This window comes from Streptomyces sp. NBC_00376, from assembly GCF_036077095.1.
Classification (GTDB): Bacteria; Actinomycetota; Actinomycetes; order Streptomycetales; family Streptomycetaceae; genus Streptomyces.
The window spans coordinates 918062-974217 of record NZ_CP107960.1 but is presented as its reverse complement, the minus strand read 5'-3'; the positions used below and the strand labels follow the sequence as shown (position 1 = coordinate 974217).

Genomic DNA, 56156 nt, shown 5'->3' with positions numbered 1-56156 from the left:
GGGATGGCTGGCGGCCCTTCCAGTTCCGGTACGCCACGGCCTGCGCCCCCTTCCCGCAGGCCCTGCACATGACGGTCCGCGCCCACCCCTGGCAGCGCGTACTCCAGGCCGCGGCGGTATCCGGCGCGGAAGTCTGCCCGCTGGGAACTCTGGCCGGGCGGGCAGCAGAGCACGACTGGGCGCAGCCCTGGTCGCTCACTCCCCTCGGGCCCGGCCGTCACCGTGTCCCCACTGCGCCTCCCACGGCCGGGCGGCCGTTGGCAGGACTGACCGTGCTGGAGGCCGGCCGACGCATCCAGGCCCCCCTCACCGCCCACCTTCTGGGGCTGCTCGGCGCCGATGTGATCCGCATCGAACCGCCGGGCGGGGATCCGTTGCGCGGGATGCCGCCGGCCTGCTCCGGTGTTTCCGCCCGCTGGCTCGCGCTCAACCGCGGTAAGCAGGCCGTGGAGGTCGACATCAAAGCCGAGCCCGACCGGCGCCGGCTGCGGGAGATGGCGGCAGAGGCCGATGTCTTCCTCCACAACTGGGCCCCCGGCAAAGCGGCCCGCTTCGGCCTCGACGCCGACCATCTGGCAGCGGTGAACCCCGCGCTGGTCTACGCGTACACCAGCGGATGGGCCGACCGGATCGCCGGTGCCCCCATGGGAACCGACTTCATGGTCCAGGCCCGTACCGGAGTCGGAGAAGCGGTGCACCCGGCAGGCGAACCGCCCGCACCGTCATTGATGACCCTCCTGGACGTCCTGGGCGGGCTCCTGGGAACGGAAGCCGTTCTCGCGGGCCTGCTGCTGAGAGAGCGCAGCCGGCAAGGCGTCCGGGTGGACTCCTCGTTGCTCGGAGCGGCCGACGTTCTCACCGCCCCCGCCCTGCGCCGGGCCGCAGCAGGAGCGAACGCGAGAAGGCCGGCCGGGTTCCGTCACCCGTTGCGCACCTCGGACGGGTGGGTCGCTCCCACCGACGCGTGTGCCGAAGCCGCCTCTTGTCACGACTTGAGGGGGCTGTCCACTCACGACGCCCTGGCGCAGCTGAACGCGCACGGACTGTCCGCCACCGCGGTCACCACGGACCTGGCGGATCTTCATCACGATCCTCGCTTCGCCGGCTCGATCAGCCGCGACGCGCACGGTGCCCTCGCTGTTCCCGACCCCTGGAGTTTCACATGACCGCCGTCCTCCACGACCTGCTGCCCGCCGGCCTCCGCCGTTCGTGGGCCATTGACGGGACCTGCCCCGATCTCGACGTGTACAGCCTCTTCCGGGCCCGGCAGATCGCGGATCTCCACCGCACAGCGGTCCTCGATGCCAAAGGCAGACTCTGCTACACCGCCCTCGACCGCAAGGTGCGATGTCTGGCTACCGGCCTCAGGGACCTCGGCGTACAGCCGGGCGACGTGGTCGGCGTACAGCTGCCCAACGGACGCAGCGCCGTCATCGCCGATCTGGCGCTGGCGGCCCTCGGAGCGGTTGCTCTGCCCTTCCCGGTCGGACGCGGCAGCCTGGAAGCCGAATGCCTGCTCCGCCGCGCGGAGGCCGTCGCCGTCATCGCAGCCGTCGAGCACCGGGGCAACCACCACGCCGCGGACCTCAAGTCTCTGGCTCCGGCGCTCACCTCCTTGAGTCACGTCATCGCCGCCGGCCCCGGCGACACGCCAGAAGGAACGATTCCTCTCTCGGGGTTGCTCCGCTCCGATCCCAGCGGATTCGTTCCCGCACGGCCGGACCCCGACAGCGCCGCCCGTATCCTCGTCTCATCCGGCTCCGAGGCAGAGCCGAAGATGATCGCCTACTCCCACAACGCACTGGCCGGTGGACGAGGGAACTTCCTCGCCTCGCTCATCCCTGACGGGACTTCGCCCCGCTGCCTGTTCCTCGTGCCGCTCGCCTCGGCCTTCGGATCGAACGGCACGGCCGTCACCCTCGCCCGGCACGGTGGGACCCTCGTCCTCCTGGACCACTTCACGCCGCAGGCCGCTCTCGACGCAGTGCGGGAGCATCAACCCACACACATCCTGGGCGTGCCCACCATGGTGCGCATGATGCTCGACCGCCTCGACAGCACAGGCGAGACGCTGCCCGCCCCCACGGCCCTGATCCTGGGGGGCTCCGCGCTCGACGAGACCACGGCTGAACACGCCGCGAGTGCTTTCGGCTGCCCTGTCGTCAACCTCTACGGTTCGGCCGACGGCGTCAACTGCCACACCGGACTGACCGGTGCTGCTCCGCTCGCGGACGGCCGGGGCGTCGTGGCCGGCCGCCCCGACCCACGGGTGGCGGACATACGCATCACCGACACCGAGACCTGTGAACCCCTGCCGGACGGTGGCATCGGGGAGATCGTGGCGCGGGGCCCCATGACCCCCATGTGCTATGTCGCCTCCCCGGAGCTGGATGCCCGCTACCGCACTCCCGACGGGTGGGTACGCACCGGCGACCTCGGATACCTCGACGGCGAAGGCATTCTGCACATCGTCGGACGCCTCAAGGATGTCGTCATCCGGGGCGGGGCCAACATCAGTCCCGCCGAGGTCGACAGGGAACTCGCCTCGCACCCCGGTGTGCGAGACGTCGTGTGCCTCGGAATCCCGGATGCGGTGATGGGGGAGCGGCTGGCGGCGTGCGTCGTGTCCCGGGCCGAGGAGCCCTTGACACTGCAGATGCTCTGCGACCACCTGACCGAACGAGGTCTGGAGCAACGCAAGCATCCCGAGCGCCTTCTGGTCGTGGACGAACTTCCCTTGACCCCTGCGGGCAAGCCCGACCGGGCGGCACTGCGGGACCGAATGACGGAGCACGACCGCTCCCGCGCGACGAACGAAGTCCCAACGCGCAGGTGAACTGAACAGCGTCACACCGAGGTTCGGTCCCTTCTCCCCGGTGCGGCGATGTTTCGGCATATGAACGCAGCGAACGGGGGCAGGCCGAAATCCGGGACTGCCCCCCACGCGGTGTGTCAGGAAGCGGACATGGCTTCTTTCAGCGCGGCTGCCGCGTTTCGGTACACGGGCAGCAGGTCGAGGTCCCTTCCCGGGTAGTTGACGATCTCGATCTGCTTGGCACCGGAGTCGGGCAGAACCGTGCCGGTAGACATGTGGGCGTTGTCCAGGACGAGCGTGGGCTTCTCCTTCCCCAGCTCCGCCAGTTGGGCAGGGGTTACGGCTTCGGGCCCGTACGTGCCGACCAGGTCCGCCCCCGCAAGCTTCGCGGCCCAGGCGGTGAAGACCTGGCTGACGACCAGCGGGCTCTTCGCGCCCGGCCAGCCGACTTTCAGATCCTCGGACAACTTGGCGTACTCGTTGTCGAAGGCCTCCGTCCACTTCGCCGCGGCGCCCTCGGTGCCGAACAGTGTGCCCAGCTTGGCAACCTCGGCGTTGACCTTGTCCGCGTCGTTGTCGAGATTCACCTCGACGAGTTCGGCCTCGGACCCTGCGGCCTCCTTGATCTTCCCGGCGTACGGTTCGAAGGGGGCGTAGAGCACGAAGTCGGCACCGGCGACGGCCGCGAGATCGGAGGGCTTCGGGTCGTAGTCGGGTGCGTGCTGCACGGACTGGGGGACGATGACCTTCACATCCTCGGCTCCTGCAGCCTTGGCCAAGGCTCCTTCCCAGGTCGTGGTGACGACCACCACCGGATTCCCGTGGTGCTCGTCGCCGCTTCCGGCGGACGACGAGTCGCTTCCGCAGCCGGTCACCAGGGCCAGCGCTGCGCTCAGTGAGAGGAGGGAAGCGGTACGGCCGAGTGTGCGCGCCATGTGTTGATTCTCCGTTCGGGTATGAGATGGACGGCAAGGACCGCGGCCCCCGCAGTGAGGACGAGGACCGGCCCGGGAGGCCAGTCCAGCCACAGAGCGACGAGGAAGCCGGTCAGGTTCACGACGATGCCGATGGCAACGGCCCAGAGAGTGATCGACTTCAGTGAGGTGCCCAGGCGGCGTGCGGCGAGAGCCGGCAGGAGGGTGAGGGCATCGACCAGCAGCGCACCGGTGAGCTTGATCGCGCCCGCGACGGCGACTGCGACAAGTACCAGCAGCGCGAGGGTCAGCGCCCGTACAGCAACTCCCGAGCACTGGGCGAGCTCCCGGTCGTACAGCAGCAGAGCGACATCGCGGCTCCGCCACAGGAACAGGCCCACGACGACGACGGCGAGCACGCCGAGCACCACCAGATCAGCGGTTCCGACGGACAGGATCGACCCCCAGAGCAGGGCGAACGCACCAGAGGCGTTGATCCCCGAAACGGCGAGCACCAACAACGCCGCCGCGATCGCGATACTCATGAGGAGTCCCATCGCTCCGGACAGCCCGTCGGGTACGCGGGCGAGCGGAGCGACGGCGGCCCCGGAAAGGGCGCACGCCACCAGCGCACACAGCATGGGATCGAGGCCGGTCACGAGGCCGATCGCTATGCCCAGCAATGCGACGTGCATCATCGCGAAGCGCACCGGCATGATGTCGAGCCCCACGATGACCACACCGACCACCGGTAGACCGATAGCAGCGAGCAGCAGAGCGAATCCCGCCCGCTGCACGGGAAGCAGTTGGAGGAGTTCGCCGAGATCGGCGGTCGCGAGCGTCATCGGACCTCCCGAAGACGGCCCGCGGCCATTTCCAGGACCCGGTCGCAGCGATCCGCCAGCGCCCGGTCGTGCGTCACCACGAGGAGGGTCACCGGCAAGGAGGTGAGGACATCGGCCGCTTCCTCCTGTCCTTCGAAGTCAAGAGCGGCGGTGGGCTCGTCGGCCAGCAGCACCTGCGCCCCGGCCGCGACACAGCCGATGGCCCGGGCGAGATACATCCGCTGCAACTGGCCCCCGGACAGGGTGTGCAGAGGTCGCTCTGTCAGCTTCCCCACACCGAGCCGAGCCGCCGCCGAGGCGGCCTCCGCGTGAGCGCTGCTGCTCGCCAACAGCTCCGTACCGAGGAGAGGGAAGCGACCCGCCGCAGGTTTCTGGGGAATCCAGGCGCAGGCACGGCGGCGCCAGGCCCACTCCGCGGGTGAGCGGGTGCCTCGTCCGCCGACCAGGATCGATCCCGTCGCCTGTCGGTGCAGACCGAGCACCGCACGCAGCAGCGTCGTCTTTCCCGAGCCGTTGGTTCCGGTCAGCGCCACGCGTTCACCGGCGGCGATGTCCAGATCCACGTCGGCCACGGCCTCCAGCCGGCCATGCCGGCAGGCGACCTCCTGCATACGCACATCCAGCCCACCCATCACACGCCCTTCGATCGTCAGCCACTGCCGCGCGGGTCGGGTCCCCGGTCAACCTCTCGGCCCCCGGCAGTAGTCGGATGACGGAGGGATCCGGTTCCCAGGACACGAATGCCGATCGTGGAACATGTCGATGAACAGGCAAGCCGCCGCTGCACGGCGGACCGCCACCGGGTGACGGGTCTGCACGTGCTGTCTGCCCGGAACATCCGCAAGGTTCGCGTGCGAGCGGTGATGAGCGGGCGGTCGACGGTGAGTCGGTGGGGACGACGTCTCCCGTTCGGGTTCGAGGAAGCTCTCTCAAGTAGTCGTTGATGGTGACCTTTTGGTTTCCGTGATTCATGCGTCGCTGGAGTCACCGGAGGCACCAGCCCGCCGGGGCGTGCTGCGGGAGCCTGTTTTCCCAGCGCTTGCGGGCTGCTGCGAGCGGGCATCTTCTCTGTGCCCGGTCCGCAGGAGCCGGTTCTGCGAAGGGGCGTACGGAGGGCGGAAACCATGACTGATCTCGGTTCCATGGAGCCTGTGGCAACGTTCTGCGGAAAATGTGACTGCGGTTGCCCTCAGCTGTTCGTCGATGACACCGCTCCGGCCGAACAGCGGATCGTGATCACCGACGACTTCGGTCACCGGATCCGGATGAGCGCCGACCAGTTCGGCTCCATCGTCGAGGACGCCAAGGCGGGCAAGCTGGATTCCGTCGTCGCCGGGGACAGGGTTCTGAACAGAGCCTGATTCAGCTACCGGGACGGACGACGACTGCCACGACCTCGACCGGATCGCTGTGACGGAAGCGCAGGACGAAGGGAAGTGTGTCGCCCACCTGCAGGCGTTCCTTCACCTTCACCATCACGTCCACCGTGCTTGGCGACATGGCAAGGGTCTTGCCGGCGGGTAGGCCGACCGAGCCGACCATGCTCATGGAACCTGCACCGCTGTCATGACGTACGTGACGGCTGAGCATGGAGCTCTCCGCGGCCGGACAGGTGACGGAGACCAGCCGGTCGTCGGCTCCGCCGCTGTTGGTGATCCGGAAGAACGCCGCGGTGTCCACATTGCCGTTGTAGGGCAGGAAGACCCGCCCGTCACCGACCTCCAACTGCGGTGGGGCCCCGGCGGCCCCCGATGCCGTCCAGGCGGTCAGGCCGCCCAGAGCCACCGAGAAGGCGGCCAGAGGGGCGATCGCGGCAATCAGCCCGTCGTGCAGACGACGGCGTGTCGGAGCCCAGTCTCCGGCGGCGATCCGTTGAGGTCGGTCCGTCATCGCTGTGTCCCTCCTAGTTGGTGCGAAAGCCGTGTCGTGGGGCGGCGCGCGGGCGACGGCTGCCAGGCCCGAAGGCGCAGGCTGTTGCCCACCACCAGCAGGGAGCTGACGGACATGGCTGCGGCAGCGAACATCGGGTTGAGCCACCCGGTCGCGGCCAGGGGCACGGTGACCGCGTTGTACGCGAACGCCCACACCAGATTGATACGGATCGTTCCCAGCGTGCGACGTGCGAGGCGGACGGCGTCGGTGACCACCTCGATGTCACCGCGGACCAGCGTCACATCCGCAGCGCCGATGGCGACATCCGTGCCGGTGCCCATGGCGATTCCGATATCGGCGCCGGCCAGGGCGGCGGCGTCGTTCACACCGTCACCGATGACGGCGACGCGACGGCCCTCTCGTTTCAACTGCCGTACCAGGTCCGCCTTGTCCTCCGGGGTGCACCGGGCGTGCACCTGGGTGATGCCGAGTTCGTCGGCTACGGCGAGAGCGGTGACCTGGTGGTCGCCGGTGGCCAGAACCGGTTCCACTCCCAGACGCCGGAGCCGGTGCACGGCGCGGTAACTGCCCGGCCGCAGCACGTCTCCGACCGCGATGAGAGCCTCGTCGACGTCGTCGAGGCGAACCAGGACCGGCGTGTGTGCGGCCGCTTCGGCTCGGGCCAAGGCCTGTGCCAGTGGCTGTGGAAGATCACCTCGGGCGGCACACACCTCCACCAGACGGCCCTCGACACAGCCCACGATGCCCTCTCCGGGTGTCGCCCTGAAGTCGGAGACGTCCGGCAAGGGGCGCTCAGGCATTGCTCGTTGTGCGTACACGGTGATCGCTCGACCCACCGGGTGCTCCGATCCGCGTTCGGCTCCGCCCGCCAGCCGAAGTACAGCTTCCCGCCCGACTCCCCCCTCTGCTGCGGTGATGCGGGAGACGGTCATCTGCCCGGTCGTGAGGGTGCCGGTCTTGTCCAGCACCACCGTGTCGATGTTGCGCAGTGTCTCCAGGGCCCGCGGCCCGTTCACCAGAATCCCGAGTTGTGCACCTCGGCCGGTTGCGGCGAGAAGAGCGGTCGGTGTGGCCAGCCCCAGTGCGCAAGGGCAGGCGACGACCAGGACGGCCACACACGCGGTGATGGCCGTCTGGGGGTCGGCTCCGGCGCCGAGCCAGAAGCCGAGGACGGTGACGGCCAGGGCCAGTACGGCCGGCACGAACACGCCGGCCACCAGGTCCGCCAGACGCTGGGCACGGGCCTTCCCCGCCTGGGCTTCGGTGACCATGCGCGTGATCCGGGCAAGCTGGGTGTCCGCACCCACCGCCGTGGCACGTACGAGAAGCATGCCACCGGCGTTGACGGCGGCTCCGACAACGCTCTGGCCCGGGCCGACTTCGACCGGGTCGCTCTCCCCGGTGACCAGAGACAGATCAAGGGCCGAACTGCCCGAGACCACAACTCCGTCGGTGGCGACCTGCTCTCCGGGCCGGACGACGAACTCCTGCCCGATGCGCAGCTGTCCGACAGGAACCCTTCGTTCCTGGCCGTCCTCCCGCACGGTCGCGTCCTTGGCAGCCAGCGAGGCCAGCGAACGCAGCGCCTCCCCCGTACCGTTGCGGGCCCGCGTTTCGAGGAATCGGCCGGTGAGGACGAACAGCGGAACCGCGACAGCGGCTTCCAGGTAGACGTGCGCAACCCCCGCGCCGGCTGAGGGGAACAGAGTGAACGGCATGCGCATGCCCGCGGTGCCCGCTCCGCCGAGGAACAGGGCGTACACCGACCAGGCGAAGGACGAGATGACGCCGAGAGAGACCAGAGTGTCCATGGATGCCGACGAGTTCCGCAGCCCGCGCAGTGCGCGCAGGTGGAAGGGCCAGGAACTCCACAGGACCACCGGAGCGGACAGTGTGAGGCACAGCCACTGCCAGTTGCGGAACTGCAGGGAGGGCACCATGGAAAGAGTGATCACCGGGACGGCGAGCAGCGCGGTGATCACGAGCCTGTTGCGTTGCGACGTGGCCACTTCGTCTGCCCGATCCGTCTCGCCGGGCGCTTCGAGGGGTTCGGATGCCGAGGGCAGTTCGGCTGTATAGCCCGCCCGTTCGACGACGGCTACGAGATCGTCCGCGGTGACTTCAGGGGGGTGGCTCACCCTCGCCCGTCCGGTGGCGAGATTGACCGTGGCGGTCACCCCGGTGAGCTTGGCCAAGCGCTTCTCCACACGGTGCACGCAGGCCGCGCAGGTCATTCCACCGACGACCAGGTCGGTGGTCGCCGGCGAGCTCTCCGACTGTGCAGTCGTCACCCTGCACCACCCGAGTGCATATCGCCCATGCCGCCGTCGTGTGGTGCGGGCTCGTCATGGATGTCCGTAACGGTGGAGTGCATCCCGGGCGCTACCGGTCCGACGGCACCACCGATCCTGTACGAGACGGCGAACATCGCCACGAGCAGTACAAGGAAGCCGATCAGGCCGGGGGGCGGCACCCACCGGGGAAGTTCCGCAATGACGCGTGGGGGTTTCCGTACTTGCATCGCCGCTCCAGACAGGGGCACACGCTGACGGCGCAGCGCGGGGGTGGAGAATCACAAGGGCGCGACAGTCGGTGCGACTCGGCCCGTGGCCCTCATGCTGGCACTGACAGAGCACCAGAAATGCCCATACAGCGGCATGTTCACGCGTGACTCTTCTCGCGGCATCTCCTCGGAACTGAACCCACCGCTGACACGACTTCCTGTCCCAGGAGGCTGGTCCGCACATCGAAGAACCGGGTCATCGCTCGCGGATGAGGCGGGGCAGCTCCGCCAGGGCGTCGGCGAGACGGTCGGCCGGCAGGCCACCGCCCTGCGCCGGCTCCGGGGAGCCGCCGCGGCCGGCGAGGAACTGCTTTACCGGCGACGCAGCGTTCAGTCCTGTCTCTCGGCCTGCCTTGTTCAGCGCTACGACGATGACTACGGCGTGTGTTCCGACGCCGACGGCACCCGGGGTGCCGACAGAAAGCCGGTCACGTACGGCGGTGGCCAGGGCGCGGGCCTCGTCCGCACCGCCGTCGGTGGTGGCGGTGACTGCCTGGAAACCGTTCGCGTCCGAGGCGAGTCCGGCGAGTCCGGTGGCGCGGGCGGCAGTGGCCTGCTGCTTGAGACGGGCGTTCTTCCGGTCAGCTGCCTTGAGCCGGTCCAGCAGTCCAGCTGTGCGCGTGCCGGGTGCCGTGTGCCGTGTGCCGAGGAATGCCGCGTGGCCGCTGCCCCCGGGAGCGGGATGGGTGGTCTGTGTCGAGCCGAGTTGCCGGTAGAAGGACATGGCCGAATCGGCGCGCACGGAGGTCAGCAGCCGGCACCGCCCGGCTGGTGCGTCCGCGGTCACGGCTTCGAGGAGCGAGGCACCGATTCCCCGGCCCTGCGCCGTGCTGGGGACGGCGAGTGCTGTGGTGAAGCCCGGCCGGGAGACGTCGTGTGCGAGGCGTTGCAGGTAGTGGTCGGTGTGCGTTTCGCTCTCGTTCCGGGGCGGTGCCGAGAACGCCTCGGCATGGACCTGGCGTATACCGTCGGCGAACCCTGGAAGAAGTGAACCCGGAACCGGCCGGACAAGCCGCGCCGTCACGCGGCCCTGGCGGCTCGGGTGACGGGGTGCAGGGCGGCGTACTCAAGTGGCGCGGACGGGTCGATGGACACATCCAGGGGGGCGGGCTCGGCTCCCGCCCGGACCAGCAGGTCACCGACGGCTGCGATCATCGCCCCGTTGTCGGTGCACAGTTTCAGCGGTGGGACCCGCAGCGCGATCCCGGCGGCCGAGCAGCGCTCCTCGGCGAGCGCCCGCACACGGGAGTTGGCGGCCACCCCACCCACCACGACCAGCGTTCCCACACCATGCTCACAGCAGGTGGCCACCGCCTTGCGCGTCAGCACGTCCGCCACAGCCTCCTGGAGCGATGCGGCTCCGTCCGCGAGCGGCAGCTCCTCGCCGCGCAGCCGGGTAGGCGAAGGCCACCTGCGCCCAGTGTTCGGCGGAGGTCGGAAAGCAGGACCGAAGTCCGTGGTGCCAGGCCGCGGATGCCCCCTGGTGCAGCGTCAGCCGTGGCGCGCAGCCGTTCACCATCCAGCCGACCGCCAACGGACTGGCGTCCGTCGACGCCCACGATCAGATGGAGCTCCACTCCCGTACCGTCTTCTTTTCCAGCTGCCGGAAAGACCACCTTCGAACAACGTCGGCAACCCCGGGCTACTGGTCGGCCGAAGTGATCCGACGGCCCGTGAGGCTCGTGGACCGGATCGATACCCACATCTCGCGCTCCCCGCCCGCCCATGGTCTGGTGTGAGCGTGCTGGGCGAGCCTGCGCAAGGTATCGGGATCCGTCACGGTGCTCGCGGGGCCGACGGCGAGCACGCTCCAGCCCTGGCTGAGGGCATCGTCCACGTGGTCGACCTCGAAGGCGACCTCCTTGTCCGCAGCCGCTGCGGTCACGGTGCCCGGCGCCGTCCGGAAGACGATGGTGTCATCGATGACTTCGTAGTTGACCGGGATGACTGCTGGGTGGCCGTCGGACGCCGAGACCGCGACGCGCCCCACGCCGTGCGTGGAGAGCAGGGCGCGGCACTCCTCCGGGCCGAGATCCCGTAGTTGAGGGTGGAGCAACGCGTTTCCCCTGCCGGGTGGGAGATCCATGCCGCCGCCGCGCAGAGTGGTGACGGTGGTGCCCAGCGCGTCGGCCAGTCCGATGAGGGTTGCCAGGGTCGGGTCCGCGGGTTGTTCCTCCAGGTAGGTGAGGTAGCTGAGCGACATCCCCGCGCGGCGGGCCATCTCCTCACGGCTCATCCCTTGTCTTCGCCGCTCGGCGGCCACGCGTCGGCCGATATCGCCGGGGTCGGCCGTCCCACTCGCTGGAGCGGCGGCTGGCGACACCGCAGCCTCACCCGTGTCCGGTTGCGACTCTCGCGCGGCCCCGGACTGTCGGTGCTCCAGGTGGTGGATGTGTGCGTCGGGCCCGGGGTAGAAGAGCGTCACCTCGTCCGTGTCCGACCAGCACACGTCGTAAGGAGGTGTTCCGTCCTCGTGGTGCAGGCCGACGATCTCGCCGTCGCGCCTGGCGGTGCCGGTTCTTGGACTCTCGATGACGAGTTGGTCGCCGAGGTGAGCTCGCATGATTGCCGCCCTCTCCTCAGAATGATGCTGTATCCAACGTGCCACGTGGGACTCACGGCCGCATGGGGCGAGAGCCGCGCGGGACGGGCGACCCGCACCGGGCGGCGCCACGCGTCATTGAACGGTCGAGGGGCCCATGGCTCGCGGACCGACTTCGCTCAGCGGAACCGTGGCGACGCCGGCCGCTGTCCGGTGTCGTGCCGAGCGGGGCGCGTACTCCAGCAGCGCACGCATGTCGTGCGAGGCACGCCGCCGGCCGCCGCCTCCAGGGTCCGGCCGGTGGCCGGCACGAGCGCGATGAGTACCCGGGCGAGGTATTCATGGACGGCAAGGGTGCCACCGAGAGCGAGGACCGCGATCAGGCCGACGCCCGCGTGGCCGTGGCGGAGCGCGGCGACCACCCAGCCGACCGCCGGGGGGGCCGCCAGCAGGTCGGCGAAACCCTCGCCGCCGGTCAGCCGGGTGTCCATCACACCCCGGCGGGGCCGGCCCGCAGCAGGGGACGAACGGCTCTGCCGCCGGGGCCGTCCAGACGCTCTTCGTGCCTCCGGGCACGGGGCGATGATCGCGGCGTGCGAGCGGTTTCCGCCCACCGGATGCCTCTCGCCGTGAGGCTACTACCGTGAAGGTGTGACCCCGGTTCGCTACGTGGGTCACGACGGAGGCAACGTGGGCGACAACGGCGACAAGGGATCCGGCCACTGCGGAGAGACGCACCGTCGGCTGGGCACACTGCCGGGAGATCTCCAGGAGCGGCTCGACGCCGTGATGCGGGGTCCGGCCGAGGCCCACCTGCTGGATGCCGTCATGTCGGTGGGCAGAGGACTCGATCTGCCCCAGGTGCTGCGCCGGATCGTGGAGGCCGCGGTCGTCGTGGTCGATGCCGAGTACGGGGCCCTGGGGGTGGTCGGTGAGGGAACCCGGCTCACACAGTTCCTGCCGGTGGGCATCACGGAGGAGCAGCGCGGGGCCATCGGCCCCCTGCCCGAGGGACACGGCATCCTCGGCGAGCTGGTCCGCCACCCCGAGCCGTTGCGGCTGGTGGAACTCTCCGAGCATCCGTCGTCCTACGGGTTTCCGCCGAACCACCCCCCGATGCACTCGTTCCTGGGGGTTCCCGTCCGGGTTCGCGACAGGGTGTTCGGCAATCTGTACCTGACCGAGAAGCGGGGAGGCCGGGCATTCGACGCCGAGGACGAAACCGTGGTGTCGACGCTGGCGGTGGCGGCGGGAGTGGCCATCGAGAACGCCCGTCTGTACGCGGAGACGCGCGACCGCCAACGCTGGCAGGAAGCCAACAGCGAGATCGTCGCGGCTCTGCTGAGCGGAGCGGACGAGACACACGTCCTGCAGATGATCGTTGATCACTCCTCACACATTCTTGCCGCGGATCTCGGGGTGCTGGCACTGCCCGCGGCAGGGGGGTCCCTCCGCGTGGCAAAGGCGTCCGGGCTGGACGCCGAGATGCATCGCGGTCTGGTCCTGCCGCGGGCGGGCTCGTTCGCCGGTGCGGCCCTGGACGCGGGCGAGCCGATCACCAGCCTCGACGTCGAACATGATCCGAGGATCAATGCGGGCCCGCCGAGGTGGGCGGGGCTCGGCCCCGCGGTCGCGGTTCCGATGGTCACGGGGGAGCGGACCCGTGGGGTGCTGCTGCTGGCCCGGGTACGGGAACGTCCCGCCTTCACCGATGCGGAGACCGCACCGCTGCTGGCGTTCGCCGGACAGGCGGCACTGGCGATGGAGCTCACCGAGCGGCGCGATTCCGCCGAGCAGATCGCCCTGCTGGAGGAACGCGACCGCATTGCCCGGGATCTGCACGATCTGGCCATTCAACGGCTGTTCGCCACCGGGATGACCCTGCAGAGCGTGGTGCGGCTGGTGGAACAGCCGCAGGCGCGCGAACGGCTGTTGCGAGCGGTGGACGATCTGGACGAGACCATCAAGATCATCCGGTCCACCATCTTCGGACTCCGCGCCGGTGGTCCGGGCCGGGCCGGCCAGGGGCTGCGTGCCCGGACCGTGGCCACGGTCGAGCGGGCCGCGCGGACTCTGGGCTTCCAGCCGACGCTGCGGATGGGAGGGCTGATCGACACCGATGTGCCGGCCGCGACCGCCGATCAGGTGATCGCGGTGCTCGGCGAGGCGCTGAGCAATGTCACCCGCCACGCACGGGCGACGGCGGTGGACATCTCGCTGATGGTGGGGGAGGGCGAGGTGAACCTGGTCGTGTCCGACAACGGTGCGGGCATGCCGGCACACAGCGGTTCGCGCAGCGGGCTCGACAACCTCGCACGGCGCGCCGAGAAACTCGGCGGGGGGATGAGTGTGGGGGAGTCCGCGCAGGGCGGTACCCGGCTGAGCTGGCGGGTTCCGCTGCGACTCTCCTGATGCCGCACGGGTGTTTCGAGGAGCCGTACGGTCAGGTCTGATGGCGCTCGGCACCGTGTGGGGAGGCATCCGAGGCGTGCGCGGCGATCACAGCCGCCTGGATGCGGCGCTCCACACCGAGCTTGGCCAGCAGACGGGAGATGTGGTTCTTGACCGTCTTCTCCGACAGGTAGAGGCGCTTGCCGATCTGGCCGTTGGTCAGGCCTTCGCCGATCAGCGCGAGGACGTCCTTCTCTCGCGGGGACAGCGCCGACAGCGCGTCGTCCCCCTCGGATCCGGCACCGGGCTGTTCCTCGCGCAGGCTGTTCATCAGCCGTGCCGTCGTGGACGGGTCGAGGGTCGAGCGTCCGGAGGCCAGTGTGCGGACGGCGGTGACGAGGTCCGCGCCCTTGATCTCCTTCAGTACGTAGCCGGCCGCGCCGGCCATGATGGCGTCGAGCAGGGCCTCGTCGTCGTCGAACGAGGTGAGCATCAGGCAAGCCAGTTCCGGCATCCGGGAGCGCAGCTCACGGCAGACCGTGATCCCGTCGCCGTCCGGCAGCCGCACATCGAGAATCGCCACGTCGGGGCGGAGCGCCGGGCCGCGGGCCAACGCGTGATCGGCTGTGCCGGCGTCGCCGACGACCTCGATGTCGGGTTCCGCGTCGAGCAGATCCTGCACGCCGCGCCTGACCACCTCGTGGTCGTCCAGCAGGAACACCCGGATCGGCTTCCGCGCCGAGAACCCCGTGTCCTCGCTCATGGTGGCCCTCCTCGGCTCCACGGGTTGCCCGGCCCCGTCTCGTCATCGTGAGTTCGTACAAGCGGAACACACCAGGGGTCGAACGGTCCCGTTCTCCGGTCCGTTCAGCCCTCGCTTCTGCCCGGGGGCCGCACGGCTGCAGCCGTTTCCGCGTTCCGTAAAGGCGCTCCGCCACGGGCCTCGGCGACGAACCGGCCCAGCACCGCATTGGCCTCGCACAGCGAGCGGACGTGCCGCAGACGTCCGTAGCTGTCGGCGTGGGTCGCACGACGGTCGATATCCCAGCCACCGTGCCGGGATGGTTGAGGAACCGCTCTTTTCGGGGACTTGCCGGTCCAGCGGTCAGAGTTCCGCGTCGAGGACGTCCGACCGCGCCGTGCCTTCGGTGCTCCCGTCGGACCGGGGCAGCGACATCTCCGCCCAGATGACCTTTCCCTGGGGGGTGTAACGGGTGCCCCAGCGCTCGGCCAGCTGTGCGACGAGGAACAGACCGCGGCCCCCTTCGTCCGTCGCGGCGGCATCACGCAGATGGGGCGAGGTGCTGCTGCTGTCGGCCACCTCGCAGGTCAGGGTGCGGTCGTACAGCAGTCGTACGGTGACCGGCGCGGAGCCGTAGCGGATGGCGTTGGTGATCAACTCGCTGAGCAGCAGTTCCGCGGCGAACGCAAGCTCCGACAGACCCCAGTCGTCGACTTTCTCTGCCACGGCAGCACGCATTCCGGCCACAGCGGCAGGATCGAACGGCATGTCCCAGTCGGCGACATGGTCGGGCGGGATCGCCCGCGCCCGGGCGATGAGCAGCGCCACATCGTCCTTCGGCCGATCTGGCAGGAGCGCGTCGAGGACCGCCTGGCAACTCTCCTCCGGCGACCGGTCGGGATGGCACTCCAGGGCCTGACGCAGTAGCTCGATCCCCACGTCGATGTCCCGGGTGCGGTCCTCGATGAGCCCATCGGTGTAGAGGACGAACTGTGTGCCCTCCGCCACTTCCAGTTCGGCCGTCTCGAACGGCATGGCGCCCAGGCCCAGGGGCGGGCCGGCCGGCAGGTCGGGGAACGACACACTGCCGTCGGGCCGGACCAGCGCGGGCAGTGGGTGCCCTGCACGGGCCATGGCGCAGTGGCGGGAGACGGGATCGTAGATCGCGTACAGGCAGGTGGCTCCCACGATCCCCGCATCGGCGGTGGTTTCCGCCTCCTCCTGGTCGATGCGCCCGACCAGGTCGTCGAGGTGGCTGAGGATCTCGTCGGGCGGCAGGTCGAGTGTGGAGAAGTTGTGTACGGCAGTGCGTAGCCGTCCCATCGTTGCGGCCGCGTGCAGGCCGTGGCCGACGACATCCCCGACGACCAGCGCCACCCGGCTGCCCGGGAGCGGGATCACGTCGAACCAGTCGCCGCTCACCCCGGAGAGTGCGGGCAAGTAGCGATGGGCGACGTCGAGCGCGCTCTGTTCGGGCAGGGCCCGCGGGAGCAGGCTGCGTTGCAGAGTCATGGCCATGGCGTGCTCGCGGGTGTAGCGGCGGGCGTTGTCGATGCTGACGGCCGCCCGGGCGACCAGTTCTTCGGCCAGGGAGAGGTCGTCCTCCTCGAATGGCTGGGGCTTCTCGGAGCGCCAGAAGTTGGCCATGCCCAGGATGACGCCCCGTGCTTGGAGGGGCACCGTGATGAGCGAATGGACCCCGTGTTCCACGATCGTCCGCGTCCGCTCCGGGGCCTGGGCGAGCCAGCCGGGTGCGGCGGACAGGTCGGGCACCAGCTCCGGCCGACCGGTGGCGAAGGCCCGTGCCTGTGGTGTGGAGGGGAGAAAGTTGATCAGCCGGCCGACTTTGTACAGGGGATGGTCGTCCCGGATGCCGCGTACAGCGGTGCGGTGCATGTCCGTGTCGGTACTGGTCGGCTCGTCACCGTGGAGGACCGGTTCGGCCAGATCGACGGTTGCGAAGTCGGCGAGCCGGGGGACCGCGATCTCGGTCAGTTCCTCGGCCGTGCGCACCACATCGAGCGTGGTACCGATGCCGAGACCTGCGTCGTACAGCAGGCGCAGCCGCTCGCGGGCGTTCTCCGCCCTGCCGGACAGCGTCCGCAATTCTGTGGAGTCACGCAAGGTCGCGACCGTCCCCTGGGGGCCACCGTGACGGTCCGTGGGCCGCTGGTTCACCGCGAGCAGTCGGCTCCCCGCGAGGTGCACTTCGTCCGTGGCCGCCCGCCTCGACGTCAGCAGTTCCAGCATGCCGGGATCAAGGCCGGACAAGTCCGAGATGCGTCGCCCCTCGGCGTCGAGCGGCAGATCCAGCAGCCGTCTGGCCTCGTCGTTGGCCAGCAGCAGCCGACCGTCATTGCTGACGATGAGCACGCCTTCGCGCACGGAGTGCAGCACCGCGTCGTGATGTTCGTACATGCGATTCATCTCGACAGGGCCCAGACGGTGGGTCTGCCGCCGAAGCCGCCTGGTCACCAGGGCCGTCCCGCTCGTGGCCACTCCGAGCGCAACCGCTCCTCCACCGAGGATGATCGGAATCTGCCGTGCCACCACGCCGGCCACACTCGCGGCCTTCATGCCGGCAGCCACCAGGGCGACGACCTGCGCGTGATCGTGGACGGGGACGATCGCCTGCACCTCACGGCCGAGCGGGCCGTTGACCCTCTCGGTGTACACATGTCCGGCCAGCGCCGGCGCGAGGGTGGCGACGACCCTCTTCCCGATCAGCTCCGGCCGGGGGTGCGTGTAGCGGATCCCTTTCGTGTCCATCACCACGATGAAGTCGACGCCCGTCGCCTTCCGCCCCGCCTCGGTGAGCGGCTGGAGCACCCTGGAAGGATCAGGAGCCTTCAGCGCGGTCAGGAGACCCGGTGAATGAGCGAATGCCTGCGCGACGGCGACGGAGCGGTTTCTCGCCTCCGTAGTGCTGTCGTGCCGGGCCTGCACTATGAGCGCCAGCACCGAAGTGGCCACGAGGAGCACGACCACAACCACCTGCAGGGCGAAGACCTCGCCTGCGAGGCTCCGGGGATACTTGCCCGTGAGTGACCGCATCTGTGCGCTCCGGAATCGGCCGAAACGACTAACCCAGTGCCCTTTGTAACACCGCAAGGTCGAAGGTGCGTGCGGTCAGGGCACGCTCGGAGGCGGTACCGCGCGGCGGCCCGACGACAATCCCGGACACCCGCAGGTTGAGCAGGGCCGAGCCGCAGCCGATGTGAAGGGCACGGGTGGCGGGGTCGGCCTCCGGCATCGCACGGTCGAGGTCCGCCCCGAGCGTGAGGGTGCGGCTGCGGCGCCCGTAGCGGAACTGCCAGGGCTGGGCGCTGTGCATGGACGGGGCGGCGGTGGCATCGGCGACGAGGCCGGCCAGCGCCGTGTCGTCGAGTGCTTCGGTCCGCATCGTGGGTCTCCCGTGGCGGGAAGGAACGATGACTTCAGCATGGAGCGGGTCGCCGCGCAGTACGTATGGGCCGGTCGTTCCTGATTCGGTCCCGGATGGCTCCTCGGCAGGGACAGGATTCAGGCCGATGCCGGGCCTTCGAGCCGGCAGTCCACGCCGACGACGCCCTCCACGGACTGAGCGAGGCGGGCGGCGACCGGAATGAGTGCGGCCTCGGGGACGCGACCTGTGAGCGTGGCCACACCCCGGGTGACGTCGACCTTCACGTCCCGTTGAGCGCCGGGGAACAGGCGGTCGACGACCTCGCGGCGTATTTCGGCGGCGAGTTCGTCGTCGGGGCGCAGGAAGATCTTGAGGAGATCGGCGCGGCTCACGATGCCCTTGAGGGTGCCGTCGGCGTCGACGACCGGGAGGCGCTTGACGCGCCGGGCGGCCATGAGCCGGGCGGCCCGGGGGAGGGACGCGCCGGGCTCGATCGTGATGGCCGGGCTCGTCATCAGTTCCTCGGCCCGCACCGAGCCGGCCTTGGCCGTGTCGGCCAGGCGGCGCATCTGGTCGATCATGCCGGGCGGGTGGTCGTGGAACTCCTCCTTCGGGAGCAGGTCGGCTTCGGAGACGACGCCGACGACCGGGCCCCCGTCTTCGACGACGGGTACGGCGGTGACCTTCCACCGCTCCATGGCGTCCGCGATCTCCTTGAATTCCGTGTCGGGCGCGACGGTGACGACGCTCTGCGTCATGACGTCGTCGACGGTGTACCGGGTGGAGGTCATGACAGGTTCCTCGATGGATGCGGGCGAGCGGCCGGCCGCCGCCGTGGGGAGAACGGGGAGGGGCGGGTTCGACCGGGCCGTGCCGTCGGACCTGCGACGTGCGAGGACTTCGCGGCGTACACAGTGTGCCTCCCATCCTTCAGAACGTGACGCGGACCGGCCGAGGCGCCCGGCGCCGGTCAGCGGACCAGAACGGCCTCTCCGGGTCTGGGCACGACCGCCGTCCAGCCCAGTTCGTGGTCGATCCGGTCCCGCAGCGTGTCGGACGACGACTCCTCTCCGTGGACGACGTAGGTCGTGTGCGGTGCGGGGGCACCGCGCAGCCAGTCCATGATCTGGTCGGCGTCGGCGTGTGCCGAGAAGTGCGGGAGGTCGGCGACCTCCGCGCGCACGGGGACGTACTCGCCGAACATCTTGAGCGTGCGGGCACCGTCGACCAGGTCGCGGGCCCTGGTGCCGGCCGCTGCGAAACCGACGACGACGACGGCATTGCGTGGATCGGGCAGGAGCCGGTGGAGGTGGTGCAGGACCCGGCCGCCGGTGGCCATGCCGGCCGAGGAGACGATGACGGCGGGTCCGGGCGCACTGTTGATGGAGATGGAGTCCTGGACGGTCCGGGCGGTGCGGAACGGAGCCGGGCTGATCGCTTCCTCGCCCAGAGCGAGTATCTCGGGCCTGATCCCGGGGGAACGGTCACGCAGTGCCTCACGGTAGACATCGAGTGCGGCCAGCGCCATGGGGCTGTCCACGTACACGGGAACGGACCGCGGCAGGATCCCGCTGCGACGCAGTCCGGCGAGTTCATGGAGGACGACCTCGGTGCGGTCGATCGCGAAGGCGGGAATGACAGCGGTACCGCCCCGCGCGAACGTACGGGCGAGCACGGCCGCGAACTCCGCCTGGGCACGCTCGGGTTCGTGGGCGCGGTCGCCGTACGTCGACTCCGTGAGCAGCACGTCGGCGCCCGAGAACGGCTCCGGAGGCAGCAGCAGTGGATGGCCGGGGCGGCCGAGGTCGCCGCTGGCGGCGAGGGTGTGGCCGTCCTCGAGGGTCAGGTGGGCCCAGGCGGAGCCGAGGATGTGCCCACCGCGATGCAGCACGAGCCGGGTGCCGGCCATGATCTCGGTCTCGCTGCCGACCTCGACGGGGTCGAAGAACTTGACGGTGGTGTCGACGTCGGACTCGTCGTAGAGCGGTTCGGCGGGCCGGTGCTTGGACCAGCCGTGTTCGTTGGCGTGCTGGGCCGCTTCCATCTGGAGGCGCGCGCTGTCCCGGAGCACGATCTCGGCGAGCCCGGCGGTGTGGGCGGTGGCCAGGACCGGTCCTGGGAAGCCGTGCCGGACCAGTCGGGGCAGATAGCCGCAGTGGTCCAGGTGGGCATGGGTGATGACCACGGCGTGGATGGACGAGGCGTCGCACGGCAGCTTCGCCCAGTTGCGGCGGCGCAGGTCCGCGAAACCCTGGAAGAGGCCGCAGTCGAGGAGGATCCGGGCATGGTCGCTCTCGATGAGGAACTTGCTGCCGGTGACGGTCCGGACGCCGCCGAGGAAGCGCAGCAGCGCGGGTCTCGCCCTGGGCGCGGCCAGGTGCGGTTCTGCCTCGGACATCGCCGACCCCTTCTTCGGTGGGTGGCAGCGTCTTCACCATCACATCCCCCGCAGCCGGGGCGGCAGGGGCCCGAAAGGTCCTGGTCGGGACCGACCGGCCCATGTGGGGCGGGTCCGTGCCGGGTGAACCTGGGGGAGAACCTCGGGGACACGGGGAGAGGGGCGGCGTCGTGAAGGCACTCGTTCTCCAGGGCCCGGGACGGATTGCATGGCAGGACGCTCCGGACCCCGTGGTCCAGGGCGCCGCCGGACGGCTGACCTCGTCCTCGCTGTTCACTCAACGTTTCGAACGCGCGCAGATGGAAGAGGCCCATGACGTGTTCTTGCGTGCCCTGGACACCGGTGCGCTCAAGGTGGTGCTGGGAGGATCGCAGCACAACGAGATCATCGCCCCGGCTCAGCCATGAGCACACCGTGTACCTGGGACTTCGACGGTTACGCCCCCAAGGCGGAGCGGACGGTCGAAGCGCTCTGCACGCTCGGCAACGGCAGATTCGCCACCAGGGGCGCCGCGCCCGAGTCGCCCGCCGACGCGGTCCACTATCCCGGCACCTACGCGGCCGGGTGCTACGACCGGCTCTTCTCGGAGGTCGTGGGGGAACGGGTCGGCAACGAGGACATGGTCAAGCTGCCCGACTGGACACGCCTGTGCTACCGCTGCCTGCCGGACGACGGACCGGCGGGGGACTGGCTCACCACAGATCACCCGAGCCTGCGGCGCCACGAGGTCTCGCTCGATCTGCGAGGCGGCGTTCTCACGCGCCACCTGTTCTTCCAGGACGGCCACGGCCGCCGGCTCCGCGTCACCCACACCAGACTCGTCCACATGGGCGACCCGTACCTCGCCGCCCAGCGGACCACCTTCCACTGCTACGGCTGGAGCGGGGCCGTCGAGGTCGAGTCGGTCATCGACGGTGACGTCACCAACGCCGGTGTCGAGCGATACCGAGGGCTGGACGGACACCACCTCACCGGCCACCGTGCCGGAGCCGGAGCGGACGGCGTGGCCTGGCTCTCCTGCCGGACCCGTTCGTCCCGCATCCGGATCGCCGTCTCCGTGCGCACCTCGTCGCGGCCCCTCGTGGCGGTGGGATCGAGCTGCACCGGGACCGGAGCGGTCCAGAGCTTCAGGCTGCCGGTCTCCCGCGGGCGTTCCGCCGCCGTGGTGAAGTGCGCCGCGCTGTACACATCGCTGGACCGCCCCTCGGGCGACCCACTGCCGCTTGCCGTCGAGCACGCCTCGCACGCGGCGCCGTTCGAGGTGTTGCTGGCCTCCCACCGCGCCGCCTGGGAACGCCTTTGGAGCCAGGGTGAGTTGAGGGCACCCGGCGAAGCGGGACGCATCCTCCGGCTCCACCTCTTCCACGTCCTGCAGACACTGTCCCCGCACACGGCCGAGCTGGACGTCGGAGTGCCCGCCAGGGGCCTGCACGGCGAGGCGTACCGGGGACATGTCTTCTGGGACGAACTGTTCGTACTGCCCTGCATCACCCTGCACTTCCCGGAAGTGGCACGGGGCCTTCTCATGTACCGGCACCGTCGGCTGCCCGCAGCCCGCAGCGCGGCTCGCCGGGCAGGCCTGCGAGGAGCGATGTTCCCCTGGCAGAGCGGCAGTTCGGGTGCCGAGGAGACACAGACGCTGCACCTCAACCCCCGCTCGGGCCGCTGGCTGCCCGACCACTCGCACTTGCAGCGCCACGTCGGATCGGCCGTCGCCTGGAACGTGTGGCGGTACGGGCAGAGCACCGGCGACACCGGATTCGTCCAGGGACCGGGGGCAGAGCTGCTGCTCGACATCGCAGGCTACTGGGGCGCCGCGGCCACGTACGACGCCGGTCGTGAGCGCTACCGCATCCGCGGTGTGGTCGGCCCGGACGAGTACCACGACGCCTACCCCGGTGTCACTGCTCCCGGGATCGACGACAACGCGTACACCAACGTGACCGCGGCCTGGGTGCTCGCACGCGCACTGGAGGTGTTCGGCGGGCTCCCCGAGGCCCGTCGACGGGAGCTGGCCGAGCGACTCGGCCTGGACGACGGGACGACGAGCCGCTGGGAGGACATCTCCCGTCGGTTGTACGTGCCGTTCCACAGCGGTGTGATCAGCCAGTTCGAGGGCTACGGCGAGCTGGCCGAACTGGACTGGGACGCCTACCGCTCCCGCTACTGCGACATCCGCCGCCTCGACCGGATCCTGGAGTCCGAGGGGGACTCGGTCAATCGCTATCAGGCGTCCAAACAGGCCGACACACTCATGCTCGGCTATCTCTTCCGCCCGGCCGAGCTGCGGTCTCTTTTCGACCGTCTCGGATATCGGCTCGACGACGAGACGTGGCGGGCGACGACCGGCTACTACCTGGACCGCACCAGTCATGGTTCGACCCTCAGCACCCTGGTGCACGGCTGGGTGCTCGCGCGGGAGAGAGGCCCCGACGCCTGGCGGTACTGCGAGGAAGCCCTGCTCAGCGATGTGGCGGATGTCCAGGGCGGCACCACCGGCGAGGGCATCCACCTCGGCGCCATGGCCGGCACCCTCGATCTCGTCGAACGGGGCATCGCAGGACTGGAGGCAGGCCCGGACGGGCTCCGTGTCGACCCGGTTCCGCTCAGGGAGGTGCCGCGCTGCACGTTCACGTTCTGCTACCGCGGGCACCGGGGCATCCGTGTCCGGCTCCTGCCGGGCCGACTGGGGATTCGCGTGCCCCGCTCGCGACTGGCTCCCCCGCTGACCGTGTGTCTGCCCGGCGGGCGGCTGGTGACCGTGGCCGCGGGGGAGCAGCACTGGTTCCGCCTGCCCGTGCGCTGACTCCTCGCAGGCCCGGCGCGGTCCGCCGGACCGGTCGACCGGCCCATGGCCTGCGCGCGACCAGGAACGGGCCGCGGTTCTCAGTCCGTCCCGGGGACCAGCAGCTCGCCGGGGTCGGTCACGACCACATCGGCGCCATGGCGGCGCAGTCCGGCCGAATTGCTTCCTCCGGCCGTACGGTCCACTCCCACCACGAGACCGAATCCGCCCCGCCGGCCGGCCTCGACACCGGCGAGCGCGTCCTCCAGGACAGCCGCGTCCCGGGCCGGAACGTCCAGCCGTCGGGCAGCCTCCAGGAAGAGAGCCGGGTCCGGTTTGCCGGCAAGACCCAGTCGATGAGCCTCTTTGCCGTCCACCACACTCCGGAAGAGGCCGATCACACCTGCCGCGGTCATCAGTTCGGTCGCGTGGCGCGACGCCGAAACAGCGGCACAGGCCATCCGCCCACGCCGCAGTGCGTGCAGCAGACGTACGGTGCCTGGCCAGGCGGCGACGCCGTGCGCACGCACGCTCGCGGTGAACAGTTCCTCCTTGCGGGCCGCGACGGCCCACACCGTGGCGGTGCCCGGCGCGTCGTCGGGATCGCCGAGCGGCAGATCCAGCCCCCGGGAGGCCAGGAAGCCGACGGCCCCGTCCAGCCGTGACCGGCCGTCGACATGGCGGAGGTAGTCGGCCACCGGATCGAACGGGCGCTGCCCGCCGGCGGCCGACAGACAGGCGTCGAAGGCACCCTGCCAGGCCGCGGCATGGGCCCGTGCGGAATCGATGACCACGCCGTCGGTGTCGAAGACCACGGCCCGCAGCGGGCGCAGACAGGCTGCCAGGGATGGTGTGCCGCTCATGGCGGATCCCTTCGTCAGGGAGCCCTCTCCATGGGATCACGGCTGCCGGCCGAGGGCGCGCCGACCGCATCGGCGGGCTTCGCCGCCTGCCCGAACGGCCGGGAGCGCCACCGGACGGAGCGGCGAACGCGGCCGCGACCCTCCGTTCCGCGGTGAGCGTTTGCCGTACCTGCCGGCCGGCGAGAGCCTGGGAGCATGGTGCGTTCGCCGGCTTCGGAGACGCTGACCGGGTGGGCCGTAGGGAGCCCTGGTCCGATCGGGGACGGCCCGCTGGTGCGTGTGCGGCGAGCGGTGGCCTCGCCGGGGCCGGGTGAGCTGTTGCTGAGGGTGGAGGCGTGCGGTGTGTGCCGCACCGACCTGCACCTTGCCGAGGGCGACCTGCGCCCGCACCGTGCGTCGACCGTTCCCGGCCATGAGATCGTCGGCCGGGTGGCCGCCGTCGGCGAGTCCGTCACGGGGTTCCGGGCCGGGGACCGGGCCGGTGGGGCGTGGCTGCGCAGCACCTGCGGCCACTGCCGCTACTGCCGGGCCGGTCGCGAGAACCTCTGCCCGGCCTCCCTGTACACCGGCTGGGACGCGGACGGCGGGTTCGCCGACATCGCCCTCGTACCGGCCGACTACGCCTACCGGCTTCCGGAGGAACAGGACGCCGTCCTGCTGGCGCCGCTGCTGTGCGCCGGGATCATCGGCTACCGCGCCCTGCGCCGCAGCGCCCTGCCACCGGGCGGCCGGCTCGGGATCTACGGCTTCGGGGCCTCGGCCCATCTGGCGGCGCAGGTCGCCCTGGCCGAAGGAGCGAGGGTGCACGTGCTCACCCGTTCGGCACGCGCCCGTGAACTCGCCGCCCACCTGGGGGCCTCCTCCGTCGGTGGCGCCTACGACCGTCCGCCCGAACCGCTGGATTCGGCGATCCTGTTCGCACCCGTCGGTGATCTGGTGCCTGTGGCACTGGAGGCGCTGGACCGGTCGGGAACGCTCGCCGTCGCGGGCATCCACCTCACCGACATCCCCGTGCTCGATTACCGGCGCCACCTCTTCGAGGAGAGGAACCTGCGCAGCGTCACCTCCAACACCCGGCAGGACGGCCGCGACTTCCTGGACACGGCCGCACGGATCGGCATGCGGGTCACCGCAAGCCCGTACCCGCTGAGCCGCGCGGACCAGGCGCTGAGTGATCTGGCCGCCGACCGGGTCAACGGCGCCGCCGTCCTCGTGCCGGGATGAAGGCCGGGCCCGCCGCCCGTCCCGCAGGGCCCCTGTTCTCCGCAACGGCAGCCAGTTTCGGCCCGGCCGCGGCCATGGGCCGATCGGTCCCTCTCCGGCACGGCCCGGCCGGCCCGGCTCCTGGCCCCCTCGGCCCTGCGGTGATGCTCTCCTGGGGGGTGACCGTGGATGTCGGACGCCTTGTCCGGACTCCGCCTCCCGAAGACCGGACTCCGCCTCCCGAAGTGGTGACGACGGTGCGACGCATCCGGATCAGGATCCGGCGGGGGCGGCCAGATCATGGTCCGTTCCGACCTCGCGGGAGTCGGAGTGTTCTTCACCCTCGGCCCCGAGAGCGGATTGCCCGAGGTCATCGTGGTCAGCGGGGCGTGGGGCCTGGGCGAGACCGTCGTCAGTGGCCGGGTCGACCCCGACGAGCACACGGTCTTCGAGCCGAGCACCAAGGACCCGACACTGGATCCGGTGATCGACGTACGGATCGGAGCGAAGCGGAAGAAGGCGGTCTGCGGGCAGTACGGACGGACCCGTTGCGTCGATACGACCTGCGAGGAACGCTCGCGTTGCGTTCTGACTGAACCGGAGGTCGCGGAACGGGACCCGCGAGCGCGATGACCGGTCGGCCCCGTCCGGCCGGACCCGCTCAGTGGCCGGCACGGCGACATCGTCATTCGTGAGCGATGACGGCGACGGGCGCGGTGGAGTGATGGAGGACCGCGTGAGCGATCGGGCCGATGTGCCTGCCGACCGAGGACCGGCGGATGCGACGGCCGACGACCGTCAGACCCGCTCCGGAACCTGCCTCCAGGAGCTGTACGGAGGCGCGTCCGAGCGTCGCCTGTGCGTCGAGGTCGACAGCCGGGTACATGTCCCGCCAGGGCCGCAGCATGTCGTCCAGGGCCGTTCGCTCGATCTCGGCGGTCCGGGCGTTGGTCTCAGGGCTGTACGCAGCTCCGTACCCGGCCAGAGGGGGCAGTGTCCAGCTGTGCAGCGCATGGAGTGTGCAGCCCCGCCGCGATGCCTCGTCGAACGCGAAGGAGAGCAGGGCGTCGCACGGCCGGCCGGTGTCGACGCCCACGACCACGTCACGGTCCAGGTGCCGGCCCTGGCCGTGCGGCAGTCTGTCCTCTGCTGCACGCACCAGGACGACGGGCTGCTCCACGCCACGAATGAGGGCCATGCCGAGGGAACCGAGGACGAACCCCCTGAGCGTGCCCAGCCCTCGGGAGCCGAGCACCAGCATGCTCGCGCCCGCCGTGGCGCGGGTCAGCGAGGCGGCTGGTTGTCCGTCGAACGATTCTGCGCTGATGTCCAGTCGGGGGTGCGCCCCCGACAGCTCGTCGGAAGCTTCACGAAGGAGGGTCTTCACCCACTGGCGGCGCACGTGGGAGCCGGCCGCGGGAATGCTGGAAGGCGCGGACCATGTCTCGGCATGGACGAGATGGAGAGGCGCATTGCGAAGGAGGGCTTCCCGCGCGGCCCAATGCGCCGCCGCGACGCTTTCTGCGGATCCGTCGAGGCCTACGACAATACGTTGGTTCATGACGGCCTTCCTCGGACGGGGCTGCTTCGGTTCGGTGAAGAATTCGTTTGGGCGTCGGTGCGTCACACCTTCTTCTGCTGCTGGGTGTCCGGACGAACACTGTCGGACAGGTCGTCCTGCTCGTAGTCGAGCCGGTCGATCACGTCCACGACTCCGTCGACGCTCCGGCACAGACGCAGGACGACGGGGACGAGGCTGTGCCGGATCACGGTGCCGCTGAGGGTCACGACACCGTCGGCGACCTCGACGGTCAGGGAAGAGGGACTGAGCCGCAGCGTGTGCGTCAGGACGTCTTCGAGGATCTCCTCCTGGATGGCGTGGTCCCTGCGCAGGAAGAGTTGCAGGAGGTCGCTGCGGCTCAGGACCCCGATCAGCCGGCCTCCGCTGTCGATGACAGGGAGTCTCTTGATCTGGTGCTTCTCCATGACACGGGCGGCCCGGACGACGCTCCACCCGGGAGCCGCGGTGATCGCCGGGTGACTCATGAGATCGGCGGCGGTGTTCCCGGTGTCGTGCCGGCGGAGCAGGTCGGCCTCGGAAACGACGCCCACGGGGCACCCGTTCCCGTCCAGGACGGGAACGGCGGTGATGCCGAACTCGTCGAGTATCCGGGCGATCTCCTTGAACGTGGTGCCGCGCTGGACGCTGACGGCCGTCGGTGTCATGAGATCGCAGACGCTGCGATGCCTCATCGTCGCCCTCCACTCACGCGGGAACTTCGGACTCGAACCGGGCCGAGACGTCCACGACTCCCGGCACCGTGCGCGCGACACGCACCAGCACGTCACCGAGTGACGGGTCGGGAACGGTGCCGCTCAGCCGGACGATGCCGTCGGACACATGGACGTACACGCTCGCGGAGCCCACCGGGAGCAGCTGAGTCGTGATCAGGTCCCGTAGCTCCTGGGCGACGTCCTGGTCCGGACGGAGGTAGATCTTGAGCAGATCACCCCGGCTGACCACGCCCACGAGACGCCCGTCGTCGTCGACGACCGGCAGCCGCTTGAGGTGGCCGCGGGCCATCAGCCGGGCGGCCCCCGCGATACCCGCGTTCCGGGGCACCGTCACGGCAGGGACGGTCATCAGCTGACCGGCGGTGACGGCACGGGACTCGTCCGCACCCTGTGCCTTGAGCAGAAGGTCCGCTTCGGAGACCACGCCGACGACTCGTCCCTCGTCGGACACGACGGGCAGTGCACTGATCCGCCATTGCCGCATGGCCTCCACGATGTCCTTGAACGGCGCTCCGCGGTTGACCGTGACGACGGCGTGCGTCATCACGTCGTCGACGGTACGCAGATGTTTCATGGTTCCTCCAGGAATACGAAGCGCTGTACCTCCGAGCGTCGGCATCGTCGACGTACGCCGCTAGGACCGCCCGGGGTCCGCCGGGGGCTGCTCGGCCCTGCTGCCCGGGCGTGAACGCTCAGGTGCTGTCGGCTGCGGGCGCGGAGTCGGGATCCGGCCGCAGATCGTCCACGGCGTACGCGAGGGACTGGTCGACACTGACGACACCGTCGACGGAGAGACACAGGAGCTCAAGAGTGGCAATGGTCGAGCGTTCCTCCACCGTGCCGCTCAGGGTGACGACTCCTTCCTGAACGGTGACCGTCACGCCGCCAGGAGTCAGCCGGAGCGTCCGGCCCAGTACCTCGTCGACGATTTCCTCGTGTATGGCGTCGTCGCGGCGGAGCATGGGGCGCAGCAGATCCGAGCGGCTGACGATGCCCACGAGCGTGCCGGTGTCATCGATCACCGGAAGGCGTTTGACGCCCTGCTCGTTCAGGAAACGCGCAGTCTCGACGATGCCCCACGAGGGCCGGGCCGTGAGCACGGGAGTGGACATGAGATCGGCGGCGGTGCGGGCGTCCATGGTGCGGTGATCGGTGGCCGCCGTTCCGCGCAGTTGGTCACGGCCCTCCGCTTCCGGCAGGCCGGCCTGTCTGCGCAGCAGGTCGGCCTCCGAGACGATGCCGATGGGGTGGTGGCGGGTGTCCACGACAGGCAGGGCCGAGACATCGTTGTACGCAAGGCTCCAGGCGACCGTCTTGAGCGATGCCTCGGGGCTGGCCGTGGCCACGTCCCGGGTCATGACTTCGGCAACAGTGCGGTGCATCATGGTCCGGTCTCCCTTCCGTGCAGGGGCGTGCCGTGACGGGCGGCGACGGCAGTAGCGCGACCTCACCGCTCGGCGGACGGGCCGTGCGCGGTCCCCTGGAGGGAGGGGGGTACGGGGCCGTCCACGGGTGCGGTCACATGGCTGACGACCGCGACCACCCCGTCGAACTGTTCGGCGAGGTAGGTCAGGACCGCGATCTGGCCACGGCTCTCCAGCCGGCCCTCCAGGGTGACGACACCGTCCACGACGTGGATGGTGACCGCGTCGGATTCGAGCCCCATGGTGTTCACCAGCACGTCCCGGATGATGCGCCGTCGTATCTCCGCGTCGGGCCGGAGGAAGAGACGCAGCAGGTCCCGGCGCGTGACGATGCCGACGAGCCTCTCCTCGTCGTCCACGACCGGAAGCCTCTCCACACCACTGCGCGTCATCAGCCGGGCGGCCTCCGGCGCGCTCTCCTCCGCGTGGACGGTCACCGCCGGCGCCGACATGATCTCGGCAGCGGTGAATTCGGCTTCGGGGAGGTCCGCGGCACCGGCATCGGAATGCCCCGCCGCCTGCCGGCCCAGCAGATCGCTCTCGGAGACGACACCGACCACCCGGTCCTCGTCGTCGAGCACGGGCAGTCCGCTGATGTCGTGCTCGGCGAGCAGCTTCGCGACCTCCTTGAAGGGGGTGAGCGGGACGACCGAGATGACATCGTCGGTCATCAGGTCCCCTACTCTGATGTGCTTCATGGCGGCACCCCCTGCCGTCTCGCAGAGATTCGCCCGGCTGCGATGCGGGCGGCTGTCCACTGACCACGGTCCCTCGGGCCGCATGGGGAGCAGGAGGGCCGAACGGGGCGTGCCGGGGTCCGGGCGGACCAGGTTCGGGTGTCCGGCCCGCTCGGGAGCCGGCGGCAGCGAGCACTCGAAGGAGGCGTCCGGTCCCGTCTTGGCCTCAGTCGAGTTCCACGCGTACGTCCACCACGCCTTCGACCGCGCGAATGGCACGGGCCAGAAGGGGTACCAGTGCACGGTCCCGCAGAGGCCCTCGAACGGTGACGACACCGTCCAGCACGGTGAGGTCCACCCGGTCCTCAGGGGACAGCCCGGCGATCACGGCGGACCGGACCTCCTCGTCGATCTCCTCGTCCGGGCGCAGGAACACCTTCAGGAGGTCGCTGCGGCTCACGACGCCTTCCAGCATGCCGAGATCGTTCACGACGGGCAGTCGTTTCACGCGCTTGCGCGCCATGATGCGAGCGGCCTCGCCGAGCGTGGCGCCGGGGTGGACGGTGACGGCCGGAGCCGACATCAGCTCCTCGGCCAGTACGGCGTCGGCCTTCGACGCCTCCTCCGACTGGCCGGGCAGCTTCGGTTCGTCCTGCCGGAACTCCTCCTTCGGCAGCAGGTCCGCCTCGGAGACGACCCCGACGACTCGGCCCTCGCCTTCGAGGACCGGCACGGCGCTGACCCGCCATTGATGCATCAGCTCGACGATCTCCTTGTACGAGGCATCGCGGCCGATGGCCACGGCCGTGTGGGTCATGACGTCGCTGACGGTGTACGGGGATGCAGCCATGGGTTGCTCCTCCGGTGCGACTGACAGGCGGCGGCGCGACGGTGTGCTCATAACACGGACCGGCCGGTGCCACGAGGGGCGTAGAGATCGAGCAGACGGATCCGGGTGGCCTGCAAGCGGTCGGCGAGGACCGTCCCGACCCAGTGGCCTACGGCCGAACCGAAGGCGGGATCCGCGTCCATCGCCATGAGTACGGTCTCCGCGTCGAACTCATGGGTACGCACGGGTGTCATCGCCTCCGCCCCGAGGTGCCAGATGCAGGGCTTGAACAGCCAGGACCAGCCGACCAGTTCGCCCGGTCCGAGACTTTCGATGACCACCGGGGCACTGCCGGGTACGCGGATGTCCAGCGTGACGGTGCCCGAGCGCAGGATCCAGAAGCGGTCCGCGTGGTCCCCTTCGTCGAAGAGGCGGACGCCCTGGGCGAAATTGACCTCCCGCCCGATCTCCATCAGACGGGCACGGTACCGGGCGGGCAGGGCCGCGGTGATACGAGTCGGAGAACCGCTCATCGCTGGCCTCCTCCGTGGTCTCCGCCTTCAGCATCGCAGGGCGGCAGGTTCCCGGGCATGGGCCGTCCGGCCCCTGCCGCCGGCCCGCCCGGTCCCCCCACCGCCGCCTCCGCGCGTCGCACGATGCGGTCCGGCCGGACCGCGAAGAGGGCCGAACGTTCCCCGTCCGGGCCGGACCGGCCCCTCACCGACTGCCTGCTCCGGTGCGACCGTGAGATCAGGTGCTCTCGCTCCATCAGGTGAACGGAAGGCGGCGGGGATGATGAAGCTGCCCCTGGTCGTGGGTGTGGACGGAACGGAGAGCAGTCTGAGGGCGCTCGACTGGGCCGCCGATGAGGCAGCCCTGCGAGGGCTGCCACTGCGGCTGGTGTGCGCGTCCAGGCCGGAGCGGTACGAGGGCGCCGCACTCGCACTCACCCTGGGCCGCTCTTCGGAGCGGGCGCTCGCCGGCCGCGTTGTCGGATCCGCGGCCGAGCGGGTCCACCGCCGTCGTCCGGAGGTCGATGTCTCGGCCGAGGTGACGCCCGGGGACGCGGTGATCGCGCTGTTGCGGGAGGGGCACCGCGCCGACGCGCTGATCACCGGGGAGCGAGGCCGTGGCGGACCCGCCGGACTTCTGCTCGGCTCGGTCAGCCTGGCCGTGGCCGCGCGGGCCCCCTGTCCCGTTGTCGTCGTGCGCGGTGACAGGCCCGGAATCGAAGGCGGACACGGGCGGATCCTCCTGGGTGTCGGGGATCCTGAGCAAGGATCGGCGGCGGTCCGGTTCGCCTTCCGCGAGGCCGGGGCGAGGGCCTGCGAACTGGATGCCGTACATGTCTGGCACTGCTCCTCGCACGACAGCGCCGACCATCCGCATACCGTCGACGAGCCGCACCTCTACTGCAAGGAACGTGCGGCGACCCTGATCGACGAGGCGGTGGCCGGGAGCGTGCGCGAGAACCCGACGGTCCGGCTGCGCTCGGCGGCGGTCGAGGGAAAGGCCGTCCGGGTACTGGTGCAACGTTCGGCGGCGGCGGACCTGGTCGTCGTGGGGGCGCAGCGCCGCGAGGGCCACCTCGGACCGCGACTCGGCCGAGTCGCCCATGTTCTGCTCCATCACGCCGACTGCCCGGTGGCCGTCGTACCTCTCGCGGCCTGATCGTGTTGTGCTCCCACCTTACTTCCCGAGCCGCGACGCGTGGTCGGGGACGTACGTCTGAAGGTCTCTCGGCGGTCGCTGGTACCCGGTGGACGGAGGACGCGGGGGCAGTTCGATCACCGGCGGATCGACCGCCTCGTACGGCACGGTCGACAGGAGGTGGGAAATCATGTTGAGCCTGGCCCTGCGCTTGTCGTCGCTCTCGACGACGTACCACGGGGCCTCCGAGATGTCGGTGTGGACGAACATATCGTCCTTCGCCCGCGAATAGGCCTCCCAGCGGGTGATCGACTCCAGATCCATCGGCGAGAGTTTCCACCGGCGGGTGGGATCCTGCAGCCTGCGCCGGAACCGTTCCTCCTGTACCGCGTCACTGACGGAGAACCAGTACTTGCGCAACAGGATGCCGTCCTCCACCAGCATCCGCTCGAAGACCGGGCACTGCCTGAGGAACCGCTGGTGCTCCTCCATGGTGCAGAAACCCATGACGCGCTCGACGCCGGCGCGGTTGTACCAGCTCCGGTCGAGCAGGACCACTTCCCCCGGGGCCGGAAGGTGCTCGACGTAACGCTGGAAGTACCACTGGCCGCGCTCGCGCTCGGTGGGCCGTGGCAGCGCGACGATACGCGCCACCCGGGGGTTGAGATGCTCGGTCACGCGCTTGATCGTGCTGCCCTTGCCCGCCGCGTCACGTCCCTCGAACACCACGACGAGCCGTGCGCCTTCGGCGCGCACCCACTCCTGGAGCTTCACCAGCTCGGTCTGGAGCCGGTACAGCTCCCGCTCGTACACCGGACGCGGCAGCTTTCTCGGCGTGCCCGGCCTCTTCTCGTCAGACATGGGGCGACGTTACGGAGGAGAGCATGCCCGAAGTCAAGTGTCAGCGCCGAACGGGCTCCGCCGCGCAGATCCGGCACGACGCGTTCAATGAGCGAGGCCGGCCGATGCACCGAGCCCCGAGGCGTGGGCTCCGGCGCTCGCCGCCCGGGCCGGTCTCCCCGCTGCCGCCGCGCTCGGAGGGGCCGCCTACTACGCGGACCTCGCGACCGCGCACGGCCGCCGCCATCTCAGGGTCTGTACCGCGACCGTGTGTTTCGCCGCCCGGAACGGGCGGCATCCCACCGACACGTCCTGCCCCGAACACAAGGTCACGGCAGTGCGTGTGTCCGCGATGCGAAGGCCGTCACGCTCGTCACCGTGTCGATGTACTCGAACTGCCGCGCACCGCGTGCCGTCGCACGAAGGGGAAAGCACAATGCCGTGGGGCTCAGCGAGCCGTTCCCGGGGCCGACCGGCCCCGAATCGCGCCCGGTCGGCCCAAGCGTGGGCGACTGGTTCCTGATCCGCTCGACACATGGCCATTTCTGTCCCCGAAAGGCGAGTCACATGCATCACCGAACCGTTGCAGAGCTCATGACCCGAGATGTCGTGCGGGCACGGCGTGACCTGCCGTTCAAGGAGATCGTCAAATTGCTGGCGGAGAACGATGTCACCGCAGTGCCCGTGGTGGACGAACTGGACCGGCCCATGGGTGTCGTGTCCGAGGCCGACCTGCTGCGCAAGTCCGCCGACCTGACCGACCCGTCCGGCCGGACACCGATCCCGCATCTGGAGGCGTGGGAGCGGGCCAAGGCCGAGGGGGCCAGGGCCGAGGAGCTGATGTCGGCTCCCGCGGTGTGTGCACGTCCGGAGTGGACCGTGGTCGAGGCCGCCCGCCTCATGGAGGTGCAGGACGTGAAACGCCTGCCCGTCGTGGACGAGACGGACAAGCTGCTGGGCATCGTCAGCCGCAGAGACCTACTACGGGTCTTCCTGCGCCACGATGATGCCATCCGTGAGGAAATCAACCGGGATCTCTTGCAGCAGACGATGGGCCTCGTTCCCTCGTCGGTGACGGCCGAGGTCCGGCAGGGGGAGGTGGCCCTCAGCGGATCAGTCGAGTTCAAGAGCCTGATTCCGATCATCGAAAGGCTCTGCAGGAGCGTCGACGGTGTGGTGTCCGTAACCGAGCACCTGGCCTTCCGGACCGACGACGTACCGAGTTCGCCCACCAGCATGTGAGTCCCAGTGCCGCTGTTGTCCGATCGAAAGTCCGACGACAGTGCTCCCGACATGTCTTTCCGAGAACACTGCTCACCCGTGAGCGCGAAGATGGCCCGCACCCCGCTCGAACTGAGACAGACGGCGCTCGGAACCCCCGATGTGTCGCGGTCTCCGGAGCGCCGAAGCACGCGAGGCGTAACGCCTTGAGCGGATTTGGTCGGCGACCGCCCGCGTACAGATCGCACGGACCGTTCAGCCCCCTGACATGGCCCATGGTTCCCTTCTCATCGGCGCCACGCAGCGACACAGTGGACTTGTTGACGACTGGCCTTCCCGAAGAAGGTGATCGGCATGATGTGGTACGACGGCGGTTGGAGCGGATGGCTCTTCATGGCCGTGATCATGATTGTGTTCTGGTCGTTGCTGATCGTCGGGATCGTTGCCCTCACCCACTACCTCACCAACACCCACCGCGGTCGCCAGTCCGGTTGGTCCTCCGGTGAGGCAGCTTGGGGAAGCCGACGAGCCGAAGACCTGCTCGCGGAACGGTTCGCGCGAGGGGAAATCGACGAGGAGGAGTACAAACGCCGCCTCACACTGCTGCGTGAGCAGCGGTGAACAGCGCCGCCACACTCTGCGAGCGGACACTTGAGGGGATGCCGCCACGGTGCGGGGCCGCATGCGACGCGGGAAGAAGAGGGCGCGCCGAGGGTCAGGAACAGGTCGCGCAGGCATGCTGCGCTGGCCCAACGAGCAGGCAGGGCCATCGTCACCGCCAACCATGCACGAGCTCGTCAGCGGATGTATTCGATCTCCAGTCGGCATGGATCCCGCAGAATCCGTGCAAGAACGCCGCAAGCTCGGCGGAGACACCCTCGCCAAGCTGATTGCGATCGTCAGCCTGCACGCACACATCGTTCCGGATGCCTCGAACCCACACCTGGCCAGTTTGGCCACAGGCACAGGGGCACTGCCGACTGCGGCCCCGGTCATGCACGGGAGATGGGCACGGCCATCGATGCCGCAGTGCCCGAGGCCGCCACGAAGCCCACGAGAACGGGTTGCGCCCGTTGCAGTACCGCCGGGCAGGAGTTCCAGAGCCGGCTCGACGCACTCGCCGGGGCCGGGCGCGATCCGGTCTTCTCGGGGAAGGGGGAGACTGGTAGGCGTCGTTGATCGGGTAGCCGCTGTTCGACCTGCCTTCTGTCATCCAAAGGGAATGGGTGTCACGGTGTGTGGTCGCGTCCGTCCCGTGGGCCGAAGGCTTCGAGAGCTTCTTCGTCGGTCGCGCGAGCATTCAGGAAGTATTCGGCCCACTCGGTGATCTCGGGGTAGGCGGAGTCCCGGCCGACCTGGATGGTGGCGGCCTCGATGTCGAAGTTCGTGGTTCGCAGGTCGACGCCCGGACCCAGGACGGCCCAGTGGGCTCCGGCTCTTCCGTAGGGCATGCCGACGCTGCCGGGGTTGATTACGAGACGGCCGTGAGCGAGGCGGACGAACGGCATGTGGGTGTGGCCGCAGACCACGGTGCGGATGTCGGAATCGAGTCCGCTGAAGACCTCCTTCCATCGGTCGAGGCGGGAGTCGACCAGGACGACCTCCTCATCGTCACGGGGGGTGGCGTGGCAGAACAGCACCCTCCCCAGGCCTCGCACGGACAGAGAGAGTGATCGTGGCAACGAACCGAGAAGGTCGAGATGGACCTCGCTGAGCTGTTCGGCTGCCCAGGGGGCGATCGGATCGGGGATCGTGTCGCGTTGCCCCCGGCGGTATTCGAGGAGCTCGCGGTCAGCGTTGCCGCTGATCCAGATGACGCGGTCGCCGAGACCGGCCAGCCGGTCGAGAACCTGGGTCGGTTGTGGGCCTGCGGTGATGTCGCCGGTGAGCACGATGCGATCGGCAGCGCGCACCTCTGGTTCGGCGAGCACCGCCTCCAAGGCCGGTAGAACTCCGTGAATGTCGGACAGGACAGCTACTCGGTTCAGCATGGTCACCACTGTGGGGAGAAAGGCAGCCAGGAGGCGAGACCGTTCGCCCGACGCGTAGCTCAAGGTGAGAACGTGTCAGCGTGGTCGCCCGGCGACGGACCGGAGTCGGCGCCCCTTTGTCGCGCGGATGCAGGAACTGTCCACGCACGTCCGTGACCAGTCGGGTTCGGCGGCCATGTCGAGCCCGGCGAGCAGGATCCGGCTGGTCGAAGACCCGTGCCTTCTGCCACCGGTCCAGGCGACGCCAGCAGGTCTGTCCCGAGCCAAACCCCGGTGCCACCGCTAAGAGTTGCCAGGCAACGTCGTTGCAGAGGACGGACAAGATGTCCTGGAGGCAGAGCCGGTCCGTCACCGGTCGTGGCCCCGGCGACCGCTCCGGCCGCGGAGGCGGTAACGGCTCGGTCAGCGCCCACAAGTCGTCGTCCACGCTCCGTGGTCGAGTGCCCACGCCCTCACAGACGGCTGAATCGTCACACGTCACCCCGCCACCGTCACCACCTCGCTCAGGCCACCGTCCGATCATCGACGGGAATGCCCAGGCGGTCGGCCACGGTGGTCAGCGTCGTGTCCAGTGGGAGCGCGACCCGGGTGAGGGCATCCACGTCGCCCCGGGTCGGGTCGCGGTTCACGATCAGTACCGGTGTCCCGGCCCGGGCCGCCTGACGGACGAACCGGAGGCCGGACATCACCGTCAGCGAGGAGCCCAGGACCAGCAGCGAGGCCGCCGAACGGACCAGTTCGCGACAGTGTTCGACCCGTTGCGGGGGAACAGCCTCGCCGAAGAACACCACATCCGGTTTGAGGATGCCGCCGCAGATCGTGCACGGCACCACTCGAAAGTCTCCGACCTGTTCGTCGGCGAGGTCGGCGTCGCCGTCCGGGTTGATGCCCGCGGCCACCGGCGCGAAGCCGGCATTGGCCTCCTCCAGCCGTCGGGCCAGTTCACGCCGCGGACTGAGAGCGCCGCAGGAAAGACAGACGACCCGGCTCAGGCTCCCGTGGAGCTCCACCACGCCCTCGCTGCCGGCGGCCTGGTGCAGGCCGTCGACGTTCTGCGTGATCATCCCGGAGAGCAGACCGTGCCGCCCGAACGCGGCCACGGCCCGGTGCCCGACGTTGGGCCGTGCGCGGCCGAAGACGCGCCAGCCGAGGTGGCTGCGCGCCCAGTACCGGCGCCGGGCCCGGGCGCTCGCGATGAAGTCCTGGTAGGTCATCGGCGTGTGCCGGGTGAGGCTGCCGCCCTCGCCCCGGTAATCGGGGATGCCCGACTGCGTGGAGATGCCCGCCCCGCTGAGCACCAGGACACCGCCGGCGCTCAGTGCATCGATGACCGGTCCTGAATCCGTGGTGCCCGGTGGCAGATCCTCGGGAGGCGTCCAGTGCAGAGTGGGGCGCATACGCATGCCGCCAGGGTACGGAGCCGGCTGCCTCCGGTGTCCGAGTCGGCTCGGGCAGCCGGTCGTGGCGTCGCCCTCGAGCGGCCACCCGTCGTGCAGCCCGGTGCCATCGGCTGGCTCGCCGCTGCAGAGCCAGCCGCGCGGAAGACGGCCGGCTCCGGCATCGAGCACCCGGTCCTGGCTGTCGGACCGGCCCCGGACGTCCTCGACGAACTACCGAAGTGTCTGGCTGAGGCCGTCGAGGAGTGGACCGGGGTATCGGCGAGCGTGCATCGTTCGCCGAGGTGCCTGCAGAGGAACAAACCCCTTGAAACCACAGCTGTCGCAGAAGAAGTCGCGGACGCTCCCCGCGCAGTCACGCCGTGATACGTGTCGGCCGCTGTCCGCGATTTTCGTCGGATGCTCTCCGACAGGTCAGTTCTGGCTCACGCCCAGAACTGACCTGTGTTGCGTAACAGCCCTCCCAGTGTGAGACGCAGCAGCCGGACACGAGGGACGAGAGCCGCGGCTCCCGGGGGCACGGACGGCAGGTCGCAAGACCGGCCGTGCTCGGGCAGGGGCAGCAACTGGCGGCTGCCGAACATCGTCGTTGACCGCTTCGAGCTGCGTTGGCGTCAGCCACGGATTTCGCCGGTCGGAGATGGCGCAGGCATGTTGCCGATGGCCCTCCACGCTCTCGCTCAAGTGGTTCGTGACCCGGCTGGAACGCTGCTGCACCGACTCGTGCATGCAGACTGGGAGCGTGCCTCCGACGTCGCAGTCCCGGTGAAAATTCGGCGGTCTCCAGACTGTCGTGTACCTGACGGCCTATCACCGGGCGCTCACGCTCAGTGCTGCGACCTGCCTCCTCTTCGATGCACCCGTGCCGGGACGGACGACAAACGTGTCGGCTCACGGTGCCGTCCACCGCCGTACGCGGTGCCCCACGCCGATGGATACAGCGTCGGCCACCTCGGCCACCCGGTACGCGGCGTTGGACGCGTCCAGGCCCCGCCCTGGCGAGTTCACCCGTTCACCGCATTCCGCGGAGCGCCTCCAAGGGCCCCGAAGCCCCTAGGGTCGCTCGCATGGGGCGTGTCCGACGGAGTCCGCAGCCCGGCGCGAACCACAGCGAGTGGCCACGGCGCGGGTACCTCTCAGCGGTCTGGTATCTGCGGGCCGTTGCCTTCATCAACTTTCTCGGCGCTGTGTGGGTGTCCTTGGGAAACGACATCCGGCGGCACAGCGACGACGAGTTCTTCACGCCCTATCTGCTGACTGCCGGGTTCTTCTCCGGTGTGCTCTCCGCGTTTCTCGCGATCACCATGCGGCGGCGCAAACGCGCCGCCTGGATCCTCAATCTCGCCCTGGCCGGGCTGACGCTGGTGCTGACGGCCCTGGCCCTGGAGCTGCCGGTTTACCGGCAGCACGTCCAGAACTGGATCGCGGTCCTGCTGACCGCGTTCTTCGTCGCCGCCATGCTTGCCGGGCGGCGGGAGTTCCACGCGAAGGGCGACCGTGCCAACCCGAAACTGGCGGCGGTGGTCGGCGTGGTCGGGCTGGCGGTGGGGTCGTTGCTCGCCACCACGATGGTCACCGTGAGCAACACTGCCCCAAACGCCGGGCGCTCCGACTTCCTGGAGCGCTGGCACTACGGTGTGCTCCGCATGTTCTCGCTCGCCTACGACGACATCCGCTTCGAGGGAATCTCCACCCCCGGCTGGGCCAATGTGCTCATCAACCTGATGAGTACGGCGCTGATCCTGCTGGTCCTGTACGCGGCCTTCAGATCCCGCCGCGCCGTCGACCCGCAGACCGACGAGGACCAGCGTGGGATGCGCGCGCTGCTGGAGCGGCACGGCGACCGCGACTCCCTCGGCTACTTCGCCCTTCGCCGCGACAAGAGCGTCATCTGGTCGCCGTCGGGCAAGTCGGCCGTCGCCTACCGAGTGGTCGGAGGGGTCTCGCTCGCGTCCGGTGATCCGATCGGCGACCCGGAGGCGTGGCCGGGAGCGATCGACCGCTGGCTGGTCCAGGCCGGTGAGCACGGCTGGACACCCTCTGTGATCGGGGCGAGCGAAGAGGGCGGCATCATTTACGCCCGGCACGGATTGAACGCTCTGGAACTGGGCGACGAGGCGATCGTCGACATCGGCGAATTCACTACGGAAGGCCGTGCCATACGGGGTGTCCGCCAGGCACACCACCGTGTCGAGCGCGCCGGGTACACCGTCCGTGTCAGCCGTCACGAGGACATGTCGGCGGACGAGATGACCGAGATGATCGAATTGGCCGACGACTGGCGTGACGGAGCTACGGAGCGTGGATTCTCCATGGCGCTGGGCCGTCTCGGCGATCCGCAGGACGGTCGCTGCATCATGCTGGTCTGTCGTGATGCGGCCGGGCGCCCGCGTGCCCTGCTCAGTTTCGTCCCCTGGGGCGCCGACGGGCTCTCCCTGGACCTGATGCGACGTGACCGGAACTCGGACAACGGCCTGTTCGAGTTCATGGTGCTGGAGCTGATCCGGCGTGCAGGCGACCTCGGTATCACCCAGGTCTCGCTGAACTTCGCGATGTTCCGCGCGGTCTTCGAACGCGGCTCCCGGATCGGCGCGGGCCCGGTGCTGCGGCTGTGGCGCTCACTGCTGACCTTCTTCTCCCGCTGGTGGCAGATCGAGTCGCTCTACCGCGCCAACGCCAAGTACCGGCCCATCTGGGAGCCCCGCTTCCTGCTGTACGCCCAGAGCACCGATCTGCCACGGATCGCTCTCGCCAGCGCCCGTGCCGAGGGCTTCCTGGAGGCGCCCGGACTACCGAAGTGGCTGCACCGCAGACGTCTGGAGACTCGCCGTTGAACATGGCTGCCTCGTTCGCCCGGCGCGAGTGGGGCCCCCTCTACGTCATCGTGCGGACGGCCCTGGCCACCCGTGGATGGCGGGCCGTACCGCTGACGCTCGCCTTGGTCTGTCTCATCGCACTCTGCCAGATCGTCCAGGACCAGAGCTGGGGATACGGCCTGATCCAGGACATCGGCTTCGTCCGGGCCGAGGACCCTCTCTGGCTCGCCCTGCTCCGTACCCCGCTCTCGCTCTTCCTGCCCGCGCTCAGCCTGCCCGCCTGGGGCGCGATGGCGCAGGTGCTGGTCGTGTTCGGCGTTGCGGAGATCACTCTGGGCCGGCCGCGTACCCTCGTCATCGCCTATGTCTGCACCCTCGCCGGGACGCTCTACGCGCGGTTCGGCATCGCCATCGGACCCGAGGGCCTTCTCGGGCTGCCGGCCTCGGACGCACGGATCGTCGACACCGGGCCGTCGGTGGCGGTCACGGGGCTCGCGGTCTGCGTCTGTGCGTGTACGGGGGCGTGGATCACCGTGGCGCTGGTGGTCGTGGCGATGGTCGTCGAGATGATCGTCAAGCCCAATCTGGCCGGCACGGAGCATCTCGTGGCGATCGGGGCCGCACTGGTGCTGTGCGCATCGGCGGCCCTGCGGCACCGGCACCCGTCCGGCGGCGACGATGGTGCGGGCGGGCCCGAGGTGCCGCCGGCCGGGGACTGAAGTCCGCTGTTCGCAAGGGCAGGCGGCCCGGTCGTGCCGCAGTGGCCCGCTGCCTCCGGGCGCCTCCGTTCGGAGCAACTCTCGCCGTGCCGGAGTGGCCGGGCCGGGCCGGTACCGGGATAGGGAGAGGATGCCGACGGAGGCGCCGGAACGGCTGCGCGTCCCCAGTCGAAACCGGAGCGAGGTTGCCTGCCAGATGCCGACGCCGGCCGCACCTGAGCTGTCCCCGAAGCCCGGGCTGAGGCGAGACATCGGCCTGATCGGACTCATCTGGACCTCCACGGGGTCCATCATCGGCTCCGGCTGGCTGTTCGGCGCGCTGTTCGCGGCGCAGGTGGCCGGGACGGCCGCCCTCGTCTCCTGGGGGATCGGAGCCCTCGCGATCACCGTTCTGGCGTTCGTCCACGCGGAGCTGGGGGCCATGTACCCGGTCTCTGGCGGCACCGCACGCTTCCCGCACTACGCCTTCGGCAGCGTCGCCGGGGCCTCCTTCGGCTGGTTCTCCTGGCTCCAGGCCGTCGCCACGGCACCGATCGAGGTCATGGCGTCGCTGAACTACCTCAGCGTCCACGCCACCTGGGTACAGACGGAGAAGAACCAGCTGACCGCCGCCGGATACGGGCTGGCCGTCGCCTTCATGGCCTTCTTCGTCCTCGTCAACTTCTACGGCATCCGCTGGCTCGCCCACACCAACAGCGTGGCCACCTGGTGGAAGCTCGCCATCCCCCTGCTCACCATCGCCGCCCTGGCGGGGACCACCTTCCACAAAAGCAATTTCGGCCACCAGGGCTTCGCCCCGTTCGGCGTCGAGGGCGTGCTCTCCGCCGTCAGCACCGGCGGGATCATCTTCGCGCTCCTCGGATTCGAACAGGCGGACCAGTTGGCGGGGGAGAGCCGCAACCCGGCACGGGACATCCCGCGGGCGGTGATCGGCTCGATCCTCATCGGCGCGCTCGTCTACTGGGCGCTCCAGGTGGTCTTCATCGGGGCCCTGCCACAGAGCTCCTTTGCCCACGGCTGGGCCGATCTGACCTTTCCCGACAAGACGGGGCCGTTCGCCGGACTCGCCCTGTCCGCCGGGCTCGGCTGGCTCGCCGCGCTGATCTACATCGACGCGGTCGTCTCACCGACCGGCACCGGCCTGATCTACACCACCGCCGCTTCCCGGGTGTCGTACGGCCTCTCCCGCAACGGCTATGTGCCCGCGGTCTTCGAACGGACGACGGCGCGCGGGGTTCCCTGGTTCAGTCTGTTCTTCGCTTTCGTCGTCGGGCTCATCGTCTTCCTGCCGTTCCCCACCTGGCAGAAGCTGGTCGGTTTCGTCACTTCCGCGAGCGTTCTGATGTACGCGGGCGCGCCGCTCGCCCTCGGGTGTCTGCGCAAGCAGGACCCGGACCGGCACCGTCCCTACCGGCTGTCCGGCGGTCTGTTCTGGGCCCCCGTCGCCTTCATCGTCTCCAACCTGATCATCTACTGGGCCGGCTGGGACACCCTGTGGCGTCTCGGCCTGGCGATCGTCCTCGGATATCTGCTGCTGGGCGGCTCGGCGCTGCTCAGGCTGAACCCGAGGGCCCCGCACCTGGACTGGCGGTCAGCCCAGTGGCTGCCGGTGTATCTGGTGGGGCTGGGCCTGATCTCCTGGCAGGGCGGCTACTGCAGCGGAGGACCGGCGTCGAAGGTGGCCTGCGGTGCGACAGGCGTCATTCCCCTGTGGTGGGACATGGTGATCATCGCCGCGTTCAGCCTGCTGATCTACTTCTGGGCGCAGGCCGTCCGGCTCCCGGACGAGGCGGCCCGGGCGTACATCGGCCCGGTCGACGTACTGCCCGGCCGCTGACGACCGGGGCACCGACCTCCGTCGGTGGTCCGTGAGGTCGGCGCGGTCGTCACCGAGCCGTACTCCGATGTCCTGGAGAGCCCCGTGCTGCGGCTTGACCATGGCCATGAAGACCTCGTGGGCCAGCAGGATCCAGGCAGGATCGGCCGGCTCGCCGCTGAACCGGACCCTCCACCGGCAGCGCGGAAGGCTGGGCGGACGACGTCGCCGAAGTCCCGGACGCCCGTGTCGCCGAACCGGGGCGCCGCCGCCGTCCCGTCGAGCGCCCCGTCCCACAAGGGGTGGCTCTGCAGGGCCGGTTCATCGTTGCCGAACAAGGATCTGATGCAGGTCGCGGGCTGGTTGAGGATCACTGCTCGAACTCCGTATGCGCGGCGAGGCCACCAAGGGCGTCGGAGCGGGCGCCGCAGCCCAGGCGGGTCGATCCCGTGTGCAGGCGCCGGCGTGTGCCGACCGTTGTGCGCCGCCACCGTGGACCTGCTCACAGCGAGGGTGGTCCTGGGCGACTGTCGACGGTCGTTGCGTGGGCTGGCGTCCTCGTCGCGGTGGGGGACCGAGGGAGCCGGCCGGCCCCTCCGAATTCTCCTGACGATGCGTCAGGTAAGTCGGCAATTGGTCAGCATCATTCTTCAGGAACATGGGGAAAGCTGACCGGGCATGCGGCTCGTTGTAAGGTAGGGAAACCGCCCTTGACCTGCAAAAACGCAGGCAGGGAGCCTATGTTCAGGAGTACCTCGATGCTGCGCACGATGTTCAAGTCAAAGATCCACCGGGCCACCGTGACCCAGGCCGACCTGCACTACGTGGGTTCCGTCACCATCGACGCCGAGCTGATGGAGGCGGCGGATCTGCTGCCCGGGGAGCTGGTGCACATCGTCGACATCGACAACGGCGCCCGTCTGGAGACGTACGTCATCGAGGGCGAGCGCGGCTCCGGTGTCATCGGCATCAACGGCGCCGCCGCCCACCTCGTCCACCCCGGTGACCTGGTCATCCTGATCAGTTACGCCCAGGTCGACGACGCCGTGGCCCGTGACCTGGAGCCGCGCGTCGTGCACGTCGACGCCGGTAACAGGATCATCGAACTCGGCTCCGACGCGTCGGCACCCGTACCCGGCACCGCCACCGAACGGAGCCCGCACGCCGTTCCCGCGGCGCGCTGACCCGGTCCGGACACCCAAGGGAGCATCGTCATGGCAGAGCCGGCAGAACGCGTCGAACTCGACATCCGCGACGACCGCGCGAGCGGGAACCTGCTCGCGTACGAGAACGGCAAGGCCGCCGGAGTCGTCGCGTACTTCGTGACGGACGGTGAACCCGCCGCGCTCGTCGCCGTCCACACGGTCGTCGAGCCCGGACACGAGGGCAGGGGCATCGCGGGCGCCCTCGTCCGGGAGTTCTACGCCATGGCGGCGCGCGAGGGTGTGCGCGTCGTGCCGCTCTGCCCGTACGCCGTGAAGTGGGCGGCGCGCCACCCCGACCAGGCTCCCGAGGCCCCGGCCGAACTGGTGGAGCGGGCGAAGACTCAGCTCGAGGCCCACCCCGAGCTGTACTGACCGACGTGGGCCGGGGCGGTACCGTTCGGCGGATGACGCTCGCGCTGCTGCACACCTCCCCGGTCCACATACCTGTCTTCGACGCGCTCCGGGACGCCGGCCATCCCGGACTCGCGCTGCGCCATCTCGTGCACGAGGACCTGCTCGCCAGGGCCAGGGAATCGGGCCCCGAAGCGGTGGCGGGCGAGATCAGGGCCCTGCTCGCGGGCGCCGTCGCGGACGGTGCCCGCGCCGTGCTCTGCACCTGTTCGACGATCGGCGCCGTCGCCGAGGCGGAGTCGGCGACGCTCGGAGTCCCGGTGCTGCGCGTCGACCGCCCGATGGCGGCCGCCGCCGCGGCACAGGACCGCGTGGTGGTGCTCGCGGCGATCGCCAGCACTCTGGCGCCGACCCTCACGCTGCTCGCCGAGGAGGCAGGGGAGCGGCCCGTCGACGTACGCACCGTCGTGGTGGACGGGGCCTGGGCACGCTTCGAGGCCGGTGACCGCGACGGCTATCTGGACCTCGTCGCAGCCGCGGCCGACGCGGTCACCGACGCCGACGCGATCGTGCTGGCACAGGCGTCCATGGCCGACGCGGTCACCCGTACGGGCACCCGCATTCCGGTGCTCTCCAGCCCCGGCCCGGGTCTCGCCGCCGCGGCGGCCGCAGCGCGCTGACCTCCGTACGGCCCCGGCCCCCGGCCGGTCATCCCGAACCCGCGGGCCCGGACTCACCAGGCGCGGGCCGCTGCTCCGGGAGACGGTGGAAGCAGATCCACCCGAACCGTTCGGAGGCCCCCGATGACGAACCCGTACCCCGACCCCGTGCCGCCGGCGCCCACCCCCGGGCCGATGCCCGGGCCGCCGTCGCCGCTGCCGGAGCCGCCGCCTCCGCCACCCGGCCCCGTCCCTCCCGGCCCTGCGCCGGACCCGATTCCGCAGCCGCCGGAACCACGCCCCGAGCCGGTACCGGAGCCCGCACCCCAGCGGGGCTGGTGACGGGGCGGGCGAACAAGGCGGCACTCACCTGGGCGTGGACCGGCCCGACGGATCGGGCGGCCCGGCCACCGGACCCGGCTCAGGCCGTGGGTGGGCGGACCGGTGCCGGGCCCAGTGTGGTGCTGCCGGGTGAGGCCCGATGGCCGAGCCCGGTCCGGTAGGTGTCCATCGCCGCCTCGGTCCGGCCCATCCGCCGCAGCAGATCGCCCAGCAGCCGGCAGATGTCCGCGAGATCCCCGGCGGCACCCGCCCGTTCCAGCAGGGCCAGCGCGGTGACGTAGTGCTCCTCGGCCGAATCGAGCTCGCCCCGTTCCTCGTGGATCAGACCCAGCAGCCGATGCGCGCCGCCCGCGTGGACCGCCCCCCGCTCCGGGTGCAGTTCGCCGAGGAGTCTGTGCAGCAGCTCCCGGGCCTCGGCGGTCCTGCCGCCCCGGCGCAGCACATCGGCCAGCTCCACCTCGACCTGAGCCGTGTACAGGGCGGCGCGCTTCGACGCCAGCATGTCGCGGGCGGCGCGCAGTTCGGCCTCGGCGCCGGACAGGTCGCCGTCCTGCGCGTGTACGTAGCCGCGCATCCAGTGGCAGTGCGCGAGTTCCGTACGGATCTGTAGCTGCTGGTAGATCTCGGCCGCCCGGGCCAGCGAGGCGTCCGCCTCCGCGGTGCGGCCCGCCGCTATGAGCGTACGGGCGACGCTCCGGTGCAGTCCGGCGACCAGCTCCGGATCGGACACCTGTGGCGCGAGGGCCAGCGCCAGCTCGCCCGCCTGGGCGGCGCGGGCGTGCGCGCCCATGTCCATGTAAGGGGCGATCGCGGCCGTGTACAGGAGCAGGAGCGCGCCCGGGTCCTGGAGGCCGGAGGTGTTGAGCTCGTCGATCGCGCTCTCCAACAGGTAGCAGGCGTACCGGAGTTCGCCGGCCAGGAGGTGTGCGACCGCTCTGCCCCGGACAGCCGGGGCGCGCCGGGGGAGCGGGGCGTCGGCGAGCAGCCTCTCCGCCGTCTCGAAGTGTTCGCGGGCCGCGGGCAGATCGCCCGTCTCGAGTGCGCAGTGGCCCAGCCCGAGCGTGGCAGCGGCGCGTTCGTCGTCGAGCCCGTGCCGGACGGCCTCGGCGAGCAGAGCGGCGTAGGCGCCGGCGGCGTCCTCGGCGGCGCCGGTGGCCAGGGTCCGCTGGGCCTCGACGAGTTTCAGCCGCAGGCCGGTCGCGAGATGGGCGGGGCGCCCCGTCGCCAGCTCCTCGTACGTGACGCCGAGCCGGTCCGCGAGGTGGCGCACGGCCGCCTCCGAGGGGCGCACCCGGCCGGCCTCCAGCGTGGAGATGTAGGCGGGGGTGTAGGCGGGCTCCGCCAGCTGTCGCTGTGTCAGGCCGCGTTTCGTGCGCAGCCGTTGGACCCGGCGGCCGACGGCGCCGGGGTCGTCGGCCGGCCCTGCGCCCCTTCTTGCTGCGCGCCCCTCGTCCATCGCACCGCCCCTTCCGCCTCGCCCCGCTCCGAAATGCGGTCCATGCATCGTAAATGCCCGGTTGTGAACCTCAACCATCAGGCATCCGGGCCTTGTCCGGGGACCCGTCCGCCCCTAGGTTAAGCATTGCATTAAGTCGAGTTAACTCATGGGTTATGTGATGGTCGTGCCCTGTGGGCCCCCGTGAGCCTCCGATAGTCCCTGCGAGTACTCGCGAGCACTCGCAAGTGCCCGTGATGTTCGGCAAGTTCTCTTGGATCAGAAGGAGTTGTCCATGCGCAGACGCCCCCAAGCGCGCCGCACGGCAGGAGCTGTGGCGGGGCTCGCCCTCGCAGGCCTCCTGGCTGCGACGGTCGCCACCGCACCGGCTTCGGCCGCCCCCACGGGTGCCGGCGGTGACCGCCGCGTGGCCGTCGAGTACTTCCCCGATCCGGGCGGCTCGGGCCGCACGGTCGAGGTCCCCGTCGGCGCCCCTGTACGGAAGGGTGAGACCGCGTCGCCGCTGGGCGCGGCGGAGGCCGCCGTCGACGGCACGGTGGGCGGACAGGCGGTGACCGGTCCGTCCGACGACCGGCTGGACATCGTGATCATCGGCGACGGCTACACGGCGGACCAGCAGGACGACTTCCACGCCGACGCCACTGCCAAGTGGGCCGACATCACCGCCCTGGAGCCGTACAAGAGCTACCAGGGCCTGTTCAACGTGTGGACCGTCGACGCGGTCTCCAACGAATCCGGCATCAGCGGCGATCCCGGTCCGGACACCGTCAGGGACACCGCGCTCGGCAGCTACTTCTGGTGCTCCGACATCGAGCGGCTGATCTGTACCGACATCGACAAGGTGGCCGCCTACGCCGCCCAGGCCCCAGCAGCCGACCTCGTGGTCGTCATCGCCAACTCCACCAAGTACGGAGGCGCGGGCTACTCCGGGCTCCAGGCCGAGGGCCATCCATTCAACGGGGTCTCCACCCTCTCCTCCGACCACGCCTCGTCCAGCCTGATCGCCGCCCATGAGATAGGGCACTCGGTCGGCCTGCTCGACGACGAGTACACCTATCCCGAGTACGGGACGTGGACCGGCGGCGAGCCCGGCGGGATCAACTCCACCACCTACACGGCCGGGCAGCTCACCGAGAAGCAGGCCAAGTGGTACCGCTGGCTGGGCCGGACCGACCCCGCGGGCGGCACGGTCGGTACGTTCGAGGGCAGCGCCTACTACCCGCTCGGGCTCAACCGCCCCACCGAGTCGTCGATCATGAGGGAGCTGAGCAACACCGAGTTCAACCTGCCGGGGCGCGAGGCGATGATCGCCGGGTTCTACCGCGCGGGCAACGCGCTGAGCAGTTCCGTCGACACCGGCGTCGCCGTCGGACCGGGCCGGCGGATCGCCGTGAGCCTGGCGGAGCTGGGCAGCGCTGTCGCCGGCACGCACCCGCACCGCCCCGGTGGCGCCACCGGTCTCGCCAGGACCGAGCTGCGCTGGTACGTGGACGGCGTCGAGAAGGTGTCCGCCCGTGGACGCACCGCCGTCACCCCCGTGGCGCTCGGCGTCCGCGCGGACGGCCGCGGCCACCGGGTGACCGCCGAGGCCGTGGACCGTACCGACGCCATCCGCGACCCCGCCGTCCGCGCCCTGGCCACCGACACCCTGACCTGGGACGTCAGGGCGACCGGGCACAGGCGGTAGCCGCTCAGGCGATGATCGGGACCACGGCCTCCGGCGTCAGCATCCGGAAGGTGAACGCCTGATGGAAGTAGAGCCGGATGCTCGTCGCGTCGTGGTCCTGATAGCCGATCGACAGGTCCTGGCCCAGGCGCAGTTCGAAGTCGCCGCCACGGGTGGACAGCAGTACCCCGCCCGTGACCGCGGGCGCCCACAGGATCTGGTCGTCGAGCAGCCGGGCCAGATGGGTGGCGACCGGATACCCGTGGTCGGAGGTCTCGGTGGCCTCGGTGTACGCGTCGGCGCCCAGCAGCAGCCGGTACGGGCCGTCGACACCGGACAGCCGCAGCTGCGTCAGCGCCTGGCTGACGGTGGCCGGATAGTCCCGGGCGTCGGCGGGCAGCGCCAGCGGCGAGTGCGAGGAGCCGTCCCGGAACCCGGTGATCCCGGCCGACGCGTACCCGTCGATGATCGCCATGTCCTCCGCGAACGCACAGGTGCGGGCGGCGTCCTTGACGGGCTGCCAGTCGCTGTCGTCCGAACCGCGCTCGACATCGTCCACGGCCGACCGGGTCACCGTGAACGGCACGCGCCACTCGATGACCGGCACCGAGGTGCGGGCCCGTGCGATGACGTCGGGAGCGGGCGGATCGATGTCGCGCAGATGACCGTCGCCGATGGCCGCCAGTTCGGGCCCGTCCGGGCCGGAGACATCGACGACCCGGCGGCCCGCCACATGGCGGCTGAAGGTGCGCCGGGCCTCCTCTTCGATCTGGTCCCATGCGGCTTCCGTGACAGGGGCGAGTTCGCGGTGCAGATTGTTCATCACTGGGCGCTTTCTTGCAGGCTGCCGATGTGCAGCGAACCGTCGACAGGGGCGGCCGGGGCCGAGGTCTTCGCCGTCACCGGCGCGGACGCGGGTTCCGGCGCGGCATCGGTCCCGGCCGAGGAGGGCGGAGGCGGCGGGGCGTCGAGGAAGTCGGCGCTGGGGGCGTAGAAGAGGGTGCCGGTGACCGCGGTCGAGAAGTCGAGAATGCGGTCGTGGCTGGCGGGCGGACTGCCGAGGAACATGTTGCGGAGCATCTGCTCGGTGACGCCGGGATCGGCCGCGTAACCGATGAAGTACGTCCCGAACTCGCCCTGTCCGAAGCTGCCGAACGGCATGTTGGCCCGCAGGATGTCGTGCTCCGTGCCGTCCGGGTCGGTGATCGTGTTGAGGGCGATGTGCGAGTCGGCGGGCTTGATGTCGTCGGTGAACTCGATGTCGTCGAACTTCGTACGGCCGATGACCCGCTCCTGCTCCTCGGTGCTCAGCGCGTTCCACGACGTGAGGTCGTGCAGGTACTTCTGCACGATGACGTAACTGCCGCCCGCGAACGGGGGATCCTCGGCGCCCACCAGGGCCGTCGAGACGGCGTCCGCCCCCACCGGGTTCTCCGTGCCGTCGACGAATCCGAGCAGGTCCCGGTGGTCGAAGTAGCGGAACCCCTGCGTCTCGTCGACGACGGTCACCGCGCCGCCGAGCCGATCGAGCAGCTGGGCCGCCCACTCGTAGCACACGTCCATCCGCTCGGCCCGGATGTGGAACAGCAGGTCCCCCGGGGTGGCGGGCGCGTGGTGGCGGGCTCCGTGGAGTTCCTGGAACGGGTGGAGCTGCTTCGGCCTCGGCCCGTCGAACAGCCGGTCCCAGGCACCGGACCCGATGGCGGTCACACAGGCCAGGCCGGCGTCGGGGAACCGGAATCCGATGGAGCGGGCGAAGGCCGCGAGACCGGGCAGCACCTCGCGCACGGCGGGCTCGCCACCGGGCTCGATCGTGGCGACCAGGATGAGCGCGGCGCTGGTCAGCGGGGCGACTACGGGCTGGGCCGCGGCCGGATCCGGCTCCGTGGTGGCGTCGGGCATAGGAGGGCTCCAGGGGCGGCGACGTCGGGAAGGGACAGTGGCCTCGTGGTGCGGATGGGGCGGGGGTCCGTTGCCACTTACGCACGGCCGCGAAGGGGTCGCAACCCGGGGCACCCGGCCGGGCGAACGCGGGGGCGGCCCACCCCCGACGTCCGCGCGTCGACGACCTCCGACCGGTCGCCGCCCCGGAGCGCGTGTGGAAGGAACCCTCGCGGTCGGTGCGGCGGTAGGTGTGCGCGCCGAAGAAGTCGCGCTGCCCCTGGGTGAGGGCCGCGGGCAGCCCGGTCGGCGCGCAGCCCGTCGTAGTACGCGAGCGCGGCGGCGAAACCCGGTGTCGGCACCCCCTGCCGCACGGCTTCGGCGACCACCGCGCGCCAGTCGTCCTGGGCCGCGCCGATCTCCTCGGCGAACTGCCGGGTCGAGGCGGCCGGTGTTCCAGCCGCGGAAGGTCTCGGCGATCTTCGCGGGGGAGTACCCGGCCACGGAGCACAGCAGGTCGTACGCCTCCGCGATCAGCTGCATGTCCGCGTACTCGATGCCGTTGTGGACCATCTTCACGAGGGCCGGCAGGTGATGCCGGCGCTGAGCTTGCTGCCTGTGTTTTCCCAGGTCACGGATGGTTCGTCGCCTTGTCGATCTCGGCGTCTCTTGGAGGTTCGAGGCGGTCTTCAGCAGGGGGTGCTGACCTATTGCCGAGTTTGCTGATGGATCGTCAAGGGAGGGTGTCGCGGCCGGACAGCTCCTCTTGGTACGGGCGGCATCCGGTGATCTCCGTACCTTCATGCGTGGCCGCTGTGCGGCATCCTGACTTGCGGCTGCCGGTGCGAAGGACCGAATCCAGGGAACCCCTCGCGCGCTGAAGGCGGGGGCATCGAGCGGATCACGTCCTGGCTGACCGGCTACGGCAGACTCGACCACCGCTACGAATGCCACTCCCGCAACTACCTCGCCGTCCTTGGACCCGCCTTCACCCTTTGCCGCTACAAACGACGTTTCCTGCAACTCACAACACATGACACCTGCTGGGGAGGAGACGGTGCATCAGAGATCCGTAAGTGGCGTATGGAATACGTCAGCGCTGCTTCTCCTCCGTACGCGGGCCGACGCAAGATCAGTCCCGGCCTCGGAACCGGGGCCGAGTGAATACCCGGATGCGGCGGAAACCGCTGCCGGGGAAGGGAGTGGTCATGTCGTATTCCCAGGCCGTAGAGCCGTTGAAGCGTGCGGAGATCTCCAAGCGTGCCGCGCTGAGCGTGGCGGCGCTCGCCGTTGCCGGAGGGGCGTTCTTCGTGCCGTCCGTCGGGCATGCCGCGGAGTCCCCGACCTCGGACCAGAAGATCGAGGCCGGGTGCGGGGACTGCTACCCCGACGTCATCTGATCGGCTGACCGACGCGCACGCGGGTGCGCGCAAGCGCGTCCGGGACCCGCCGGTGCTCACACCGGCGGGTCCCCTTGGAGAGGGACGGAACGATGGACTGGCTGGAACGGTGCGTACCGAACGTGGAGCAGCTCCTGGGTACGTATTGGCGGAAGGAACCGGTGCTCCTGCGGCCGCAGGACCCGCCGCTGGAGGTGCTGACACTCTCGGACGTGGACGCGCTCCTCGACGCGGGGCTGCTGCGCGTTCCGTATGTCGGCCTGTACACCGCGCAGGGGAGCATCGCCGACGAGCGTTTCTGTCCGATGCGCGTCATCACCGGGAACCCTGTCCAGGGGTACGTTGACGCGGCGGCGGTCCGACGACTGATCGATGAAGAACGGGCGACCCTGCAGTTCCGTTACGTCGACCAGTGGCATCCCCCGGTGCGGGAACTCACGAGGGGCGTTGCCGAGCGGCTCGGCCGGCTCGTCGAGGCGTTCTTCTTCCTGAGCCGGCCCGGCCGCCGGGGTCCGGTGCATCGGGACGACGGAGACCTGCTGGCGATCCAGCTCAGCGGTGCCAAGCACTGGCAGGTGTACGCGGGTCCGGCCGACGGCGACTGGGCGCCGGTCCGCGAGGAGAATCCGGGGGCGCCGCTGCTGGACACGGTCCTTGAGGCCGGTGAAGTGTTGTATGTGCCGAGAGGTTTCGCGCACACCGCCACAGCGGTGGGCGACGCCTCGTCGGCTCATCTGACAGTGGTGGTGAGAGAAGCCGGCGCGGAGCATCTGCGCACCGCTCTGCTGACGGGGATCGTCGACGGCCTGACTCTGCCGGGCCGTCCGCTGGACGACGACGCCCTGCTGCGCACCGCGGCCGAACTCCTGGACCATCTCAGCGCACGGCTCGACGCGGTCACCCCGGACGATGTCATCGGCCGGGCAAGACCGCGTGCGTACAGCAACCGTCAGACCGTCTGATCAAGCCGACGGCATGGAACATGGAGAGGCAACGATGGGCCCGCTTGCAAGATATGTGGGCGACGAGCAGGTGTTCCATCGCACCCTGTGGCGCCGCACACCCGCCGTACTACATCCCCGCACCCCCCTGACGGAGGCGCTGACGGTCGCCGAGCTGGACAGGATCCTGGACGCAGGTCTCCTCACCACCCCGTACGCGACGCTTGTGCACGAGGACGGTCCGGTACCGGAGGAGCGTTACTGTTCCCCCCGTGTCGTCCTGGGCGGGATCGACAACCGCTACGTGGATGCCGGGGCGGTGCGCCGATTGATCGGCGAGGAGGGAGCCACGCTCCTTCTGCGGTACGTCGACCAGTGGCACGCAGGCGTGCGGGAACTGGCCGATGGGCTCGCGGAGTGTTTTCAACGTCAGGTGGAGGCGTTCTTCTTCCTCACCCCGCCGGGGACGCAGGGCCGTCCTGTGCACCGCGACGACGCCGACGTGCTGGCCGTTCAGATACACGGCTCGAAGCGGTGGCGGGTGTATCCAGGACCGCCCGACGGGAACTGGCAGCCCGAGCGCGTGGACGGCGACCCGGGGGATCCGCTGCTCGACGTGGTTCTGCGTCAGGGCGAAGTCCTCTACGTGCCGCGGGGGTTCGCGCATGAGGCCGAAGCCACCGGGGGAAGCTCGTCCGCTCACCTCTCGTTCACGGTCCGCGAGGCCGGCTCCGCCCACTTGTACGCCGTTCTCGAAGCACTCCTGCTGAACGGCGACGGACTGCCCGCCAGGCCCAACGACGACGCAGCGTTGACCGGAGCCACGAACGACCTCATCGCGCATTTTCGCCGCACGCTCACCGGCCTCATGCCAGAAGAGCTGGTACATCTGGCCCGGGGTGCAATGCGTCGCGAACAGCACACCGCCGAGGGTTCCTTGAGCGCGCTGCTGGGCTGATCCGGTTGTGAGGGCGAGGTGGGAGGGGATGTGGAGGCGTTGGCCCGGGGCCTGCTGCGAGGCCGGTTCATCCGCAGGCCGGAGGCGTCCGCGGCCGACAGTGTGATGGTGATCAGGAAGTCGGTGGCAGCGAAGCCGAGCAGTGTCAGGACGAAGAGCTTGCCCTTCCAGAACGAGAGCAGCCGCTCCAGCATCGCGATCGAGCCCTCGCCGTGCGGGCTCTTTTCGGCCACCCGTCGGTAGACCGGCAGTGCCCCCGCCAGCGTGACGATCACGAGCACGATGGTGGTCACGGGGGACAGCAGTCCGGCTGCGAGGGCGGCGATGCCCGGCTGATGGCCCAGCGTGGAGAAGTAGTCGACGCCGGTCAGGCACATCACCCGCCACCACCGCTGCCCCTTGCCCGCGGGCTCGGGCTTGGCGTGCGGCCCCTGCTGGTGTCCGGCGATGTCGGACAGGCTCTCCAGCATTCATGCGCGCAGGCGACCCGGAGGCTCATGGGAAGGGGTGGCCATCGTTGTGCTCCTGACGTGCGGCGAAGCGAACGGTGCAGGCCATCGGCGAGACGGCTGCCTCAGCGTACGCACGCAATGATCCGCGACCGAGGGCTTCCCGTACCGGGCGAAGACGTGTCCCCGCCCGCACACTGCGTTCGACCTCCGCAGTGTGCGAACGCCCCGGTGAGGCCAGAGGGAATGCCCTGGACCGGGCTCGGGGGAGGCGCGGGCATCCGTACCGGAGCCGCTGACGACGATCCGTACAGGTGTTGCGGGCCCGGCGCGGACAACAGCCGGACATCTCCGCCACCATTGCCGGGGTCGTCGAGTGGAACGGCCTCGACGGGCGCACCATGGAAGGGCGCGAACGTGACATGGGGGTGACCTGGGCAGGAGTCCACCGGTGGCACGTGGACGGTTGCGGATCTACCTCGGGGCCGCCCCCGGGGTCGGGAAGACGTACGCCATGCTCGCCGAGGGTCAGCGGCTGCGCGCACGGGGTGCGGATGTGGTCGTCGGCTTCGTCGAGCCGCATGGCCGTCGGCCGACCGCGGCCATGGCCGACGGCCTGGAGACGGTGGCCCGCCGTACGCTGAGCCACCGCGGTGCGCTCTTCACCGAGATGGATCTCGACGCGGTCCTGGCCCGCCGCCCCCAGATCGCACTGGTCGACGAGCTGGCCCACTCCAACGTTCCGGGAGTCCGCAACGCCAAGCGGTGGCAGGACGTGGAGGAGCTCCTGGACGTCGGCATCGATGTTGTCACCACGCTCAATGTCCAGCACCTGGAGTCCCTCAACGACGTGGTGCGGCAGATCACGGGCGTCACGCAGCGGGAGACCCTGCCCGACGAGGTGGCCCGCCGGGCCGACCAGATCGAACTGGTCGACCTGCCACCGGAGGCGCTCCGCCGCCGCATGGTCCATGGCGACATCTATGCGCCGGACCGGATCGAGTCCGCCCTCACTCACTACTTCCGGGTCGGCAACCTCACCGCACTGCGCGAGATCGCCTTGCTGTGGCTGGCCGACCGGGTGGAGGAAGGGCTGCAGCGCTACCGCGCGGAACACGGCATCATCGCCCCCTGGGAGACCCGGGAACGCATCCTGGTGTCCCTGAGCGGCGGACCCGAGGGCGAGACGCTGATCCGCCGTGCCGCGCGGATCAGCGCCCGTACCCCCGGAACGGAGTTGCTGGCCCTCCACGTGGTCCTGGAGGACGGACTCACCGACGTCGACCCGGCAGTACTGGACGCCCAGCGCACCCTTCTGGAGTCACTCGGCGGCAGCTACCACCAGACCACGGGCGAGGACGTCGTCCATGCCCTGCTCCAGTTCGCCGAGGCGGAGAACGTCACTCAGATCGTGCTGGGCGCGAGCCGGCACGGTCGCCTCGCCTCCCTCCTGAGAGCAGGTGTGGGAGAGCGGACGATCAAGGGGTCCGGCCCCATCGACGTGCACATCGTCACCCACAGGGAGGCAGCAGGGGCCGCCGTGCTGAGGCTTCCGCATCCGAGCCGCGGCACGGGCCCAAGACGGTACTGGGCTGCGCTGGCCGGCGCCGTGGTGCTGCTGCCTGTACTGACACTCCTGCTGACCGCGGTGCGCGCCCACCTTGACTTCTCGGGCGACCTCGTCGTCTATCTGCTTGCCGTCGTCGTGGTCGCCCTGGTCGGAGGGCTCTACCCCGCGCTCCTCGCGGCCATTGCCGCCGCCCTGCTCGCCGACTACTACTTCATCGCCCCGGTGCACTCGCTGGCCATCGAGCGCCCTGACGCGATTACCGCA

Annotated in this window: 48 protein-coding genes and 6 pseudogenes (2 of these 54 running past the window's edge); 22 read left to right on the top strand and 32 right to left on the bottom strand. The window is 69.9% G+C overall.

The genetic code is table 11. The annotated features are described in order from the left end of the window. Nucleotides 1-1166, top strand: partial view of a CoA transferase gene (locus tag OG842_RS04580; protein ID WP_266727658.1) — the 3' portion only. 610 nt of this gene lie to the left of the window's left edge; 1166 of the gene's 1776 nt are visible here — the last part of the coding sequence; its start codon lies off the left edge, out of view; its stop codon occupies nucleotides 1164-1166. Continuing rightward, nucleotides 1163-2836, top strand: a complete 1674-nt coding sequence (locus tag OG842_RS04575) for a class I adenylate-forming enzyme family protein (RefSeq protein ID WP_266727656.1) — start codon at nucleotides 1163-1165, stop codon at nucleotides 2834-2836. Before OG842_RS04580 ends, OG842_RS04575 begins: the two co-directional genes overlap by 4 nt. A gap of 116 nt (nucleotides 2837-2952) precedes the next feature. Here OG842_RS04575 and OG842_RS04570 read toward each other — a convergent pair whose 3' ends face one another. Genes OG842_RS04570 through OG842_RS04560 form a run of 3 tightly spaced genes read right to left on the bottom strand, consistent with a single transcriptional unit; the run spans nucleotide 2953 to nucleotide 5206 of the window. Further along, nucleotides 2953-3750, bottom strand: a complete 798-nt coding sequence (locus OG842_RS04570; RefSeq protein ID WP_266727654.1) for an ABC transporter substrate-binding protein — start codon at nucleotides 3748-3750, stop codon at nucleotides 2953-2955. Next, nucleotides 3708-4574 carry a metal ABC transporter permease gene (locus OG842_RS04565; protein WP_266727652.1) on the bottom strand — a complete coding sequence of 289 codons (867 nt, stop codon included), beginning with the start codon at nucleotides 4572-4574 and terminating at the stop codon, nucleotides 3708-3710. The genes OG842_RS04570 and OG842_RS04565 overlap by 43 nt, the downstream gene beginning before the upstream one ends. Then, nucleotides 4571-5206: an ABC transporter ATP-binding protein gene (locus OG842_RS04560; RefSeq protein WP_266727651.1), complete on the bottom strand. Its 636-nt coding sequence runs from the start codon at nucleotides 5204-5206 to the stop codon at nucleotides 4571-4573. Before OG842_RS04560 ends, OG842_RS04565 begins: the two co-directional genes overlap by 4 nt. Nucleotides 5207-5698: 492 nt before the next feature. Here OG842_RS04560 and OG842_RS04555 point away from each other — a divergent pair, with 492 nt between their 5' ends. Further along, complete coding sequence (locus OG842_RS04555; protein WP_266727649.1) at nucleotides 5699-5935, top strand: hypothetical protein; 237 nt, start codon at nucleotides 5699-5701, stop codon at nucleotides 5933-5935. Nucleotide 5936: 1 nt separating this feature from the next. Here the strand turns inward: OG842_RS04555 and OG842_RS04550 are convergent, their stop codons facing one another. The 6 genes and pseudogenes from OG842_RS04550 to OG842_RS04525 all read right to left on the bottom strand — a co-directional run. Continuing rightward, nucleotides 5937-6464, bottom strand: coding sequence for a copper chaperone PCu(A)C (locus OG842_RS04550; RefSeq protein WP_266727647.1), 528 nt, complete (start codon nucleotides 6462-6464; stop codon nucleotides 5937-5939). After that, entirely contained in the window at nucleotides 6461-8701 is a 2241-nt protein-coding gene (locus OG842_RS04545; protein ID WP_266733427.1) for a heavy metal translocating P-type ATPase, read from the bottom strand. The genes OG842_RS04550 and OG842_RS04545 overlap by 4 nt, the downstream gene beginning before the upstream one ends. A gap of 525 nt (nucleotides 8702-9226) precedes the next feature. Then, the gene (locus tag OG842_RS04540) at nucleotides 9227-10054 is read right to left on the bottom strand and encodes a GNAT family N-acetyltransferase (RefSeq protein ID WP_323185701.1); all 828 of its coding nucleotides are present in this window, start codon (nucleotides 10052-10054) and stop codon (nucleotides 9227-9229) included. After that, a pseudogene (locus tag OG842_RS04535) lies at nucleotides 10051-10425 on the bottom strand (tRNA (adenosine(37)-N6)-threonylcarbamoyltransferase complex transferase subunit TsaD); the annotation flags it as partial. The gene OG842_RS04540 and the pseudogene OG842_RS04535, both read right to left, overlap by 4 nt. Before the next feature lie 247 nt (nucleotides 10426-10672). Then, entirely contained in the window at nucleotides 10673-11593 is a 921-nt protein-coding gene (locus OG842_RS04530; protein ID WP_266727643.1) for a pyridoxamine 5'-phosphate oxidase family protein, read from the bottom strand. A 150-nt stretch (nucleotides 11594-11743) separates the two neighbouring features. Beyond that, nucleotides 11744-12063, bottom strand: a pseudogene (locus OG842_RS04525) (heavy metal translocating P-type ATPase); the annotation flags it as partial. Nucleotides 12064-12262: 199 nt separating this feature from the next. Here OG842_RS04525 and OG842_RS04520 point away from each other — a divergent pair. Beyond that, complete coding sequence (locus OG842_RS04520) at nucleotides 12263-13984, top strand: GAF domain-containing protein (RefSeq protein ID WP_443064052.1); 1722 nt, start codon at nucleotides 12263-12265, stop codon at nucleotides 13982-13984. Between the two features lie 31 nt (nucleotides 13985-14015). Here OG842_RS04520 and OG842_RS04515 read toward each other — a convergent pair whose 3' ends face one another. The 5 genes from OG842_RS04515 to OG842_RS04495 form a co-directional block, all read right to left on the bottom strand. Continuing rightward, nucleotides 14016-14726 carry a response regulator gene (locus OG842_RS04515; protein WP_266727641.1) on the bottom strand — a complete coding sequence of 237 codons (711 nt, stop codon included), beginning with the start codon at nucleotides 14724-14726 and terminating at the stop codon, nucleotides 14016-14018. A 342-nt stretch (nucleotides 14727-15068) separates the two neighbouring features. Further along, the gene (locus OG842_RS04510) at nucleotides 15069-17759 is read right to left on the bottom strand and encodes a SpoIIE family protein phosphatase/ATP-binding protein (protein WP_266727639.1); all 2691 of its coding nucleotides are present in this window, start codon (nucleotides 17757-17759) and stop codon (nucleotides 15069-15071) included. Between the two features lie 28 nt (nucleotides 17760-17787). Then, nucleotides 17788-18108, bottom strand: a complete 321-nt coding sequence (locus OG842_RS04505) for a hypothetical protein (protein ID WP_401874586.1) — start codon at nucleotides 18106-18108, stop codon at nucleotides 17788-17790. 119 nt (nucleotides 18109-18227) lie between these two features. Beyond that, on the bottom strand, nucleotides 18228-18881 hold the full coding sequence (locus OG842_RS04500) for a CBS domain-containing protein (protein WP_266727637.1): 654 nt from the start codon (nucleotides 18879-18881) through the stop codon (nucleotides 18228-18230). Between the two features lie 179 nt (nucleotides 18882-19060). Next, complete coding sequence (locus OG842_RS04495; RefSeq protein WP_266727635.1) at nucleotides 19061-20488, bottom strand: MBL fold metallo-hydrolase RNA specificity domain-containing protein; 1428 nt, start codon at nucleotides 20486-20488, stop codon at nucleotides 19061-19063. 170 nt (nucleotides 20489-20658) lie between these two features. Here OG842_RS04495 and OG842_RS04490 point away from each other — a divergent pair, with 170 nt between their 5' ends. After that, nucleotides 20659-20895: a hypothetical protein gene (locus OG842_RS04490; protein ID WP_401874591.1), complete on the top strand. Its 237-nt coding sequence runs from the start codon at nucleotides 20659-20661 to the stop codon at nucleotides 20893-20895. Next, nucleotides 20892-23294 (top strand): glycoside hydrolase family 65 protein, encoded by a 2403-nt coding sequence (locus tag OG842_RS04485; RefSeq protein WP_266727633.1) that lies wholly within the window; start codon nucleotides 20892-20894, stop codon nucleotides 23292-23294. The genes OG842_RS04490 and OG842_RS04485 overlap by 4 nt, the downstream gene beginning before the upstream one ends. An 80-nt stretch (nucleotides 23295-23374) precedes the next feature. On the opposite strand, the gene OG842_RS04480 is transcribed toward OG842_RS04485, so the two are convergent. Further along, nucleotides 23375-24136 carry an HAD family hydrolase gene (locus OG842_RS04480; protein WP_266727632.1) on the bottom strand — a complete coding sequence of 254 codons (762 nt, stop codon included), beginning with the start codon at nucleotides 24134-24136 and terminating at the stop codon, nucleotides 23375-23377. Nucleotides 24137-24331: 195 nt separating this feature from the next. On the opposite strand from OG842_RS04480, the gene OG842_RS04475 reads away from it, so the two are divergent. Continuing rightward, a complete protein-coding gene (locus OG842_RS04475) occupies nucleotides 24332-25360 on the top strand; it encodes a zinc-binding alcohol dehydrogenase family protein (RefSeq protein ID WP_266727630.1) in 1029 nt (342 codons plus the stop codon). Nucleotides 25361-25639: 279 nt separating this feature from the next. After that, the gene (locus OG842_RS04470; RefSeq protein WP_266727628.1) at nucleotides 25640-25972 is read left to right on the top strand and encodes a PEP/pyruvate-binding domain-containing protein; all 333 of its coding nucleotides are present in this window, start codon (nucleotides 25640-25642) and stop codon (nucleotides 25970-25972) included. 52 nt (nucleotides 25973-26024) lie between these two features. Here OG842_RS04470 and OG842_RS04465 read toward each other — a convergent pair whose 3' ends face one another. The 7 genes from OG842_RS04465 to OG842_RS04435 all read right to left on the bottom strand — a co-directional run bounded on the left by OG842_RS04465 (nucleotide 26025) and on the right by OG842_RS04435 (nucleotide 31097). After that, nucleotides 26025-26900 (bottom strand): universal stress protein, encoded by an 876-nt coding sequence (locus OG842_RS04465; RefSeq protein WP_266727626.1) that lies wholly within the window; start codon nucleotides 26898-26900, stop codon nucleotides 26025-26027. A 62-nt stretch (nucleotides 26901-26962) separates the two neighbouring features. Further along, the gene (locus OG842_RS04460; protein WP_266727625.1) at nucleotides 26963-27592 is read right to left on the bottom strand and encodes a CBS domain-containing protein; all 630 of its coding nucleotides are present in this window, start codon (nucleotides 27590-27592) and stop codon (nucleotides 26963-26965) included. 13 nt (nucleotides 27593-27605) lie between these two features. Further along, nucleotides 27606-28208: a CBS domain-containing protein gene (locus OG842_RS04455; RefSeq protein ID WP_266727623.1), complete on the bottom strand. Its 603-nt coding sequence runs from the start codon at nucleotides 28206-28208 to the stop codon at nucleotides 27606-27608. 118 nt (nucleotides 28209-28326) lie between these two features. Beyond that, complete coding sequence (locus tag OG842_RS04450; protein WP_266727621.1) at nucleotides 28327-29019, bottom strand: CBS domain-containing protein; 693 nt, start codon at nucleotides 29017-29019, stop codon at nucleotides 28327-28329. Between the two features lie 62 nt (nucleotides 29020-29081). Next, nucleotides 29082-29756, bottom strand: a complete 675-nt coding sequence (locus tag OG842_RS04445) for a CBS domain-containing protein (protein WP_266727620.1) — start codon at nucleotides 29754-29756, stop codon at nucleotides 29082-29084. A gap of 205 nt (nucleotides 29757-29961) precedes the next feature. Next, nucleotides 29962-30585: a CBS domain-containing protein gene (locus OG842_RS04440; RefSeq protein ID WP_266727619.1), complete on the bottom strand. Its 624-nt coding sequence runs from the start codon at nucleotides 30583-30585 to the stop codon at nucleotides 29962-29964. 47 nt (nucleotides 30586-30632) lie between these two features. Beyond that, nucleotides 30633-31097, bottom strand: a complete 465-nt coding sequence (locus tag OG842_RS04435; protein WP_266727617.1) for a cyclic nucleotide-binding domain-containing protein — start codon at nucleotides 31095-31097, stop codon at nucleotides 30633-30635. 262 nt (nucleotides 31098-31359) lie between these two features. Here OG842_RS04435 and OG842_RS04430 point away from each other — a divergent pair, with 262 nt between their 5' ends. After that, entirely contained in the window at nucleotides 31360-32235 is an 876-nt protein-coding gene (locus tag OG842_RS04430) for a universal stress protein (protein ID WP_266733423.1), read from the top strand. Nucleotides 32236-32253: 18 nt separating this feature from the next. Here the strand turns inward: OG842_RS04430 and ppk2 are convergent, their stop codons facing one another. Further along, on the bottom strand, nucleotides 32254-33075 hold the full coding sequence (gene ppk2 / locus OG842_RS04425) for a polyphosphate kinase 2 (RefSeq protein ID WP_266727615.1): 822 nt from the start codon (nucleotides 33073-33075) through the stop codon (nucleotides 32254-32256). A gap of 546 nt (nucleotides 33076-33621) precedes the next feature. On the opposite strand from ppk2, the gene OG842_RS04420 reads away from it, so the two are divergent. Further along, entirely contained in the window at nucleotides 33622-34296 is a 675-nt protein-coding gene (locus OG842_RS04420) for a CBS domain-containing protein (RefSeq protein WP_266727613.1), read from the top strand. A 333-nt stretch (nucleotides 34297-34629) separates the two neighbouring features. Continuing rightward, on the top strand, nucleotides 34630-34896 hold the full coding sequence (locus OG842_RS04415; RefSeq protein WP_266733421.1) for an SHOCT domain-containing protein: 267 nt from the start codon (nucleotides 34630-34632) through the stop codon (nucleotides 34894-34896). Nucleotides 34897-35504: 608 nt separating this feature from the next. Here the strand turns inward: OG842_RS04415 and OG842_RS04410 are convergent. The 3 genes and pseudogenes from OG842_RS04410 to OG842_RS04405 form a co-directional block, all read right to left on the bottom strand. Next, complete coding sequence (locus OG842_RS04410) at nucleotides 35505-36266, bottom strand: metallophosphoesterase family protein (RefSeq protein WP_266727611.1); 762 nt, start codon at nucleotides 36264-36266, stop codon at nucleotides 35505-35507. 214 nt (nucleotides 36267-36480) lie between these two features. Next, nucleotides 36481-36789: pseudogene (locus tag OG842_RS45155) on the bottom strand (transposase); the annotation flags it as partial. Continuing rightward, the gene (locus OG842_RS04405) at nucleotides 36770-37669 is read right to left on the bottom strand and encodes an NAD-dependent protein deacetylase (RefSeq protein ID WP_266727609.1); all 900 of its coding nucleotides are present in this window, start codon (nucleotides 37667-37669) and stop codon (nucleotides 36770-36772) included. The pseudogene OG842_RS45155 and the gene OG842_RS04405, both read right to left, overlap by 20 nt. 1061 nt (nucleotides 37670-38730) lie before the next feature. Between OG842_RS04405 and OG842_RS04400 the strand changes: the two genes are divergently transcribed. The 6 genes from OG842_RS04400 (at nucleotide 38731) to OG842_RS04375 (ending at nucleotide 45250) form a co-directional block, all read left to right on the top strand. Further along, nucleotides 38731-40497, top strand: a complete 1767-nt coding sequence (locus OG842_RS04400; RefSeq protein WP_266727607.1) for a phosphatidylglycerol lysyltransferase domain-containing protein — start codon at nucleotides 38731-38733, stop codon at nucleotides 40495-40497. Nucleotides 40498-40499: 2 nt separating this feature from the next. Further along, entirely contained in the window at nucleotides 40500-41198 is a 699-nt protein-coding gene (locus OG842_RS04395) for a hypothetical protein (RefSeq protein WP_266727606.1), read from the top strand. A gap of 196 nt (nucleotides 41199-41394) precedes the next feature. Further along, nucleotides 41395-43035 (top strand): APC family permease, encoded by a 1641-nt coding sequence (locus tag OG842_RS04390; RefSeq protein ID WP_266727604.1) that lies wholly within the window; start codon nucleotides 41395-41397, stop codon nucleotides 43033-43035. 737 nt (nucleotides 43036-43772) lie between these two features. Next, complete coding sequence (panD, locus tag OG842_RS04385) at nucleotides 43773-44198, top strand: aspartate 1-decarboxylase (RefSeq protein WP_266727602.1); 426 nt, start codon at nucleotides 43773-43775, stop codon at nucleotides 44196-44198. Nucleotides 44199-44228: 30 nt separating this feature from the next. Continuing rightward, nucleotides 44229-44591 carry a GNAT family N-acetyltransferase gene (locus OG842_RS04380; protein WP_266727599.1) on the top strand — a complete coding sequence of 121 codons (363 nt, stop codon included), beginning with the start codon at nucleotides 44229-44231 and terminating at the stop codon, nucleotides 44589-44591. Nucleotides 44592-44623: 32 nt separating this feature from the next. After that, complete coding sequence (locus OG842_RS04375; RefSeq protein ID WP_266727597.1) at nucleotides 44624-45250, top strand: aspartate/glutamate racemase family protein; 627 nt, start codon at nucleotides 44624-44626, stop codon at nucleotides 45248-45250. Nucleotides 45251-45650: 400 nt separating this feature from the next. On the opposite strand, the gene OG842_RS04370 is transcribed toward OG842_RS04375, so the two are convergent. Beyond that, the gene (locus OG842_RS04370; protein WP_266727595.1) at nucleotides 45651-47027 is read right to left on the bottom strand and encodes a helix-turn-helix domain-containing protein; all 1377 of its coding nucleotides are present in this window, start codon (nucleotides 47025-47027) and stop codon (nucleotides 45651-45653) included. 274 nt (nucleotides 47028-47301) lie between these two features. Here OG842_RS04370 and OG842_RS04365 point away from each other — a divergent pair, with 274 nt between their 5' ends. Next, entirely contained in the window at nucleotides 47302-48714 is a 1413-nt protein-coding gene (locus OG842_RS04365; protein WP_266727593.1) for a M64 family metallopeptidase, read from the top strand. Between the two features lie 4 nt (nucleotides 48715-48718). Here the strand turns inward: OG842_RS04365 and OG842_RS04360 are convergent, their stop codons facing one another. The 4 genes and pseudogenes from OG842_RS04360 to OG842_RS45145 all read right to left on the bottom strand — a co-directional run. After that, a complete protein-coding gene (locus OG842_RS04360) occupies nucleotides 48719-49516 on the bottom strand; it encodes a family 1 encapsulin nanocompartment shell protein (RefSeq protein WP_266727591.1) in 798 nt (265 codons plus the stop codon). Further along, a complete protein-coding gene (locus OG842_RS04355; RefSeq protein ID WP_266727589.1) occupies nucleotides 49516-50595 on the bottom strand; it encodes a Dyp-type peroxidase in 1080 nt (359 codons plus the stop codon). The genes OG842_RS04360 and OG842_RS04355 overlap by 1 nt, the downstream gene beginning before the upstream one ends. Before the next feature lie 164 nt (nucleotides 50596-50759). Then, nucleotides 50760-51014 (bottom strand): annotated as a pseudogene (locus OG842_RS45150) (NADP-dependent phosphogluconate dehydrogenase); the annotation flags it as partial. A 60-nt stretch (nucleotides 51015-51074) separates the two neighbouring features. After that, nucleotides 51075-51117: pseudogene (locus OG842_RS45145) on the bottom strand (hypothetical protein); the annotation flags it as partial. Between the two features lie 665 nt (nucleotides 51118-51782). Here OG842_RS45145 and OG842_RS04340 point away from each other — a divergent pair. The 3 genes from OG842_RS04340 to OG842_RS04330 all read left to right on the top strand — a co-directional run bounded on the left by OG842_RS04340 (nucleotide 51783) and on the right by OG842_RS04330 (nucleotide 53873). Continuing rightward, entirely contained in the window at nucleotides 51783-51974 is a 192-nt protein-coding gene (locus OG842_RS04340) for a hypothetical protein (RefSeq protein ID WP_266727587.1), read from the top strand. Nucleotides 51975-52066: 92 nt separating this feature from the next. After that, nucleotides 52067-52936, top strand: a complete 870-nt coding sequence (locus OG842_RS04335; protein WP_266727585.1) for a JmjC domain-containing protein — start codon at nucleotides 52067-52069, stop codon at nucleotides 52934-52936. A 34-nt stretch (nucleotides 52937-52970) separates the two neighbouring features. Further along, nucleotides 52971-53873 carry a JmjC domain-containing protein gene (locus OG842_RS04330; RefSeq protein WP_266727583.1) on the top strand — a complete coding sequence of 301 codons (903 nt, stop codon included), beginning with the start codon at nucleotides 52971-52973 and terminating at the stop codon, nucleotides 53871-53873. 59 nt (nucleotides 53874-53932) lie between these two features. Here the strand turns inward: OG842_RS04330 and OG842_RS04325 are convergent. Next, a pseudogene (locus OG842_RS04325) lies at nucleotides 53933-54343 on the bottom strand (amino acid transporter); the annotation flags it as partial. 430 nt (nucleotides 54344-54773) lie between these two features. Here OG842_RS04325 and OG842_RS04320 point away from each other — a divergent pair. Next, nucleotides 54774-56156 carry the 5' portion of a DUF4118 domain-containing protein gene (locus tag OG842_RS04320; protein WP_266727581.1) on the top strand. 1137 nt of this gene lie beyond the right edge of the window, so the window shows 1383 of its 2520 coding nt (coding positions 1-1383); it begins with the start codon at nucleotides 54774-54776; the stop codon falls past the right edge of the window.

Excerpts from the sequence above, each read along its gene's own strand:
- OG842_RS04445 (WP_266727620.1), bottom strand. The coding sequence starts at position 29,756 with ATGAAGCACATCAGAGTAGGGGACCTGATGACCGACGATGTCATCTCG.
- OG842_RS04410 (WP_266727611.1), bottom strand. The coding sequence starts at position 36,266 with ATGCTGAACCGAGTAGCTGTCCTGTCCGACATTCACGGAGTTCTACCG.
- OG842_RS04370 (WP_266727595.1), bottom strand. The coding sequence starts at position 47,027 with ATGGACGAGGGGCGCGCAGCAAGAAGGGGCGCAGGGCCGGCCGACGAC.
- OG842_RS04470 (WP_266727628.1), top strand. The coding sequence starts at position 25,640 with ATGGTCCGTTCCGACCTCGCGGGAGTCGGAGTGTTCTTCACCCTCGGC.
- OG842_RS04375 (WP_266727597.1), top strand. The coding sequence starts at position 44,624 with ATGACGCTCGCGCTGCTGCACACCTCCCCGGTCCACATACCTGTCTTC.
- OG842_RS04555 (WP_266727649.1), top strand. The coding sequence starts at position 5,699 with ATGACTGATCTCGGTTCCATGGAGCCTGTGGCAACGTTCTGCGGAAAA.
- OG842_RS04395 (WP_266727606.1), top strand. The coding sequence starts at position 40,500 with ATGGCTGCCTCGTTCGCCCGGCGCGAGTGGGGCCCCCTCTACGTCATC.
- OG842_RS04465 (WP_266727626.1), bottom strand. The coding sequence starts at position 26,900 with ATGAACCAACGTATTGTCGTAGGCCTCGACGGATCCGCAGAAAGCGTC.
- OG842_RS04530 (WP_266727643.1), bottom strand. The coding sequence starts at position 11,593 with ATGCGAGCTCACCTCGGCGACCAACTCGTCATCGAGAGTCCAAGAACC.
- OG842_RS04400 (WP_266727607.1), top strand. The coding sequence starts at position 38,731 with ATGGGGCGTGTCCGACGGAGTCCGCAGCCCGGCGCGAACCACAGCGAG.
- OG842_RS04335 (WP_266727585.1), top strand. The coding sequence starts at position 52,067 with ATGGACTGGCTGGAACGGTGCGTACCGAACGTGGAGCAGCTCCTGGGT.
- OG842_RS04415 (WP_266733421.1), top strand. The coding sequence starts at position 34,630 with ATGATGTGGTACGACGGCGGTTGGAGCGGATGGCTCTTCATGGCCGTG.
- OG842_RS04485 (WP_266727633.1), top strand. The coding sequence starts at position 20,892 with ATGAGCACACCGTGTACCTGGGACTTCGACGGTTACGCCCCCAAGGCG.
- OG842_RS04340 (WP_266727587.1), top strand. The coding sequence starts at position 51,783 with ATGTCGTATTCCCAGGCCGTAGAGCCGTTGAAGCGTGCGGAGATCTCC.
- OG842_RS04545 (WP_266733427.1), bottom strand. The coding sequence starts at position 8,701 with ATGACCTGCGCGGCCTGCGTGCACCGTGTGGAGAAGCGCTTGGCCAAG.
- OG842_RS04355 (WP_266727589.1), bottom strand. The coding sequence starts at position 50,595 with ATGCCCGACGCCACCACGGAGCCGGATCCGGCCGCGGCCCAGCCCGTA.
- OG842_RS04565 (WP_266727652.1), bottom strand. The coding sequence starts at position 4,574 with ATGACGCTCGCGACCGCCGATCTCGGCGAACTCCTCCAACTGCTTCCC.
- OG842_RS04560 (WP_266727651.1), bottom strand. The coding sequence starts at position 5,206 with ATGGGTGGGCTGGATGTGCGTATGCAGGAGGTCGCCTGCCGGCATGGC.
- OG842_RS04360 (WP_266727591.1), bottom strand. The coding sequence starts at position 49,516 with ATGAACAATCTGCACCGCGAACTCGCCCCTGTCACGGAAGCCGCATGG.
- OG842_RS04460 (WP_266727625.1), bottom strand. The coding sequence starts at position 27,592 with ATGAGGCATCGCAGCGTCTGCGATCTCATGACACCGACGGCCGTCAGC.
- OG842_RS04430 (WP_266733423.1), top strand. The coding sequence starts at position 31,360 with ATGAAGCTGCCCCTGGTCGTGGGTGTGGACGGAACGGAGAGCAGTCTG.
- OG842_RS04500 (WP_266727637.1), bottom strand. The coding sequence starts at position 18,881 with ATGACCTCCACCCGGTACACCGTCGACGACGTCATGACGCAGAGCGTC.
- OG842_RS04575 (WP_266727656.1), top strand. The coding sequence starts at position 1,163 with ATGACCGCCGTCCTCCACGACCTGCTGCCCGCCGGCCTCCGCCGTTCG.
- OG842_RS04570 (WP_266727654.1), bottom strand. The coding sequence starts at position 3,750 with ATGGCGCGCACACTCGGCCGTACCGCTTCCCTCCTCTCACTGAGCGCA.
- panD (WP_266727602.1), top strand. The coding sequence starts at position 43,773 with ATGCTGCGCACGATGTTCAAGTCAAAGATCCACCGGGCCACCGTGACC.
- OG842_RS04440 (WP_266727619.1), bottom strand. The coding sequence starts at position 30,585 with ATGGCTGCATCCCCGTACACCGTCAGCGACGTCATGACCCACACGGCC.
- OG842_RS04330 (WP_266727583.1), top strand. The coding sequence starts at position 52,971 with ATGGGCCCGCTTGCAAGATATGTGGGCGACGAGCAGGTGTTCCATCGC.
- OG842_RS04455 (WP_266727623.1), bottom strand. The coding sequence starts at position 28,208 with ATGAAACATCTGCGTACCGTCGACGACGTGATGACGCACGCCGTCGTC.
- OG842_RS04435 (WP_266727617.1), bottom strand. The coding sequence starts at position 31,097 with ATGAGCGGTTCTCCGACTCGTATCACCGCGGCCCTGCCCGCCCGGTAC.
- OG842_RS04510 (WP_266727639.1), bottom strand. The coding sequence starts at position 17,759 with ATGCGGTCACTCACGGGCAAGTATCCCCGGAGCCTCGCAGGCGAGGTC.
- OG842_RS04380 (WP_266727599.1), top strand. The coding sequence starts at position 44,229 with ATGGCAGAGCCGGCAGAACGCGTCGAACTCGACATCCGCGACGACCGC.
- OG842_RS04505 (WP_401874586.1), bottom strand. The coding sequence starts at position 18,108 with ATGCGGACCGAAGCACTCGACGACACGGCGCTGGCCGGCCTCGTCGCC.
- OG842_RS04420 (WP_266727613.1), top strand. The coding sequence starts at position 33,622 with ATGCATCACCGAACCGTTGCAGAGCTCATGACCCGAGATGTCGTGCGG.
- ppk2 (WP_266727615.1), bottom strand. The coding sequence starts at position 33,075 with ATGTCTGACGAGAAGAGGCCGGGCACGCCGAGAAAGCTGCCGCGTCCG.
- OG842_RS04495 (WP_266727635.1), bottom strand. The coding sequence starts at position 20,488 with ATGTCCGAGGCAGAACCGCACCTGGCCGCGCCCAGGGCGAGACCCGCG.
- OG842_RS04550 (WP_266727647.1), bottom strand. The coding sequence starts at position 6,464 with ATGACGGACCGACCTCAACGGATCGCCGCCGGAGACTGGGCTCCGACA.
- OG842_RS04475 (WP_266727630.1), top strand. The coding sequence starts at position 24,332 with ATGGTGCGTTCGCCGGCTTCGGAGACGCTGACCGGGTGGGCCGTAGGG.
- OG842_RS04450 (WP_266727621.1), bottom strand. The coding sequence starts at position 29,019 with ATGATGCACCGCACTGTTGCCGAAGTCATGACCCGGGACGTGGCCACG.
- OG842_RS04390 (WP_266727604.1), top strand. The coding sequence starts at position 41,395 with ATGCCGACGCCGGCCGCACCTGAGCTGTCCCCGAAGCCCGGGCTGAGG.
- OG842_RS04405 (WP_266727609.1), bottom strand. The coding sequence starts at position 37,669 with ATGCGTATGCGCCCCACTCTGCACTGGACGCCTCCCGAGGATCTGCCA.
- OG842_RS04515 (WP_266727641.1), bottom strand. The coding sequence starts at position 14,726 with ATGAGCGAGGACACGGGGTTCTCGGCGCGGAAGCCGATCCGGGTGTTC.
- OG842_RS04365 (WP_266727593.1), top strand. The coding sequence starts at position 47,302 with ATGCGCAGACGCCCCCAAGCGCGCCGCACGGCAGGAGCTGTGGCGGGG.
- OG842_RS04480 (WP_266727632.1), bottom strand. The coding sequence starts at position 24,136 with ATGAGCGGCACACCATCCCTGGCAGCCTGTCTGCGCCCGCTGCGGGCC.